General features: G+C 75.0%; 42 protein-coding genes (1 of these 42 cut by a window edge). 21 read left to right on the top strand and 21 right to left on the bottom strand.

The genetic code is table 11. The annotated features are described in order from the left end of the window. Positions 1-991: the 3' portion of an MFS transporter gene (locus ACZ4W5_RS30685; RefSeq protein WP_465658199.1), read on the top strand. 521 nt of this gene lie to the left of the window's left edge; only the last 991 of its 1,512 coding nucleotides appear in the window; its start codon lies off the left edge, out of view; it ends in the stop codon at positions 989-991. Positions 992-1,108: 117 nt separating this feature from the next. On the opposite strand, the gene ACZ4W5_RS30680 is transcribed toward ACZ4W5_RS30685, so the two are convergent. From ACZ4W5_RS30680 to ACZ4W5_RS30670, 3 genes are all read right to left on the bottom strand, one after another. Continuing rightward, on the bottom strand, positions 1,109-1,858 hold the full coding sequence (locus ACZ4W5_RS30680) for a TVP38/TMEM64 family protein (RefSeq protein ID WP_465658197.1): 750 nt from the start codon (positions 1,856-1,858) through the stop codon (positions 1,109-1,111). A 9-nt stretch (positions 1,859-1,867) separates the two neighbouring features. Further along, positions 1,868-2,419 (bottom strand): HEAT repeat domain-containing protein, encoded by a 552-nt coding sequence (locus ACZ4W5_RS30675; protein ID WP_465658196.1) that lies wholly within the window; start codon positions 2,417-2,419, stop codon positions 1,868-1,870. Positions 2,420-2,566: 147 nt separating this feature from the next. Then, the gene (locus ACZ4W5_RS30670; RefSeq protein WP_465658194.1) at positions 2,567-3,799 is read right to left on the bottom strand and encodes an MFS transporter; all 1,233 of its coding nucleotides are present in this window, start codon (positions 3,797-3,799) and stop codon (positions 2,567-2,569) included. A gap of 83 nt (positions 3,800-3,882) precedes the next feature. Here ACZ4W5_RS30670 and ACZ4W5_RS30665 point away from each other — a divergent pair, with 83 nt between their 5' ends. The 10 genes from ACZ4W5_RS30665 to ACZ4W5_RS30620 all read left to right on the top strand — a co-directional run bounded on the left by ACZ4W5_RS30665 (position 3,883) and on the right by ACZ4W5_RS30620 (position 13,782). Beyond that, the gene (locus ACZ4W5_RS30665; RefSeq protein WP_465658192.1) at positions 3,883-5,067 is read left to right on the top strand and encodes an ROK family transcriptional regulator; all 1,185 of its coding nucleotides are present in this window, start codon (positions 3,883-3,885) and stop codon (positions 5,065-5,067) included. Between the two features lie 108 nt (positions 5,068-5,175). Beyond that, complete coding sequence (locus ACZ4W5_RS30660; RefSeq protein ID WP_402477200.1) at positions 5,176-5,592, top strand: TOBE domain-containing protein; 417 nt, start codon at positions 5,176-5,178, stop codon at positions 5,590-5,592. 86 nt (positions 5,593-5,678) lie between these two features. Then, positions 5,679-6,116, top strand: coding sequence for a hypothetical protein (locus ACZ4W5_RS30655; protein ID WP_465658190.1), 438 nt, complete (start codon positions 5,679-5,681; stop codon positions 6,114-6,116). Then, positions 6,113-6,853, top strand: coding sequence for a glycerophosphodiester phosphodiesterase (locus ACZ4W5_RS30650; RefSeq protein ID WP_465658188.1), 741 nt, complete (start codon positions 6,113-6,115; stop codon positions 6,851-6,853). The genes ACZ4W5_RS30655 and ACZ4W5_RS30650 overlap by 4 nt, the downstream gene beginning before the upstream one ends. 32 nt (positions 6,854-6,885) lie before the next feature. Beyond that, positions 6,886-8,088 (top strand): winged helix DNA-binding domain-containing protein, encoded by a 1,203-nt coding sequence (locus ACZ4W5_RS30645; RefSeq protein WP_465658186.1) that lies wholly within the window; start codon positions 6,886-6,888, stop codon positions 8,086-8,088. Positions 8,089-8,177: 89 nt separating this feature from the next. After that, entirely contained in the window at positions 8,178-9,260 is a 1,083-nt protein-coding gene (locus ACZ4W5_RS30640) for an AI-2E family transporter (RefSeq protein WP_465658184.1), read from the top strand. A gap of 78 nt (positions 9,261-9,338) precedes the next feature. Continuing rightward, entirely contained in the window at positions 9,339-10,211 is an 873-nt protein-coding gene (locus ACZ4W5_RS30635) for a Vgb family protein (protein ID WP_465658183.1), read from the top strand. Between the two features lie 265 nt (positions 10,212-10,476). Then, positions 10,477-12,213, top strand: a complete 1,737-nt coding sequence (ctaD, locus tag ACZ4W5_RS30630) for an aa3-type cytochrome oxidase subunit I (protein WP_465658204.1) — start codon at positions 10,477-10,479, stop codon at positions 12,211-12,213. Positions 12,214-12,328: 115 nt separating this feature from the next. Next, the gene (locus ACZ4W5_RS30625; RefSeq protein WP_465658181.1) at positions 12,329-12,862 is read left to right on the top strand and encodes a hypothetical protein; all 534 of its coding nucleotides are present in this window, start codon (positions 12,329-12,331) and stop codon (positions 12,860-12,862) included. Between the two features lie 197 nt (positions 12,863-13,059). Then, positions 13,060-13,782 carry a response regulator gene (locus ACZ4W5_RS30620; protein WP_465658179.1) on the top strand — a complete coding sequence of 241 codons (723 nt, stop codon included), beginning with the start codon at positions 13,060-13,062 and terminating at the stop codon, positions 13,780-13,782. A 58-nt stretch (positions 13,783-13,840) separates the two neighbouring features. On the opposite strand, the gene ACZ4W5_RS30615 is transcribed toward ACZ4W5_RS30620, so the two are convergent. From ACZ4W5_RS30615 to ACZ4W5_RS30580, 8 genes are all read right to left on the bottom strand, one after another. Next, entirely contained in the window at positions 13,841-15,088 is a 1,248-nt protein-coding gene (locus tag ACZ4W5_RS30615) for an FAD-dependent monooxygenase (RefSeq protein ID WP_465658177.1), read from the bottom strand. Between the two features lie 183 nt (positions 15,089-15,271). Next, on the bottom strand, positions 15,272-16,531 hold the full coding sequence (locus ACZ4W5_RS30610) for a phenylacetate--CoA ligase family protein (RefSeq protein ID WP_465658176.1): 1,260 nt from the start codon (positions 16,529-16,531) through the stop codon (positions 15,272-15,274). Between the two features lie 49 nt (positions 16,532-16,580). Then, on the bottom strand, positions 16,581-17,474 hold the full coding sequence (locus tag ACZ4W5_RS30605) for an SDR family NAD(P)-dependent oxidoreductase (protein ID WP_465658174.1): 894 nt from the start codon (positions 17,472-17,474) through the stop codon (positions 16,581-16,583). After that, positions 17,471-18,805: an MFS transporter gene (locus tag ACZ4W5_RS30600; RefSeq protein ID WP_465658173.1), complete on the bottom strand. Its 1,335-nt coding sequence runs from the start codon at positions 18,803-18,805 to the stop codon at positions 17,471-17,473. Before ACZ4W5_RS30600 ends, ACZ4W5_RS30605 begins: the two co-directional genes overlap by 4 nt. Then, entirely contained in the window at positions 18,802-20,028 is a 1,227-nt protein-coding gene (locus ACZ4W5_RS30595; RefSeq protein ID WP_465658171.1) for an AMP-binding protein, read from the bottom strand. Before ACZ4W5_RS30595 ends, ACZ4W5_RS30600 begins: the two co-directional genes overlap by 4 nt. Then, complete coding sequence (locus ACZ4W5_RS30590; RefSeq protein WP_465658170.1) at positions 20,025-21,185, bottom strand: ATP-grasp domain-containing protein; 1,161 nt, start codon at positions 21,183-21,185, stop codon at positions 20,025-20,027. Before ACZ4W5_RS30590 ends, ACZ4W5_RS30595 begins: the two co-directional genes overlap by 4 nt. 855 nt (positions 21,186-22,040) lie before the next feature. Next, entirely contained in the window at positions 22,041-23,315 is a 1,275-nt protein-coding gene (locus ACZ4W5_RS30585; protein WP_465658168.1) for a hypothetical protein, read from the bottom strand. Positions 23,316-23,518: 203 nt separating this feature from the next. Further along, positions 23,519-25,222: a sensor histidine kinase gene (locus tag ACZ4W5_RS30580; protein ID WP_465658202.1), complete on the bottom strand. Its 1,704-nt coding sequence runs from the start codon at positions 25,220-25,222 to the stop codon at positions 23,519-23,521. A gap of 323 nt (positions 25,223-25,545) precedes the next feature. Between ACZ4W5_RS30580 and ACZ4W5_RS30575 the strand changes: the two genes are divergently transcribed. Continuing rightward, the gene (locus ACZ4W5_RS30575; RefSeq protein WP_465658166.1) at positions 25,546-26,409 is read left to right on the top strand and encodes a universal stress protein; all 864 of its coding nucleotides are present in this window, start codon (positions 25,546-25,548) and stop codon (positions 26,407-26,409) included. Between the two features lie 129 nt (positions 26,410-26,538). Beyond that, the gene (locus ACZ4W5_RS30570) at positions 26,539-27,570 is read left to right on the top strand and encodes an Acg family FMN-binding oxidoreductase (protein WP_465658165.1); all 1,032 of its coding nucleotides are present in this window, start codon (positions 26,539-26,541) and stop codon (positions 27,568-27,570) included. Positions 27,571-27,627: 57 nt separating this feature from the next. Here ACZ4W5_RS30570 and ACZ4W5_RS30565 read toward each other — a convergent pair whose 3' ends face one another. The 3 genes from ACZ4W5_RS30565 to ACZ4W5_RS30555 are packed head-to-tail and all read right to left on the bottom strand — an operon-like array spanning position 27,628 to position 30,640. Beyond that, the gene (locus tag ACZ4W5_RS30565; RefSeq protein ID WP_465658163.1) at positions 27,628-28,122 is read right to left on the bottom strand and encodes a copper chaperone PCu(A)C domain-containing protein; all 495 of its coding nucleotides are present in this window, start codon (positions 28,120-28,122) and stop codon (positions 27,628-27,630) included. After that, the gene (locus ACZ4W5_RS30560) at positions 28,119-30,419 is read right to left on the bottom strand and encodes a heavy metal translocating P-type ATPase (protein ID WP_465658201.1); all 2,301 of its coding nucleotides are present in this window, start codon (positions 30,417-30,419) and stop codon (positions 28,119-28,121) included. The genes ACZ4W5_RS30565 and ACZ4W5_RS30560 overlap by 4 nt, the downstream gene beginning before the upstream one ends. Before the next feature lie 59 nt (positions 30,420-30,478). Next, positions 30,479-30,640 carry a hypothetical protein gene (locus tag ACZ4W5_RS30555; RefSeq protein ID WP_360230473.1) on the bottom strand — a complete coding sequence of 54 codons (162 nt, stop codon included), beginning with the start codon at positions 30,638-30,640 and terminating at the stop codon, positions 30,479-30,481. 157 nt (positions 30,641-30,797) lie between these two features. On the opposite strand from ACZ4W5_RS30555, the gene ACZ4W5_RS30550 reads away from it, so the two are divergent. Beyond that, positions 30,798-31,307, top strand: a complete 510-nt coding sequence (locus ACZ4W5_RS30550) for a hypothetical protein (RefSeq protein WP_465658162.1) — start codon at positions 30,798-30,800, stop codon at positions 31,305-31,307. A gap of 33 nt (positions 31,308-31,340) precedes the next feature. Here ACZ4W5_RS30550 and ACZ4W5_RS30545 read toward each other — a convergent pair whose 3' ends face one another. Further along, positions 31,341-32,300 carry an FAD-dependent oxidoreductase gene (locus tag ACZ4W5_RS30545; RefSeq protein WP_465658160.1) on the bottom strand — a complete coding sequence of 320 codons (960 nt, stop codon included), beginning with the start codon at positions 32,298-32,300 and terminating at the stop codon, positions 31,341-31,343. Here ACZ4W5_RS30545 and ACZ4W5_RS30540 point away from each other — a divergent pair. Then, positions 32,286-32,675 (top strand): MarR family winged helix-turn-helix transcriptional regulator, encoded by a 390-nt coding sequence (locus ACZ4W5_RS30540; RefSeq protein ID WP_465658159.1) that lies wholly within the window; start codon positions 32,286-32,288, stop codon positions 32,673-32,675. The genes ACZ4W5_RS30545 and ACZ4W5_RS30540 overlap by 15 nt on opposite strands. Before the next feature lie 28 nt (positions 32,676-32,703). On the opposite strand, the gene ACZ4W5_RS30535 is transcribed toward ACZ4W5_RS30540, so the two are convergent. From ACZ4W5_RS30535 to ACZ4W5_RS30525, 3 genes are all read right to left on the bottom strand, one after another. Continuing rightward, entirely contained in the window at positions 32,704-33,105 is a 402-nt protein-coding gene (locus tag ACZ4W5_RS30535; RefSeq protein ID WP_465658157.1) for an NTP pyrophosphohydrolase, read from the bottom strand. Positions 33,106-33,204: 99 nt separating this feature from the next. Beyond that, a complete protein-coding gene (locus ACZ4W5_RS30530; protein ID WP_360230483.1) occupies positions 33,205-33,618 on the bottom strand; it encodes a PPOX class F420-dependent oxidoreductase in 414 nt (137 codons plus the stop codon). 29 nt (positions 33,619-33,647) lie between these two features. Next, a complete protein-coding gene (locus tag ACZ4W5_RS30525) occupies positions 33,648-35,084 on the bottom strand; it encodes a D-alanyl-D-alanine carboxypeptidase family protein (protein WP_465658155.1) in 1,437 nt (478 codons plus the stop codon). 140 nt (positions 35,085-35,224) lie between these two features. Here ACZ4W5_RS30525 and ACZ4W5_RS30520 point away from each other — a divergent pair, with 140 nt between their 5' ends. Beyond that, positions 35,225-35,422: a hypothetical protein gene (locus ACZ4W5_RS30520; protein WP_465658154.1), complete on the top strand. Its 198-nt coding sequence runs from the start codon at positions 35,225-35,227 to the stop codon at positions 35,420-35,422. 71 nt (positions 35,423-35,493) lie between these two features. Here the strand turns inward: ACZ4W5_RS30520 and ACZ4W5_RS30515 are convergent, their stop codons facing one another. Then, positions 35,494-36,267 carry a TetR/AcrR family transcriptional regulator gene (locus tag ACZ4W5_RS30515; protein ID WP_465658152.1) on the bottom strand — a complete coding sequence of 258 codons (774 nt, stop codon included), beginning with the start codon at positions 36,265-36,267 and terminating at the stop codon, positions 35,494-35,496. A 91-nt stretch (positions 36,268-36,358) separates the two neighbouring features. Here ACZ4W5_RS30515 and ACZ4W5_RS30510 point away from each other — a divergent pair, with 91 nt between their 5' ends. The 3 genes from ACZ4W5_RS30510 (at position 36,359) to ACZ4W5_RS30500 (ending at position 42,303) form a co-directional block, all read left to right on the top strand. Beyond that, entirely contained in the window at positions 36,359-37,204 is an 846-nt protein-coding gene (locus tag ACZ4W5_RS30510; RefSeq protein WP_465658150.1) for a siderophore-interacting protein, read from the top strand. A gap of 421 nt (positions 37,205-37,625) precedes the next feature. Next, positions 37,626-41,114: a S8 family serine peptidase gene (locus ACZ4W5_RS30505; protein ID WP_360230491.1), complete on the top strand. Its 3,489-nt coding sequence runs from the start codon at positions 37,626-37,628 to the stop codon at positions 41,112-41,114. Between the two features lie 223 nt (positions 41,115-41,337). Then, positions 41,338-42,303, top strand: a complete 966-nt coding sequence (locus ACZ4W5_RS30500) for an alpha/beta fold hydrolase (RefSeq protein WP_465658148.1) — start codon at positions 41,338-41,340, stop codon at positions 42,301-42,303. Here the strand turns inward: ACZ4W5_RS30500 and ACZ4W5_RS30495 are convergent. Continuing rightward, positions 42,300-43,061 carry a response regulator transcription factor gene (locus ACZ4W5_RS30495; RefSeq protein ID WP_465658146.1) on the bottom strand — a complete coding sequence of 254 codons (762 nt, stop codon included), beginning with the start codon at positions 43,059-43,061 and terminating at the stop codon, positions 42,300-42,302. The genes ACZ4W5_RS30500 and ACZ4W5_RS30495 overlap by 4 nt on opposite strands. Beyond that, a complete protein-coding gene (locus tag ACZ4W5_RS30490; protein ID WP_465658144.1) occupies positions 43,058-44,281 on the bottom strand; it encodes a sensor histidine kinase in 1,224 nt (407 codons plus the stop codon). Before ACZ4W5_RS30490 ends, ACZ4W5_RS30495 begins: the two co-directional genes overlap by 4 nt. A 259-nt stretch (positions 44,282-44,540) precedes the next feature. Here ACZ4W5_RS30490 and ACZ4W5_RS30485 point away from each other — a divergent pair, with 259 nt between their 5' ends. Beyond that, positions 44,541-46,760: an MMPL family transporter gene (locus tag ACZ4W5_RS30485; protein WP_465658142.1), complete on the top strand. Its 2,220-nt coding sequence runs from the start codon at positions 44,541-44,543 to the stop codon at positions 46,758-46,760. Between the two features lie 192 nt (positions 46,761-46,952). Beyond that, positions 46,953-47,318: a peptidoglycan-binding domain-containing protein gene (locus tag ACZ4W5_RS30480; protein WP_465658140.1), complete on the top strand. Its 366-nt coding sequence runs from the start codon at positions 46,953-46,955 to the stop codon at positions 47,316-47,318. The last annotated feature ends 182 nt before the right edge of the window (positions 47,319-47,500 follow it).

Below are 47,500 nucleotides of genomic sequence, written 5' to 3'. Positions count from 1 at the left end.
CGCCCTGACGCAGACCATCAGCTGGCACTGGATCTTCTTCGTCAACGTCCCGATCGGCATCGTGGCCGTACTGGCGGCTCGGCGCGTGCTCACGCCCGAGCAGGGGGTCGGCCTCCGCAGGGGGACCGACGTCGTGGGCGCGCTCCTGGTCACCTCCGCGCTGATGCTCGGCGTCTACACGATCGTCGAGACCGCAGGCCACGGCTGGACCTCCCCGCACACGCTGAGCTTCGGCGCCGTGGCACTCGCCCTGCTCCTGGCGTTCGTCGCCCGCCAGGCGAAGGCTCCCCACCCGCTGCTGCCGCTGCGTGTGTTCCGCTCGCGCAATGTCTCGGGGGCGATGGGCATCCAGGCCCTCATGGTGGCCGGGATGTTCAGTTTCCAGTTCCTGTGCGTCCTCTACCTGCAGAAGGTGCTCGGCTTCGACGAGATGCACACCGGCCTCGGCATCTTCCCGGTCTCGGTCTCGATCGGCGTCCTGTCCCTCGGTCTCTCGCCGAAGCTGATCGCGCGCTTCGGTCCCCGTGCCGTACTCCTTCCGGGGCTCGCGCTGATCGCGGTGGGTCTCGCCACGCTCGGCCGTGTACCGGCGGGCGGGAGCTATGCCGTGGACGTCCTGCCGGCGCTGCTGCCGCTCGGCACCGGCTTCGGCCTCGCGATGCCGGCGCTGGCCACCCTCGCGATGTCAGCAGCCACACCCGAGGACTCGGGGATCGCCTCCGGCATGTTCAACACCATGCAGCAGATCGGCGCCGCCTTCGGCCTCGCGGTCCTCAGCACGCTCGCCAACGCGCATACGGATGCCCTGCTGGGCGAAGGAGCAAGCACCGCCTCGGCACTTACGGGCGGCTACCAGCTCGCCTTCCGTATCGGCTCCTGCCTCGTGGCCGTCTCCCTCCTCCTCGCCGCGGCCCTGCTGCGATCCCCCGCCCCGGCGCAACGTCCGACGGCGGTCGAGGAGACGCCGCTCGCCGAGAACGCCGCTCACTGACCAGGCGGCGACGCCGCCCTGGGCCGCGTCCGCGTGGCCCCGCTACCTTTGGCCGAACCGCCCCCGAAGCCCACGCATCCGGCGACCTATGGGCGGACGCTCCTACCGGAGAAGGGGTCAGTCGGTACGCGCGCGACGGCGGGCGGCGTACGCCCGCCAGGCGCCGACCAGGCTGCCGAGCACCAGCAGGGCGATCACCCCGGCCGAGACCAGGAAGGCCGCCGAGCCGGGCTGGTCCGCGCTGGCGGCGGCGGTCACGTAGACGGCGGTGGTCGGCACCACGCCGATCGCGGTGGCGAGGAGGAACGGGAGGAAGCGGACCCCGGAGAAGGCGGCGCCGTAGTTCCCGGCCTGGAAGGGCAGGCCGGGGAGCAGCCGCAGCACCAGGACGCTGCGGAAACCCTGGTCGGTGAAGCGCTGGTCGAGGGCGCCGAGCACCTTGCCGCGCAGGTACGGCTTGAGGGCCTCCCGGCCCAGGCCCCGGCCGAGGCCGAAGGCCAGGGCGGCGCCCAGGGTGGTGCCGAGCACGGCGAGCAGCACGCCCTGCTGGATGCCCAGCAGCAGGCCGGCCACGGCGTTCAGCGCGGGGCGCGGGACGAAGGCGAGCGTGCCGACGGCGTAGACCAGGGTGAACAGCGGGGCGAACCAGTAGCCGGGCAGCCGGTCCGCCAGGCCGCCGGAGAGCAGGTCCGTCGGGCTCCACAGCAGCAGCGACCCGGCGCACGCCCCCAGCAGGACCACCAGCAGGCCGAACCGCCACCAGGCCGAGCGGCCTGAGGCCCGCTCGGTGGCCTCGGCGCCATCGGCGGGCTCGACCGGTTCGGCGGGAGCGGCGGAGTCAGTGGACGTGGTCAGAGCTGCGGGCACGCGCCGAGCCTAACCGGTCCCCGCCACGGGCCGGCCCGGGGTGCGCGGAGCGGTCCGCCGGTGGATCGGCCCGCCCGGGGCGTACCAGCCCGCCTTCTTCCGCACGGCCGCGCTCGGGTCCCCGGCGCTGGCCGCCGCCAGGGCCTCGGCGGCGCGGGCGTCGGTGTGGACGAACTTGCCGACCAGTTCGGCGGCCCGCGCCCGGACCCGGGGGTCGGGGTCGTCGGCGAGGTGGCGGAGGGCGGGTGCGAGGACCAGGCCCGCGCCCGGTGCGCAGGCGTCGTCCTTGCAGCGGTCGCAGGCCAGGGCGTGGAACGCGGCGATCCTGACCTCGGCGTCCGGGTCGTCGGCCATGGTGATCAGCCGGTCCATGGAGTCGGTGTCGACGAGGTGGTCCAGGAGCCGGCAGCAGCCCTCCCGGACGGCCGCGCGCTCGTCGGCCAGGCCGGCCCGAATGGCATCGAGCGCGTCCGCCCCGCGCCGGAGCAGCTCCTGGTACGCGGCCACGGCGCGCTGTGGATCGCCCAGGCAGGCGACCAGGGCTTCGTTGTCAGTTCTCACGAATCCGAGCACGGCCCCAGTGTCGGCCCGCAAGACCCGCCCGGGCAAAGGGATTTCGCCCCAGGGACGGCAGACCGCCGGGCGCTGGAGTGCGCCCGGCGGTCGGAGGTCGGCCGCATGAGCGGGGAATTCCCTGGGGAATCCCCGTCACAGCGTGGAGAGGTCCTTTCCGGAGGCATTCTCCGACGACCCCGCGGTCACGTTCTCCGCGGCGGAATTCGGCTCGGCCCGGCGCAGGGCGCCGGCGCTCAGGAGGAGGGCGAAGGCGAGCAGGGTGACCAGGCCGAAGGAGACGGTCAGGGAGGTGGCCTGGGCGAGGGCGCCGATGACGGCGGGGGCGATCAGGCCGGAGGTGTAGGTGACGGTGGCGACGCCCGCGATGGCCTGGCTGGGGTTGGTGCCGATCCGACCGGCGGCCGCGAAGGCGAGCGGGACGATCACCGCGACGCCGATGCCGATCAGGGCGAAGCCCGGGACGGCCAGCGCCGGGGTGTCGGCGGCCACCACCAGCACGCCGCCGAGGGTGGCGACGGCCCCGCTCAGGCGGCTGGTGCGGACGGCGCCGAGGCGGCGGACCACCGCGTCGCCGGCCAGCCGGCTGACCGCCATGGTGAACGCGAAGGCGGTGTACGAGGCGGCGGCCACGGTGGCCGAGGCGCCGGTGACGTCCTTGAGGTAGACGCCGCTCCAGTCCATCGAGGCGCCCTCGCCGAACACCGCGCAGAAGCCGACCAGGCCGATCACCAGCGAGCTGCGCGGCGGCAGCGCGAAGCGCGGCGGGGCCTCGGCCTCCGCGGGGGAGCGGAGGTCGGGCAGTCCGCGGCAGACCGGCTGGGCGAGGGCGAGCAGCACCACGGCGGTGACGGCCAGCTGGAGCCGGGCGTCCAGGGCGAGGTGGGCGGCCAGGATGCCGAAGCCGGAGGCCACCAGGCCGCCCGCGCTCCACATCCCGTGCAGTCCGGACATGATCGACCGGCCGAGGCGCTGCTCGATCTCCACGCCCTGGGCGTTCATCGCGACGTCCGCCGTGCCGGCCGTGGCGCCGTACAGCAGCAGCACCGCGCACAGTACGGGCAGCGAGGGGGCGAGCGCGGGCAGGGTGAGGGACAGGCACCAGAGCGAGAGCAGCCCGCGGACCGCTGCCCGGCCGCCGTAGCGGTGGACGACGCGCCCGGCCAGCGGCATCGCGAGGGAGGAGCCGACGGCGGGCATCACCAGGGCGAGGCCGAGCTGCCCGGGGGAGAGGTCCAGGTGGTCCTGGATCCACGGGATGCGGGTGACGAAGGTGCCGCCGACGGCGCCGTGCACGCCGAAGACCAGCGCGATGCTCCGGCGGGCGCGGCGTGGTTCGGCGAGTGGTTCGAGGGGCGTGACGGTCATGCTGCGGTTCCCTCCCGGTCCTGGTGGTCGATAAACTATCAGGAAGGGACCCTGATAGAAACACTCTGGAAGGATGATCCGCCATGACCACCGCGCGTACGGCCACGCCGAGCACCGCCCGGGCGATCAACGACCGGTTGGCGCTCAACCTCCTGCTCGAACAGGGCCCCCTGACCGCGACCGAGCTGCGCGACCTCACCGGCCTCTCCCGGCCGACCGTCGCCGACCTGCTCGACCGCCTCCAGCGCACCGGCCTGGTCGCCGTCGTCGGCGAACGCGGCGAGCAGCGGCGCGGCCCCAACGCGCGGCTCTACGCGCTGGTCACCTCCCGCGCCCACATCGCCGCCTTCGACGTCCGCGAGGGCGGCGTCAGCCTGGTCGTCGCCGACCTCGCCGGGCACACCCTCGGCACCGCCGAGATCCCCGTCGACGGCGACGCGCCCCCGGGCACCGCCGCGGCGATCGTCCGCACCCTGCGGGAGACCGCGCGCGGCGCCGGCGTCGAGCGGCTGCACACCGTCGCCGTCGGTGCCCCCGGCCTGGTCGACCCCGCCACCGGCCGGTTGCACAGCACCGGCCAGCTCCCCCGCTGGCACGCCGAACTCCTCGCCGAGCTACGGGAGTTGCCCGACACCGAGGTGATCCTGGAGAACGAGGTCAACCTGGCCGGCCGGGCCGAGTACCGGGTCGGCGCCGCCCGAGACCGCGACACCTTCGTGCTGATGTGGCTCGGCCACAGCGTCGGCGCCGCCGTCATCCTCGACGGGCGGCTGCGCCGCGGCTTCTCCGGCGGCACCGGCGAGATCTGCTTCCTGCCCGTCCCCGGCGCCACCGGACTGCCCAGCGCCGACAGCTGCGAGGGCGGCTTCCACGGCCTGGTCGGCAGCGCCGCCCTGTGCGCGCTGGCCCGCACCCACGGGCTGTCCGCCGACCCGGCCGACGACGCGGCCGCCGCCGAGGCCGTGGTGCGTGCCGCCCTGGCCGGCGGGGCGGCGGGTGCGGCCTTCCTGGACGAGCTGGCCGAACGGATCGCGCTCGGCGCGGCCAGCGTCTGCGTGGTGCTCGACCCCGGCTGCGTGGTGCTCGGCGGCGAGATCGGCCGGGCCGGCGGCGCCGAACTGGCCGGCCGGGTGGAGCGGTGCCTCGCCGGGCTCTCCCCGCTGCGCACCGAGGTGCGGGCCGGCACGGCGGGCGGCGGTGCCGTGCTCGCCGGGGCGGTGCTCACCGCCGGGGACGCCGTACGGCGGGACCTCTTCGGCGAGGCGTAGCCCTGTTTTCCGTCCGCGTCCCCGGTACGGCAGGATGGCCGCCGGGGGCGCGTAACAATCCACCGGGGGCGCGTACCCCGCCGCTCGAACCACCGTCAGGAGTCGTACATGGGCCAGTCCGAGGTGCCGGTCAACCCGTACCGGATCGGCGAGGCGGCCGCGCTGCTCGGCGTCAGCGCGGACACCATGCGGCGCTGGGTGGATGCCGGGAGGCTCGCCGCGGTGCGGGACGAGCACGGGCACCGGATCATCCCCGGCGCCGAACTCGCCGCCTTCGCCCGGGAGCTGGCCGAGCCGGAGAACGCCGAGGCCGAGGGGCGCCCCTCCTCGGCGCGCAACCGCTTCCCCGGGATCGTCACCGAGGTGCGGCTCGGCGACGTGGCCGCCCAGGTGGAGGTGCAGGCCGGGCCGTTCCGGGTGGTGTCGCTGATCAGCCGGGACTCGGCGGAGGAGCTGAACCTCGTCCCGGGAGCACCCGCGACCGCGGTCATCAAGTCGACCAATGTGATGATCGAACGGCGCTAGCTGCGGTCTGCCGACGAGACCTCGAACCCTCGAATCCTCGAACCCTCCGACTCTCGAACCCTCGGACCCTCGAACGAAAGGCCCGGATGAACCGCCCGAACCTGCCGACCACCCAGGCCGCCGTGCTGGCGATCGAGGCGGTCGCCGCCCGGCACGGCCGCACCGTCCGCGCCCAGCACGACATCGGCAGCGACCGGACCTTCGCCGGGCTGGTCGGCCAGGACGGCGAACCGGGCGCCATCCCGCACGAGGCCCTGCTGGAGTTCGACGGCAGCCCGCGCACCGCCGTGCGGCTGTTCACCCACGACGAGGCCGCCGTCACCGTCGAGGGCATCGCCTTCGACGTCCTGCGCGACAGCGTCCCGGCCTTCCTGAACTCGGTCTGGTCCGGCCTGGTGCACGTCAAGGTCCGCACCTTCCCGCCGTCCAGCACACTGATCGTCACCGTCCCCGGGGAGCCCGGCTACCGCGAGGCCCTCGGCGTCCACGACCTGACCCCCTGGCTTTCTGGAAAGATCCGATGAACATCCCCGCCGCCTCCGCCGCCGTTCCCGCCCCCGCCGACCGCCGGCCGGTGCTCGCCGTCGCCCACCGCGGCGACCCGTACCGCCACCGCGAGAACACCCTGCCCTCGGTGGAGGCCGCACTCGCCGCCGGCGCCGACGCCGTCGAGGTGGACGTCCAGCTCACCCGCGACCGGGTGCCCGTGCTGCTGCACGACACCACCCTGGAACGCCTCTGGGGCGACCCGCGGTCGATCGGCCGGGTCACCACCGAGCAGCTCGCCGAGCTGCGCCAGGGCGACCTCGCCGTCCCCACCCTCGCCGAGGCGATCAAGGCCGTCGCCGCGGCCGACGGCCCCCGACTGCTCATCGACCTCGACGAGCCCGGCCCCGCCGCCGCCACCTGGTCCGTCGTCACCGGACAGGGCGCCGAGGGCCTGGTCGCCTTCTGCGGACCCGCCACCGCGATGCTCGCCGTCCGTGAACTCAGCCCCGACGCCGAGATCGCGCTCACCTGGAAGCAGCCGCGGATGCCCGCCCCCGCCCTCCTGCGCGACCTGCGCCCGCGCTTCCTCAACCCGCCGTTCGGCCTGGTCACCCCCGACTTCGTCTGGGCCGCCGCCGACGAGGGGCTCGCCGTCTCCACCTGGACCGCCGACCTGCGCCGCACCATGCGCCGACTGCGCGACACCGGGGCCGCCTCCATCACCACCAACCGGATCTCCGTGCTGCGCTCGGTCCTGGACGGCCGCCGGTGACGGTGCGCGACCCCCAGGAGCCCGGCCCCCAGGTGCCCGACCCCCAGGCGCCCCGCCCCCGGGTGCTCGGCCCCCGGGCCCTGGGCCGCGCCCTGCTGGCCCGCCAGCACCTGCTCGCCCGCACCGACCGGGCACCCGCCGAGGTCATCCACCACCTCGTCGGACTCCAGGCCCAGGCCGTACCGCAGCCGCCCTACCTCGGGCTGCTCTCCCGGCTCGACGGCTTCACCCCGGACGGGCTGAGCACCCTGCTCGAACAGCGGGCGGCGGTCCGGATCGCGCTCCAGCGCGGCACCATCCACCTGGTCACCGCCCAGGACTGCCTGACCCTGCGCCCGGTGCTCCAGCCCGTCCTCGACCAGGCGCTGCGCACCACCTACGGCCGACGGCTCGCCGGGCTCGACCCGACCGAGCTCGCCGCCGAGGCCCGCACGCTGGTCGAGCAGCAGCCGCGCACCTTCCAGCAGCTCGGCACGCTGCTGGCCGCCACCCGCCCGGACCGCGACCCGGCCGCGCTGGCCCAGGCCGCCCGCTGCCTGCTGCCGCTGGTCCAGGTGCCGCCGCGCGGGCTGTGGGGGCGCAGCGGCCCGGCCGCCCACACCACCGCCGAGGCCTGGCTGGGCCGCCCGCTGGACCCGGCGCCGCCGCCGGCCGGGGCGGACAGGCCGGGCGGCTCGGGCGGCTCGGACGGACTGGACGGCTCGGACGGACCGGACGGGCTGGACGGGTTGGTGCTGCGCTACCTGGCCGCCTTCGGCCCGGCGAGCGCGGCGGACCTGCGGAAGTGGTCCGGCCTCGGCGGCCTCGGCCCGGTGCTGCGGCGGCTCGCGCCGCAGCTGCTCACCTTCCGGGACGAGCAGGACCGGGTGCTGTACGACCTGCCCGGGGCGCCCCGCCCGGACCCGGACGTCCCGGCGCCGGTGCGGCTGGTCGCACCCTTCGACAACCTGCTGCTCTCGCACGCCGACCGGAGCCGGGTGCTGCCGGAGCGGTACAAGGACCGGGTGATGACCCGCAACGGCCTGGTGCTCGGCACCCTGCTGGTGGACGGGCTGGTCGCCGGGACGTGGCGGTACGAGGGGCCGGAGGCGGGCGTGGTGGTCGAGCCGTTCGTCCGGCTGGCGCGGGCGGACCGCGCGGCGGCGGAGGCCGAGGCGGAGCGGGTGCTGGCCTTCGCTGGCGCGGGCGGACGGGTGCGGATCGAGGCGGTCGGCGAGGCGGTCGGCGAGGCGTAGAACGGGCGGATCGTCAGATTCTCTGCTGAGCTGGGTCGGGTCCGGACTCGTCGCCGCCGGACCCGATGACGATCCCGGCGGAGGTGGCCGTGTCCGTGGAGCGCCCGTCCGGTGGCCGGCCGGACCACCGAAGGCCGTACCTGATGCTGCCGCCCGCCGTGCGGCAGGCGGCCGCCTGGTCGGTGGCGGTGATCCTGCTGATCACCGTGGGCTCGCTGGTGGTGTTCGCGCTGGTCGAGCTGCGGGCCGCGACCGTGCCGTTCGTCCTGGCACTGTTGGGGGCCTCGCTGCTGTACCCGGTGGTGCCCTGGATGGTCCGGCGGGGCGTCGGTCGGAGCCTGGCGGCCGGGCTGACCTGCGCGCTGCTGGTCGCGGCGGTGGCCGGGGTGATCGTCCTGCTGGTCAACTCCCTGGTGCACAGCGCCCCGCAGATCGCCGGCTCGCTCCCGGCGGCCGGCCGGCGGCTGGCCGAGTGGCTGGGGCCGTTCGGGGCGAAGGTCGAGCACGCGCTGGCCAACGCCAAGGGTGAGACCAACTCGCTGGTCTCGACGCTGACCAACGGCGTGCTGTCCGGCCTCGGCCTGCTCACCCAGTTGATCACCGGCGCGGTGCTGGCCCTGGCCCTGGTGTTCTTCTTCCTGCGGGACGGCCACCGCACCGGCGACAGCATCCGCGCCCACCTGCCCGGGCGCGGCGCCGAGACGGTGGTGGCCTGCGCCGAGCGGGCCTTCGAGGCGATGGCCGGCTTCATGCGCGGCACCACCCTGATCGCCCTGATCGACGCGGGCTTCATCACTATCGGCCTGCTCGCCCTGGGCGTCCCCGGCGCCCCGGGCCTGGGCGCGCTGGTCTTCATGGGGGCGTACATCCCCTTCGTGGGCGCCTTCCTGTCCGGCACCGTCGCGGTGCTGGTGGCCCTCGCCGACGGTGGCCTGGGCACGGCGCTGTGGGCGCTCGGGGTGGTGCTAACGGTGCAGCTGATCGAGGGCAACATCCTGCAGCCGGTCATCCAGAGCCGGACGGTCGAGCTGCACCCGGCGACCATCATGGTCGCCGTGGTGGCCGGCTCCGGCATCGCGGGCATCATCGGCGCCCTGCTGGCGGTGCCGGTCTGCGCGGCCGGGATGGGCGTGATCTCGGTGCTACGGGGGCTGGGCACCGACGCCGAGTGAAGTCGGTTGCCCGGGGCGGGGCGGGCGTGCGATCATCACTAACGCGACGCCAGTCGCGATAGTTCGAGAGGGGTACGGGTGGAACTGATCGACGTGGCCGAGGCGGGCGACGGGCCGTACGGGATCACGGTGGGGCCCGACGGCGGCGTGTGGTTCACGCTCGTCCACGCCGGGGAGATCGGGCGGCTGGCACCGGACGGCTCGGTGCGGCGGTTCGGGCTCGGCGCGCCCCGGTGCGGGCCTTCGGTGATCACCGCAGGTCCGGACGGCGCGCTCTGGTACGCCGAGATGAACGTCGGCCGGATCGGACGGATCACGGTGGACGGCGAGGTCTCCTCCTTCGCGCTGTCGGCGATGAACGTCGGGCCGGGCGGGATCGTCGCCGGGCCGGACGGGGCGCTCTGGTTCACCGAGGTCAACGCCGACGTGGTCGGACGGATCACCGTGGACGGGGAGGTGACGGAGTACCCGCTGCCCGTGGAGGGGGCGTTCCCGGCGCACATCACCGCCGGGCCGGACGGCGCGCTGTGGTGCGCGCTCAACCAGGCCGACGCGATCGCCCGGGTGAGCACCGACGGCGCGGTGACCGTCCACCGGCTGCCCACCGCCGGCACCGCACCGGTCGGGATCACCGCCGGCCCGGACGGCGCGCTCTGGTACGTCGGGATCGGCGGCGGGCTGGTCGGGCGGATCACCGTGGACGGGGAGGTGACGGAGTACCCGCTGGCCGACCGGGACGCCAGGCCGCACGCGATCACCGCCGGCCCGGACGGGCGGCTCTGGTTCACCGAGTGGGCCGCCGGCCGGATCGGCGTGCTCACCCCCGACGGGCGGCTCGACGGGTACCCGATCCCCGGTCGGCGCGCGGAGCCGCACGGGATCACCGTCGGCCCGGACGGCGCGGTGTACACGGCGCTGGAGCGCGGACAGCTCGCCCGGCTGACGGGCTGACGGGCTGACGGGCTGACGGGCTGCGGGGCTCGCGTGTTGACGGGCTGAACCTGGCCGGGGCCTGGGCGCCGGTCCCGGTTGGAAGGTCCCGGTCCCGGCCGGGAACTCGGGCCCAGCGGCCCCGGGCGGATGGGCCCAACGGCCCTGGGGTGCACGGGTCGTGCGTTCGGATCATGGATCGCCATCCATTCGCACGACGTCCCGAAGGAGCGCGTCCTTGAGCGCCACCCAGGCAACGGGCGACCCGTCCCCACCGCCAACGCCCGTGTCGGCAGGGCCGGTTCGGCCCCGCCGGCCCGGCTCGGCCGTGATCAGGCTGCTGACCACCACCGACCACAAGACGATCGGCACCATGTACCTGGTGTCCTCGTTCGCGTTCTTCCTGATCGGCGGCATCCTCGCGCTGGTCATGCGCGCCGAACTCGCCCGGCCCGGCACGCAGATCCTCTCCAACGAGCAGTTCAACCAGGCCTTCACCATGCACGGCTCGGTGATGCTGCTGCTGTTCGCGATGCCACTGTTCACCGGCTTCGCGAACTGGATCACGCCGCTGCAACTCGGCGCCCCCGACGTGGCGTTCCCGCGCCTGAACATGCTCTCCTACTGGCTGTTCGTGTTCGGCTCGCTGATCGCCGCCGCGGGCTTCGCCACCCCGCAGGGGGCCGCGGACTTCGGCTGGTTCCTCTACGCGCCGCTCTCCGACGCCGTCCACTCGCCGGGCGTCGGCTCCGACATGTGGATCATGGGCGTGACGCTGTCCGGCTTCGGCAGCATCTTCGGCGCGGTCAACTTCATCACCACGATCATCTGCATGCGCGCGCCCGGCCTGACCATGTTCCGGATGTCCATCTTCTGCTGGAACGTGCTGCTCACCTCGGTGCTGGTGCTGCTGGTCTTCCCGGTGCTGGCCGCCGCACTGCTCGCGCTGGAGTGCGACCGCAGGTTCGGCTCGCACGTCTTCGACCCCGCCAACGGCGGGGCGATGCTCTGGCAACACCTGTTCTGGTTCTTCGGGCATCCCGAGGTGTACATCCTGGCGCTGCCCTTCTTCGGGATCGTCTCCGAGGTCATCCCGGTGTTCAGCCGCAAGCCGATGTTCGGCTACGCCGGCCTGATCGCCGCCACGGTGGCCATCGCCGGGCTCTCGGTGACGGTCTGGGCGCACCACATGTACGTGACCGGGCAGGTGCTGCTGCCCTTCTTCTCCTTCATGACCTTCCTGATCGCGGTGCCGACCGGCGTCAAGTTCTTCAACTGGGTCGGCACCATGTGGAAGGGCTCGCTGAGCTTCGAGACGCCGATGCTCTGGACGGTCGGCTTCCTGGTCACCTTCCTGTTCGGCGGGCTGACGGGCGTGCTGCTCGCCGCGCCGCCGATCGACTTCCACGTCTCCGACTCGTACTTCGTCGTCGCCCACTTCCACTACACGCTGTTCGGCACGGTGGTGTACGCGATGTTCGCCGGCTTCCACTTCTGGTGGCCGAAGATGACGGGCCGGAAGCTCGACGAGCGGCTCGGCCGGATCACCTTCTGGACGCTCACCGTCGGCTTCCACACGACCTTCCTGGTGCAGCACTGGCTCGGCGCCCAGGGCATGCCGCGCCGCTACGCCGACTACCTGGCCTCGGACGGGTTCACCACCCTGAACACCGTCTCGACCATCGGGTCGTTCCTGCTCGGCCTGTCGATCCTGCCGTTCCTCTACAACGTCTGGAAGACCGCCAAGTACGGCGAGAAGGTCAGCTCGGACGACCCCTGGGGCTGGGGCCGCTCGCTGGAGTGGGCGACCTCCTGCCCGCCGCCCCGGCACAACTTCGTCAAGCTGCCCCGGATCCGCTCCGAATCCCCGGCCTTCGACCTCCACCACCCGGACATCGCGGCCCGGGACGTGCTGGTGCACACCGGGAAGCCGGCGTCGTACCTGGGCGACGTGGAGCCGGTGAAGTACGACCGGCCGCTGAGCCGGGCGGAACGGGCCCGGGCCTCGTCCGCCGACGGCTGAGGCCCCGCTCCCCCGAACGCCGTTCCCGCCCGCGCCGCTGCCCCCGGGCGGGCGGGGGCGGCACCCACTCCCCATCAGCCCCGTTACTCCTTGTGCGACACCGGAAGGCCGGCCCATGACCCACACCGTCCTCGTCATCGGCACCGCCGCGCTCACCGCGAGCGGCTGCGTCTGGTACCTGCCCGCCATCGCCGACCTCCAGGCCGGGGCCGACCGGCCCCGCTCCACCCGGACCGCGGCGGCGGCCTGCGTGCTCTGGTGGGCCGCGCTCGCGCTGGCCGGCGGGCTGCTGCTCGCCTGGCCGGACTGGCGCCCCGCCGCGCAGGTGGCCCTCGCCGGGCTGGCCGGCGGCACGGCCCTACGGGTGCGGGCGCGGTGGGACCGGCGCGGGGAGCGGCGGGAGAGCGCGGCCCGCTGGGCCGCGCTCGACTGCGGGCCGGCGCCGCGGAGCGGGCGGACGGCGGCCGTCGTCCTGGCGGGCTGGCTGCTGGTGGGCGCCGCCGTGGCCGTGCTGGGCGCGGTGGCGATCCTGTTCACCGACGGCGGCGGCTCAGCCGCGAAGGCGGCCCTGGCGGCGGTCGGCGGGGCGGGCGTGGCGCTGGCCTTCCTGCTGGCGGGCCTGGGGAACGTCCGGCGCCGGGAGCGCTGAACGGCCGCCCGCCGGTGGCTCGTTCACGTCGGGGTCGAGGTCCGGGGCGACGAGGCCGGGGCGGCGACGAGGCCGGGGCGGCGACCGGGACGCCGGGCGAATGGGGTCCTTGGGCCCTGGGCCGCCAGGGGGTGGCGGGGGATGATGCGGTGGACCCCGCCGGGAGTGTGCGGGGGTGACGAAGGTGGAAGCACGTGATGGCGACCGAGGCGGAGGGCGTCGGGGCTTCGGCGCCGGTCCGGGTGTTCCTGCTGGACGACCACGAGGTGGTGCGCCGCGGGGTGCACGACCTGCTGGACGGCGAGCCGGACCTGGAGGTGGTCGGGGAGGCCGCGACGGCCGAGCAGGCCCTGGTGCGGGTGCCGGCGCTGCGGCCCGACGTGGCGGTGCTGGACGTCCGGCTGGGGGACGGCGACGGGGTCTCCGTCTGCCGTGAACTGCGGTCCCGGATGCCCGACCTGGCCTGTCTGATGCTGACCTCCTTCGACGACGAGGAGGCGCTGCTGGACGCCGTGATGGCGGGGGCCGCCGGGTACGTGTTGAAGCAGATCAGCGGTACCGACCTGGTCGCCGCCGTCCGTACCGTGGCCTCCGGGCGGTCGATGCTCGACCCCGGCGCGGCGACCCGGCTGCTGAACCGGCTGCGCAGCGACGCCGAGCCCGCCCGGCCGGTGACCGCCGGGCCGGGGCTGACGGCGCGCGAGCAGGAGGTGCTGGCGCTGATCGGCGAGGGCCTGACCAACCGGCAGATCGGTGAGCGGCTCTACCTCGCGGAGAAGACGGTGAAGAACCACGTGTCCCGGCTGCTGGCCAAGCTCGGGGTGGAGCGGCGGGTGCAGGCGGCGCTGATCGCCACCGAGCTGCGGCAGCCGGCCGCCGCCCGGTCGTCGCCGACGCCCTTGCGGCCGTCCCTCCGCTGACCTTCCGCTGGCCTGCCGGCCGGCGCCCGGCGGCGTGCTGGTCCGGGCGCCCGGGAGTTCAGACGTAGTCGGGCAGGTCGAAGGCGGTGGCGGCCCGGAAGACCGCGTCCAGCTCGGGGCCGGGCCGGTCGAAGCCGGTCACACCGTCGGCGTCGGCTGCGGCGCCGTCCCCGTAGTGGTCGCGGGTCAGGTCGAGGATGGCCTGGTTGGCCGCGACGTGGCCGCGCAGCCGCTGCTCGTAGGCGGGGAAGGCGGTGCGGTGGTCGCCGTCGGCGGCGTGCAGTTCCCCGGCCAGGACGTAGGCGGCGGTCAGCGCCACGCTGGTGCCCTGGCCGGTGAACGGGGAGCAGCAGTACCCGGCGTCGCCGAGCAGCGCGACCCGGTCCTGGGACCAGCGGTCCATCCGGATCTGGGCCACGACGTCGTAGTGGAAGGCCTCGGTCTCCCACATTCCGGCCAGGAAGCGCGGCACCTCCCAGCGCAGGTGGGCGGCGCGCTCGGCGATCAGCTTGCGCTGCTCGGCGCGGTCGCGCGGCAGCATCCGGTCGAGCGGCTCGTCGGTGGCGAAGTCGACGAAGACCCGCAGTTCGGCGTTGTCGCGGACGGTCATCACCAGGCAGCCCCAGCCGTCCTCGGCCTGGTGGACGACCTCCCAGCGGTCGAGGCCGAGGTGGTTGGGGACGCTCCAGCCGGCCACGTAGCAGCCGACGGGGTGCAGGTAGTCGCGCTCCGGGCCGAAGACCAGGCGGCGGGTGTTGGAGTGCAGGCCGTCGGCGCCGACGACCAGGTCGAAGGACCGCTCCTCGCCGTCGCGGAAGCGGACCTGGACGCCCTCGCCGTGCTGGACCAGGGTGTCGATGGTGTCGTCGAAGCGGTACTCGACGCCCGGCCCGGTGGCACCGGCGATCAGCTCCGCCAGTTCGTCGCGCAGGATCTCCACGTCGGGGCCGCCGACCGGGCCGCCGGTGACCGTCCACTCGGTGGTGCGGCGCAGCTCGCGGCCGTCCCCGTCGACCAGGGACATGCCGCGCAGGCCGGTCCGGCGGGCCCGGACCTCCGCGAGCAGGCCCATCCGGTCGACGACCTCCAGGGCGTTGCCGCGGATGTCCACGGCCTGGCCGCCGCCGCGCAGGGCGGGGGCGCGCTCCACGACGGTGACGCGGAAGCCGTAGCGCTGGAGCCAGTAGGCGAGTGCGGTGCCGGCGATGCCGGCGCCGGAGACCAGGACCGAGGCGCGGGGTTCGGTTGCGCCGGGATGCGCCGGGGTGGTGTGCGGAAGGGGGGTGGTCGTTACGGTCGTCGTCACGGTGAGCCTCCGGTGGGTTCGGTGCTGCTGTCGACGACCAGACTGCGCGGCGCCACCCACAGGACACGGACAGACCGCTGACAGCACCGGCGGCCCACCGGCGGTCCACCGGCAGGGCACCGGCGGGCCGCCGACAGGGTGCTGACAGCGCGTCGCCTGCCCCCGCTGATCCCGCTGCTCCCGCTACTTCTGCGGCCGCTCGTCCAGGACCTGCTGGAGCTTGCCGGTCCGCGGGTTGGTGACCAGCTCCGAGCGCGGCACCCACTCCACCGTGAGGGGGTGGATGCTGCCGAGGGCGACCTCGGAGGGGTAGAGCGGCAGGGCCCGGTGCACGGCGTCGACCAGCCGGTCGGCGAGGTCGGCGGGCGGCGGCTGGCCGATGTGGCCCAGCCGCAGGATGACCCCGTCGCGGCCGTCCCAACGGCGCTGCACCAGCTGCATCCCGGCGATGTGCCGGTCCGGGTCGGCGGCGACCAGTACGCTGCGGATCTCCTCGGTGGGCAGGGTGACGGTGCCCACCCGGGCGCCCTCGGTGGTGCGGCCGAGCAGGCGGAAGCGGCGGCACTCGCCGTCGACCCAGGCGGCGCGGTCGCCGGTGGGGTAGCGCAGGATCGGCATCAGGGTGCGGAACAGGTTGGTGACCACGACGCGGCCGGGCGTGCCGGGGGCGGTGACGGGCTCGCCGGTGACCTCGTCGAGCAGCTCGACCACCGTTCGGTCGGCGAAGGCCTCGTGCACCCGGACGTCGTCGCCGGGGACGGGCGCGCCGACCAGCCCGGCGTCGTTGGAGGCGTAACCGACCGAGGCGACGGCCGCGTTGGGGAAGGCCCGGGCGAGCAGCGGGCGCAGGTCGGCGAAGAGCAGGTCGCCGCCGAACAGCAGCAGTTCGACGCCGTCGGCGCGTTCGCCGCGGGCGACCAGGTACTCGGCCACGGCGCTGAGCTTCATCGGCTCGCCGGCCAGGACGTGCACGCCGAAGCCGGTGACCAGGTCGGCGATGTAGCCGTCCGGGGCGGCGCCGCCGACGCCGAGGCGCACGTTGTCGACCGGCGCGTGGTGCAGGGCGTTCTCGATGTAGAGGAAGCCGCCGTAGAGCTCGCCGGCGGTGAAGAGGTTGGCCACCCGGTGGCCGGGCCGCAGGCCGGCCCGCACCAGGCCGGCGCCGAAGGCGGTGACCGAGTCGGCGTGTTCGGTGCGGGTCCAGGGCGAGAACTTGGGGACGCCGGTGGTGCCGCCGGTCTTGTAGACCCCGGCGTCGGTGAGCGGGCCGGTCAGCACGCGGTTGTTCGGCCAGGTGTTGGCGGCCCAGAAGGCGGTCTGGTCGATCACCGGGAGCTGGTCGAGCCGGTCGGCCGCCTCGGGCAGCTCGCGGTAGAGCTCGGCGTAGAAGGGCGAGTTGGCGCGGGCGAAGCGGATCAGCTCGGCCAGGGGTTTGGCGGGCATGGCGGGACTCCGTGGGTCTGGAAGCGGGCAGCGGGCAGCGGGCGGGGGCTCAGGCGGTGGTGTCCGGGGGCCGTCCGAGCCAGCCGCGGGCGAGGGCCTGGACGGTGGAGCCGTCCGGGTCGGCGAGCTTGGCGGCCAGGTAGTCGGCGGCCCAGGCGTTGGCGGGCACCCGGAAGGGCGGCCGTGGCTCGCGCAGGGTGCGGAGCACGACCTCGGCGACCTCCCGGGCGGGCTGGCCGGCCGACTCCCAGCCCGCGCCGCCGACCCAGTCGAGGTAGTCGGCGAAGGTGTCCGCGTACGGGCCGGAGGCGGCGTGCAGGGTGGCCCGGTTGACGTCGGGGAAGACGCCGAACCCGGTGTCCGGGACGAAGCCCGGCACCACCACCGAGACCCGGACGCCGTGCGCCGCCGCGACCGGGGCGAGCGCCTCCATGAAGCCCTCGACGGCGAACTTCGCCGCGCAGTACGCCTCGTTGAAGGGCTGGCCGACCACGCCGTGCACGCTGCCGACGGTGACCAGGCGGCCGCCGGCGGCGCGCAGCAGCGGCAGCGCGGCCCGGCTGACGGTGGCGACGCCGAAGAAGTTGACGTCCAGGTTGGCGCGCAGCGCCGCGTCGGTGGACATCTCCAGGGTGGGGTCGGAGTTGGAGACGCCCGCGTTGTTGACGACGGCGTCGAGCCGCCCGTACCGCCGGTGCACGGCGGCCAGGCAGTCGGTGACCGAACCGGGGTCGGTGACGTCCAGCCGCTGGACGTCCAGGGTGACCTTGGCGGCCTCGGCGGCGGCCCGCAGCGGCCCGGCGCGCTCGGGTGCGCGCAGGGTCGCGACGGTGGTGTAGCCGGCCCGGGCGGCGGCGAGGGCGGTGGCCAGGCCGATGCCGGAGGAGGTGCCGGTGATCAGCAGGACCCGGCCGGCGGGGTCCACGGCCTCGGGCCCGTTCACGCGGCGCCCTCCGCCGCCGTGGTCCTGGCGACCGCCGCAGCGCCCTCCGCCTCGGACTTCGCGCGCTCGGCGGCGTCCAGCAGCGGCTGGAGGCCGAGCGCGGGGACGAAGGAGCAGGCCGCCAGCAGGGTGCCGCCGGCCATGGTGAGGCGGGCGGCGTCCAGCACGCCGAGCGGTCCGGTGAGCAGCGAGACGGCAAGGCCGCCGACCAGCGCGGCGAGCGGGATGACGCCCCAGGTGACGGTCCGGAAGGCGGCGTGCATCACGCCCTGGTTGCGCGCGGACATCCGGGACTGCCGGGCGGGGGCGCTGCACACGTTGATGCAGGACATGAAGAAGCCGTAGCAGCCCATGGTCACGGCGATCACCGGGCCGGGCGGCAGCGTGGGCGCGGCGAGCACGCCGAGGCCGACCAGGCAGTGCAGCAGCAGCGACCAGGCCATCGTCCGGCCGAGGCCGAACCGCCGGGAGAGCCGGGGCGCGACCACGGCCCCGAGCAGGGCGCCGAGCGCCGCGACCGACATGGCCGCGCCGAAGACGCCGACCTGGACGCCCAGGCCGCGGTAGGCGAGGACGGGCAGCACGGTGACGTACACCGGTCCGCCGCAGTTGAGCAGCACGGCCGCCAGCACCACCCGGCGCAGCACCGGGTCGGCCCAGTTGAGCCGGAAGCCGCGGGTCAGCCGCTCCCGGATCGAGCCCTCCTCGACGGTCCGCTCGCCCCACGGGCGCATCCGGCGGAAGCAGGCCGCCGAGACCAGGTAGCTGGCCGCGTCGACCAGCAGGGCGGCCACGCCGAGGGCGCTGTAGAGGGCGGCGGCGATGGACGGCCCGGCGACCTCGGCGACCGAACCGCTGCCCTCCAGCCGGGAGTAGGCGCGGACCATGCCGTCCTCGGGGACGACGGCGGGCACGGCGACCAGGTAGCCGACGTTGAAGAAGATGGTCGCGCCGCTGACGACGGCCACGCAGGCGAACAGCAGCGGGGTGGAGAGCGCGTCCAGGGCGTGGGCGAGCGGGATCGCGGCGACGGCGGCCAGCCGGACCAGGTCGCAGACGAGCATGGTGCGGCGCTTGTCCCAGCGGTCGACCAGCACCCCGGCGACCGGTCCGAGCAGCGGGATGCCGAGGTACTGGGCCATCGCCACCACGCCGACCTGGAGGGCGGAGGCGTGCAGCACGAAGATCATCAGGGTCGGGACGACGAAGACGGTGACCTTGTCGCCGACCAGGCTGACGCTCTGTCCGGCCCAGAACAGGGCGAAGCCGCGCCCGAGCGGCGTGGGCCGGCCCGACTGCTCCGGCCGGGCCCGGGCGGTGTCGGCCGTCAAGACTCCTCCCGGACGACCAGGGCGGCGGTCTTGCCGGTGCGGCCGTTGCAGACCAGTTCGTCCACCGGGCGCACCCGGAAGGAGCCGGGGTCGTGCTGGAAGGCGGTGCCGAGGGTGATGGTGGCGGTGAACAGCTCGGTGCGGAGCCGTTCGACGTCCGGGGCGGGGGCCGGGCCGGCGGGCACCACCAGGAGTTCCACGCCGGTCGCCCGGCCGCCGCGCTCGGTGAGCACCACCTGGGCGCGGGCCACGCCCGGGGTGCGCTCCGCCCGGGCGACCAGCTCGTCCACGTCCAGCCCGAGGCCGCGGACCTGGACGACGCTGTCGCGCCGGCCCAGGACGCGCATGGCGGGCCCCGGGCGCCCGCACGGACAGCCGGTCAACTCGCCCGCGTCGCCGGTGCGGTAGCGCAGCACCGGGTTGAGCATGGCGGGGTCGAGGGTGGTGAAGTCCAGCAGCCCGTCGTCGGCGGTGTGCACCAGTTGGTGCGGCAGCGGGTGGAAGACGTCGGCCCGGCACTCCGGGGTGTTGGTGCCCACCACCCAGGTCTCGGTGCTGCCGAACATGCCCCAGCGGCGGGCCCCGGGGGCCACCTCGGCCAGGTCGTCGTCCAGTTGCGGCTGCCAGGCCTCGCCGAGCCAGAGCACCTTGCGCAGCGAGGGCAGCCGGATCCCGGCGGCCCGGGCGTGGGCGAACCAGAGCCGCAGCACGCTGGGGGTGCCGCCGATGGCGGTGACCCGCCGGGCGGCCAGGAACTCCAGCCAGGCGCCGTACTCGTCCTTGGTGACCGAGCCGAGGGCGATGATCCGGCAGCCGGAGAGGTCGGCGAGGGCGGCGGCGAGGAAGTGCGCGCCCCACATCCGGCCGGCGCCCCAGGCGTTGACGAAGACGTCGGTGCGGTCGAGCGGCTGCCAGTGGGCGTGCACGCCGGCCATGTAGAAGCCGGTGGGGGCGTAGCCGATCTTCGGGGCGCCGGTGCTGCCGCCGCTCTGGAACAGCCAGGTGGCGGACCCTTCGGCGGCCGGTTCCAGGTGGGCCAGGGCGGTGTTGAGGTCGTCCCGGGCCAGTGGGGGGAGTTGGGCGAGCCGGTCGAGCGAGTCGGCGTCCAGGTGCCGCGGGTAGCGCCCGGCCAGGGCGGGGACGGCGCGCAGCCGGTCGAGGGTGCGCCGGGCCACGTGCAGCCGGGGCGCGGCGGCCTCGGGGGACAGCGAGAAGGCGGTCATCTGGGGTCCGTCCGGAGGGCAGGGGCGGGGGCGGGGGCGGCGGGGACGAGAACGGGCGAGGCGGCGGTACGGGGGGCGGGAGCGGCGCGAGGGACGGCGTCGAGGGTGAGCGGGCGGGCGCCGTCGGCGAGCCAGCTGGCGTGGCCGTCCCGGTAGGCGGCGAACCGGGCGCGGGTGACGTCCCGTTGCAGGGTGCGGTGCGGGTCGGTGCGGTCCGGAGCGATCACGCCGTCCGGCTCCAGCTCGGAGAACCAGTACCGCTCGCCGTCGTACAGGAAGTCGACGCAGAAGAACGGGATCGGCAGCCGCTCGGCGAACCAGGTGGTGGCGGCGGCGAGTTCGGGCGGCACCGGGGGGAACTCCATGGCTCCGCCGCGGCTGGCGTTGGCGACCGGGGAGCCGGGCTCGGGGGTGCGCTTCATCACCGCGTACGGCCGGCCGTCGACCACGTACACCCGGTAGTCGATGGTGCCGTCGCCCAGGTAGGGCTGGATCACCAGGGTGGTGTCGCCGCCCTGGGCGAGGCTGGCCAGACCGCGGACCTCCTCGGGATTGCGGGCCAGGTTGATCCCGCCGCCGCCGCACCAGCCGGCCGGTTTGACGATGGCCGGGTAGGTCATCCGCCCGAGTGCGACCTCGTAGCCGTACTTGGCGGTGTCCCGCCCGGTGCCGATCCGCACGGTCGGGATGGTCGGCACGGGGGAGTCGGCCAGGAACAGCAGGGTGGCCAGCTTGTCGTTGCCGATCAGCGACACCTGCGGGGGGAACGGCAGGTAGAAGCCGGCCTGTTCGAGCACCGCGTAGAGCGCGTACTGGTTGAAGACGTCCATCGACTGGTACGGCAGCGAGTAGAGCGCGGTGATGAAGAGGGTGTCCTCGGGGGTCACCAACTCGTCGTCGACGTACACCCGGGGGCGGCCGGGGCCGGTGGCGTCCACGCTGACGGCGTCCGGGGCGTGCCTGGTCCAGCGCAGGCCGAGGTCGGCGGCGCTCTCGGCGTAGAGGTCCCAGAAGAAGCCGTGCCACATCTCGGCCATCCGGGAGGACTCCCGGTCGGGGAAGATCCAGCACAGCCGGCGCAGCGGGCCGGCCGGGGCGGGGGTGGTCATCGGCCGCTCGCGGGCGGCGAGGTGGGCGATGGGACTCTGGTCGCTCATGGCGGTCTCCGGACGTGGGGTGCCGGGCGCGCGGCCCGGTGGGCGGGCGCCTGGGCGTGGTGAGGGGGTGGTGCGGGGTGTGTGCTGAGGAATGTGCGGCCGGGCCGTGGTGGGAGCGTGACGCGGGTCTCAGTGCGAGGACCTCGGCGGCGAGGGCCTCGGCGCCGTCAACTCGCCGTCCAGGAACGGAATGTCGAGCACGGTGGTCCGCTCGCGTCCGACCGGTTGGAGAACCGGGGGAAGGGGGAAGGAGCCGCTGTGGGCGTCCTCGTCATTGGCAAGTCAGGACGGGTTTCGGCTGCCCGGTCGAACCCGACCTGAGGAGAATGCGGGCCGGTTGTTCCGGCGCCACCGTGGACGGGTGCGCCGGGGGCCCGGGGATATTCGGAGGTTCTGCGGTCGGCTTCGGTAACTCCACTAATCGGATTGCGAGTTGGAGGCGGTCGCCGGTTCTTCCGGAGGCCGCGCCGGGGTACGGTCCCGGGTGCGTGGCCAGGGCGTTCGCCGACTCCGGGAGTTGGCTGTGAGTCAGGGCGGGTCCGCGGTGGACGGTCGCCGGACGGCGGGGATTTCGACGTGCGATATCTCTGAGGACGTCAAGTAGGTCGGGTGCGACCCGGGGTAAATCGTGGATATTTGACATGCCCGCCCCAAATGCGCTGAGAACTGCTCATCCGTGCTCGGCGAACGGCGACTCTACCTTCGAACATGCGTGGCGACAATGGATGTTGAGGGTGTTCTTCCAAGGCCTCGTGGTGAAACTGTGAACTGCTCCCGACCGGGGGCAATCGTTCGGGCAGGGACGGTGCTCGCCTGCCACGCCGAGGCGCCCGCCGCCCGTCACGTTCGTCCCGCTCAGTGCGGGTCGCCCGCGATCCGCCCGGCCAAGGCCCGTACGGTGGGCGGCAGTTCGCGCAGCCGCAGGGCGAGCAGCGGCAGCGCCAGGCCCAGGTACACCCAGCTGAGGACCAGTCGGGAGGACTCGCCGGGCAGGGCGAACTGGACGGCGAACAGCACCAGCAGCAGGGCGGCCTTCCAGGGCAGGAACCGCAGGTCGAGGAGGAGGACGACGGCGAGGACGGTCTGGGCGGCGGTCAGCAGTACCTCGTCCACCTGGCGTTCGACCAGGGGGAGCGAGGCCGGTCCGCCGCCCAGCAGGTGGGCCAGCGGCAGGCAGCCGATCAGCAGGGTCCACTGGTTGACCTTGCTGGAGAGCAGCGCGCCCAGGCCGTCGTCGCCGCGCAGCCGCCAGGCGAACACCACGGCGACGATCAGCTCGGGGGCCTCGGAGGCCAGCGGGGCGAGCCACTGCACCAGCAGGAAGCGGTCGATGCCCAGCGAGGAGCCGGCGTCCACCAGCGAGGTGGCGAAGGGCTCGGCGCAGGCGAAGACCACGGCCGCGGCCGCCAGGAACACCAGCACGGTGACGGGCCGTCGGCGGGCCCTCGGCAGCAGGGCCAGCCGGGCCGGGACACCGACGAGCTCCTCCTCGTCGGTCTCGCTGCAGCGGCTGATCCGGAACAGGTAGTAGGCGTACCAGGCGATCAGCACCACCGCGAGCAGCCAGGAGATCCGCCGCGTCGCCGGCATCACGAAGGCCACCAGTGCGGCGGCCCCCAGGAACGCGGTGTCGATCCGGCGGTGCTCGCGCAGCACGATCCCGGGGGCGACGCCGCGGCGCCGGGCGGCCAGGTACGCGGCCAGGGCGACCAGCGGCCAGCCGACGCCGACCAGCAGCCGGTTGGCGCCGGTCATGTTGGCGGCCGCGTAGGCGGCGTACTCGGGGCGGGTGCCAGCCGTGTAGGCGCACCAGAGGTCGACGGCGTACTCGGGCAGCACCGCGATGAAGGCCAGCAGGGCGAGCGCCAGCGGCCCGGAGATGTCCGCCCGGGCGGTCTCCGCCGCCCACATCAGCAGCAGCGCCGCCGACAGCACCCCGAGGCCGAACAGCAGCATGGCCGGCACCGGCGAGGGGTGGATCCCGGCCAGCCGCAGCACCACCGCGGGCAGCGCGCCGGCCGCGGCCGCGGCGAGCCGCAGGGCCGTCACCGACCCGCTGGGCGGCGGCGCGGACGGCACCTCGGCGGTGCCCGGGGGCGGGGTGGCGGTCGCGGGTGACTCGTGGGCCATCGGCCGTCCTCGTGCTCGACGCTCGGCGGGGCGCACGGCGGGGGCTCGGCGCAACGCTCGGGGGACGCGAAGCAGGCTAGGGGTGCCCCGGGGCGACGCAGCTGCTCCGGGGTTGGGCCGCGGCGGAGTTCCCCCGTACGGCGGCGGGCCTGCCCGGATACGGGAGCGGCGGGTACGGGAGCGCCGGGTGCGGGCACCGCCGGTCAGGACCCGAGCGGGGCCTCCCACACCAGCCGGGTGCCGCCGCCCGCGTCGTCCGCCGGGCCGTGGGTGAAGGCCCCGCCGACCCGCTCGGCGCGTTCGGCGAGGTTGCGCAGCCCGCTGCGCCGGCCGCCCTCGGGGATGCCCGTGCCGTCGTCCGTGACGGTGAGCACCACCCGCCCGGCCAGGGCCCGAAGGGTGACCTCGACCCGGCCGGCCCGGGCGTGCCGGGCGGCGTTGCTGAGCGCCTCCGCCAGCACGGCGACCACGTGCTCGGCCAGCTCCTGCGGGACGTCGGTGTCCAGCAGCCCCTCCAGGCTGAGCCGGGGTGCGAAGCCGAGCGGCCCCTGGGCCTCGGTGACCACCCGGGTGGCGCGGGCGCGCAGGCCGCGGTCGGGTTCGCTGTGGGCGCGCAGGCCGAAGATGGTCGAACGGATGATCTTGATGGTCTCGTCCAGGTCCGCCACCGCCCGGGCGACCCGGTCGGCGGCGGCCGGGCTCTCGATCAGCCGGGTCGCGCTCTGCAGGGTCATCCCGGTGGCGAAGAGCCGCTGGATGGCCAGGTCGTGCAGGTCCCGGGCGATCCGGTCGCGGTCCTCCAGCAGGTTCAACTGCTCGGCGTCGCGCCGCCGTTCGGCCAGCTCCAGGGCGAGCGCCGCCTGGTCGGCGAAGCCCAGCAGCGGGCCGGTCTCCTCCGGCCCGAAGGCGGGTCGCCCCTGCGCCCGGGCCAACAGCAGCACGCCCCGCCCGTACCCGGGGCCGGTGCCCAGTGGCACCGCGACGGCCGGGCCCAGCCCGTCGAAGCGGCCCGCCGGACCGGCCGGGAAGCGGGTGTCGGCGGCCAGGTCGTCACTGGTGGCGGGGGAGCCGGAGGCGTACGCGGCGCCGGACAGCGTGCCGTCCACCGGCACCGTCACCCCCAGCCGGGCGGCGGGTTCGGCGCCGAGCGCGACCTCCACCGCCAGCTCCTCGGCCCGCTCTCCCGGCCCGGCCAGCGCCACCGAGACGTCCGCCAGCTCGGCCCCGGCGATCTCCCCGGCCCGGCGGGCGATCAGCTCCACCACCTCCAGGCGCGGGGCGCCCGAGAGCAGGCTGCGGGTGATCTCGGCGCTCGCCCGCAGCCAGCGCTGGCGCAGCTGGGCCTCCTCGTACAGCCGGGCGTTGTCGATCGCGACCCCGGCGGCGACCGCGAGGGTGGCGATCACCGCCTCGTCGTCCTCGTCGAAGTCCAGCCCGCCGCGCTTGTCGGTCAGGTAGAGGTTCCCGAACACCTCGCCGTGCACCCGTACCGGCACCCCCAGGAAGGTGTGCATCGGCGGGTGGCCGGCCGGGAAGCCGGCCGAGGCCGGGTGCTCGGACAGCACCGGGCAGCGCAGCGGCCGCGGATGGCGGATCAGCTCGCCGAGGATGCCCCGGCCGGAGGGCGGCGGGCCGATCCCCTCGATCTCCGCCTCGGACAGACCGACCGTCAGGAACTGCGACAGGGTGTGCCCGTCCGGCCCGATCACGCCCAGCGCGCCGTAGCGGGCGTCCACCAGGTCGACGGCGGCCTCCACGATCCGGTGCAGCGCCTGGGCGAGGTCCAGCTCCCGGCCGACCGCGAGGACGGCCTCCAGCAGGCTGTGCACCCGGTTCTGGGTGCCGCGCGCCGCGTCGATCCGCCACTGGAGCTCCTCCAGCAGCTCGTCCAGGCGCAGCCGGGGCATCCGTGCGCCGCCACCCGCCGCGCTGCCGTCCGCTCCGCCCACCGCTGTCCTCCTCCTGCCCGCCCTGACCCGTCGACCCCCACCGACCGGGCCGAACCGGGGCCGTCCGACCAGCGGGAACGCTCGGTACGAACCGTAGTGCCCGGGTGTCGGCGCGGTGGCGGCCGGGGTCGCCCGTACTGTTCGGCGGGGGGTCTTTCGTCCTGTGGGCGGGGGGCTTGCGGCCTCTGGCGGCGGGCCGTCGGCGGACCACAGGGTGGAAGCAGAGCGGACGGGGCGTCAGTGCGCACCGTCTCCGGTGCCGAGACAGTGGAGGAACCGTCATGACGTCAACCGTGGTGGCCGGAGTCGACGGCTCGCCGGCGAGCACCGCCGCCGCTCAGTGGGCGGCCGAGGAGGCGCGGCGGCGCGGGGCGGCGCTGCGGCTGGTGCACGCCTGGCCGTGGCTGACCGACGGGGTGTCCTCCTACGCCGGGCCCGACGACCTCCCGGCGGCCGCCGAGCGCACCTTGGCCGAGGCCGCGGACGCCGTCCGGCAGCGCCGGCCGGAGCTCGTGGTGGACACCGACACGGTGCTGGACGCCCCGGTGGACGGGCTGGTGGCGGCCGCCGCCGACGCCGAGCTGCTGGTGCTCGGCTCGCGCGGACGCGGCGGCTTCACCGGGCTGCTGCTCGGCTCGGTCAGCATGGCGGTGGCCGGGCGCAGCGGCACGCCGGTGGTCGTGGTGCGGGAGGCCGGGCCGGGCGCCGAGGGGGCGGGGTCCGGCGAGGTGGTGGTCGGCGTGGACGCCCACGCGCCCGAGGAGGAGGTGCTCGCCTTCGCCTTCCAGGAGGCCGCCCTGCGCGGCGTCGCGGTGCGGGCGGTGCACGGCTGGGACCTGCCGCCGCTGTTCGGCTACGCGGGCGGGGCAGTGCCGGCCGGGGAGGTCGCCCAGCTGGAGGCGCTGGAGGCGAAGCTGCTGTCGCTCGCCCTGGCCGGGCCGCGCGAGCAGCACCCGGGGGTCGAGGTGGTCGAGGACGTCCGGCTGGGCGCCGCGCGCGGCCTGGTGGAGGCATCCGCCGGGGCCGGGCTGGTGGTCGTGGGCCGGCGCCGCCGCCCGGTCGAGTTCGGCCCCCGGCTCGGCCGGATCGCCCACGCGGCGCTGCACCACGCCGAGGCCCCGGTGGCGGTCGTCCCGCACGGGTGACGGACGACCCGGCGGAGGCGGGGCTTTCGGCACTGGCCCCCGCCGGGGCGTGGCGCGCACGCTCGGAAGCAGCGAGGACTCCGCGGTCGAGGTCGTCGACCGACGGACGGTCGTGAGGAGTTGATCGCCATGATGCGCACCCCGGTTCCGACCCCGACGCTCACCCCGGCGGAGCTGCGCCTGCTCGCCGCGGCGGGCGGCGCGGCGCCGTCGCTCCACAACAGCCAGCCCTGGCGCTTCGCACCTACCCCGGACGGCCGCGGGCTCGCCGTCCACGCCGACCCCTCCCGCGCGGTGCCGCTGGCCGACCCGGTCGGCGCGGCGCTGCACATCGCGGTCGGCGCCGCCGTGTTCAACCTGCGGGTGGCCGCCGGGCAGCTCGGCCGCGAGGCGGTGGTCCGGCTGCTCCCGGAGCCCGCCGAGCCCGGCCTGCTGGCTCTGCTCGACCTCTCCGCGCCGGCCCGCGAACGCCTGCCCTTCGGCCGCGACCTCCACCCGGCCGTCGCCGCCCGCCGCTCCAGCCGCGAGCCCTTCGCCCAGCGGGACGTGCCCGAGGCGGTGCTCGGCGAGCTGCTCACGGCCGCCGCGGAGGAGGGCGTGGTGGCGGCCGTCCTGGAGGAGGACGGCGTCCGGCGAGTGCTGGCGCTGACCGCCGAGGCGGAGCGTCGTGGCGAGGACGACCCGGCCCGGGTGGCCGAGAGCCGTGCGTGGCTGCGCCCGCCGGGGGAGGCCACCGACGGCATCCCGTACGAGGCGCTCGGCTCCCAGGACCGCGATGCGAGGGTCCCGATGCGCCGGTTCGCGGGCCGCCCGCCGTACGGCACGACCCCCGGAGCAACCCCCGGCGCGCCGCCCGCGCCGCCGGTCGGGCCGGAGCGGCGGTTCGAGGCGCTGCCGCAGCTGGTCACCCTGACCACCCCCGGTGACGGCCCGCTGGACTGGCTGCGCGCCGGGCAGGCGCTGGAGCGGGTCTGGTTGCTGGCCACCGCGCACGGGGTGCGGCTGACGGTCTGGCACCAGGCGCTCGAGTGGCCGGACCTCCGCTGGGCGCTGCGCGACCCGGCCGCCGGCCCGGGGCACGTCCAGCTGGTGCTGCGGGTCGGGTACGGCCCGCCCGGTGCGGCGACGCCCCGGCGGGCCGTCGAGGAGACGCTCGGCTGAACGGGCCCGGCCCGGTGCCGGGGAGCGCGCGGGCTTCCCGGCACCGGGCCGGTCGGCTCAGCGCGGCCGGTCCGCCGCCGTGCGGACCTCGGCGGTCAGGTGCAGCGGCGGGCTGTGCCGGAAGGTGAGGGTGAAGCCCACCGACTGGCCGGGCCGGAGCGGGGGCGGGGCGGGGATCATCAGGTCGGAGTCCTCGGGGGACATCGCCAGTTCGCCCCGACCGGGGACGGGCAGGGCGGGGGCCGGCTCCCAGCGGCCCGCCGCGCCCTGGTGCAGGTGCCGCTTGAGGGTGATCGTTCCGCCGAACTCCCATTCGGCGCCGGTGAGTTCGTCGGGTACGTCACCCGGGTTGCGGATCGTGAAGAAGGCCGCGGTGGCGGTGGCCGCGCCGGCCGTGGGCAGCAGCACCCAGCCGGGGCCGGCCTCCACCCGGCGGGGGCCGCCGGCGCCGCCGACCGCCGTCCAGCCGCTGAGCAGGGCCAGGACGAGCGCCGCCGCGCCGACCGGCGGGCCGACGGTCCTCAGCCGGTCGAGCGGCCTGGGTATCCTCACCGCGGACCGCCCTTCGCCCGGCCTGCCGTCCTCGGGGTGCCCGCCCTGCCGCGTCCGGTCGCCAGGCTCCCCGTCGCCCGCCCGCGCCCCGGTTCCCAGGTGTGCAGCCGGAGGCTGTTGCCCACCACCAGCAGCGAACTGAGCGACATCGCCACCGCCGCGAGCATCGGGTTCAGCAGCCCGACGGCCGCCAGCGGGATCAGCACCAGGTTGTAGCCGAAGGCCCAGAGCAGATTGGCCCGGATCGTGGCGAGGGTCTGCCGGGCCAGCCGTACGGCGTCCACCACCGCCTCGATGTCACCGCGCACCAGGGTCAGCCCGGCCGCGCCGATCGCGGCGTCGCTGCCGGAGGCCAGCGCCACCCCGAGGTCGGCCGAGGCGAGCGCGACCGCGTCGTTGACGCCGTCGCCGACCACCGCCACCGTCCGTCCGGCGGCCCGCAGTTCGGCCACCACCTCGGCCTTGCGCTCGGGCGAGGCCGAGTCGTGCACCCGCTCGATGCCCAGCTCGGCGGCCACCGCCCGGGCCGCGCCCGGGCCGTCCCCGGTCAGCAGGACGGTCTCCAGGCCCATCCCGCGCAGCCGGTGGAGGGCCCGCCAGCTGCCGGAGCGCAGGGTGTCACCGACCGCCAGGACGGCCGCGGGCCGGCCGTCCAGCTCCACCAGGACGGCGGTGCGGCCCGCCGCCCCGGCCGCGGTCACCGCCGCGGCGAGCTCCGGGGGCAGCGCGTTGCCGTTGCCGTTGCCCTTGCTGCCGCCGCCGCCGTTGCCGTCGCCGCCGCCGTTGCCGTCCGGCCGGACGGCCCGGACCGGGCGGCCCTCGACGGTGCCGGACACCCCGAGGCCGGTGGTGGCGGCGAAGCCGTCCACCGGGGGCAGCGCCCCGCAGCGCTCCCGGGCGGCGGCCGCGACGGCCCGTCCGATCGGGTGCTCCGAGCGGTGCTCGACCGCGCCCGCCAGCCGCAGCACCTCCGTCTCGGCGCACCCCTCGGCGACCGTCACCGCCGCCAGTTCCATCCGGCCGGTGGTCAGCGTGCCGGTCTTGTCCACCACCACGGTGTCCACCCGGCGCAGGCTCTCCAGCACCTCGGGGCCGCGCACCAGCACGCCCAGCTCGGCGCCGCGCCCGGTCGCGGCCAGCAGCGCCGTCGGGGTGGCCAGGCCCAGCGCGCACGGGCAGGCCACCACCAGGACGGCGACCGCCGCCGTGACGGCCGCCTGCGGGGCCGCGCCCGCGCCCAGCCAGAAGCCCAGGACGCACACCGCGACCGTCAGCACGCAGGGCACGAAGACCCCTGCCACCGCGTCCGCCAGCCGCTGCGCCCGGGCCTTGCCGGCCTGGGCCTCGGCCACCAGGGCGGTGATCCGGGCCAGTTGGGTGTCCGCACCGACGGCGGTGGCGCGCACCACCAGCGCGCCGCCGACGTTCACCGTCGCCCCGGCCACGGCGTCCCCGGGGCCGACCTCCACCGGCACGCTCTCCCCGGTCAGCAGGCTCAGGTCGAGCGCCGAACCGCCCTCCACCACCACCCCGTCGGTGGCCACCCGCTCGCCCGGCCGCACCACGAACTCCTGCCCGGGCAGCAGCAGTTCGACGGGGATCAGACGCTCCTCGCCGTCCTCCGCCCGCACGCACACCTGCTTGGCGCCCAGCTCGGCCAGCGCCCGCAGCGCGGAGCCGCTGCGGCGGCGCACCCGGCCCTCCAGCAGCCGCCCGGCCAGCACGAACAGCGGCACCCCGACCGCCGCCTCCAGGTACACGTGCGCCGCGCCGCCGCCGTCGGCGGTCAGCGAGAACGGCATCCGCATGCCCAACTCCCCGGCCCCGCCCAGGAACAGCGCGTAGGCGGACCAGCCGAAGGAGGCCACCACACCCAGGCTGACCAGGGTGTCCATGGTCGCGGCGGCGTGCCGCAGCCCCTGCAGGGCGCGCCGGTGGAAGCCGGCCGACCCCCAGGTCACCACCGGCACGGCCAGCGCGAAGCAGACCCACTGCCAGGCGTCGAACTGGAGCGCCGGCACCATCGACAGGGCCAGCACCGGGACGGCCAGCAGGGCGGTGACCAGCAGCCGCCGCCGCTCGTCCGGCTCCTCCTCCGGCAAGCCGCCGAGCACCCCGGAGGCCGCCAACTCGGCCGTGTACCCGGCCCGTTCGACGGCCGCGACCAGCTCGTCCACGGACACCCCGGCCGGGTGCAGCACCCGGGCCCGGCCGGTCGCCAGGTTCACCCCGGCCGTCACCCCGTCGATCCGGCCCAGCCGCTTCTCCACCCGGCCCACACAGGCCGCGCAGGTCATCCCGCCGACCGCCAGATCGGTGGACACCAGCTCCCCGGTGTCCACCCCCGCGACGGGGCTCACCGCATCCCGCCCATGTCGTGCCCGCCCATGCCGGGCGAGGAACCGCCGCCCCGGCTCGGCGTCAGCCCCGGAGCCACCGGCCCCGCCTGCCGCCCTACGGCGTACGAGACCACGAACACCACCACCAGCAGCAGGGCGAACCCCACCAGCACACTCAACGGCCGGACTCCCGGCGATTTCGCCTTCACCCCCCAGCAGTCGGACGGCCGGAGCGGTTGGTTCCCGAACCTCCTGGGCCGATCGGGTGGCGTTCGTCACGATCGCCACTGCCGTTCGGGCATCGTACGATCGTCTGCGTGCCGAGGACCGGCACGGATGACGACATCCGGGGGGATGACGATGCTGACGACGAAGCAGAAGAAGACGCGCGCACTGACCGTGGCGGCCGCGGTGCTGGGGGCCTCGGTGGCGTTCGCCGGAGCGGCGTGGGCGCAGCCGGCCGACGGGCCCGCGGCGGGTGAGCCGTACGGCCGGCCCGGGACGGGCCAGATCCTGCCGCCCACCCCGGACGAGGACACCATGTTCTCGATTCCGGACTGGATCGGGAACGGCGGCGCGGTGACCGCCTCGGCGATCGAGTCGCTGCCGATCGACATCACCGTCGGCTGCCAGGGCGGCGGTTCGGTGCAGGTCCACGTCGGCGGCCTGGCCCCGGCCGACTTCACGGTGCAGTGCCCGGTGGACTCGGTCGGCGTCGGCTCGGTGCAGATCCCCGCCCGTCCCGGCCGGGACTTCCAGTTCACCGTGCACACCTCGGACCCGTCGATCCACTGGGGCATCAACGCCCTCCAGGTCCGCCCGCCGGTCGACTCGCTGACCGGCTGAGCTGCTTCCGCACCCCGGTCCCGGGCCGCACGCTCACCCCGACCGGTCGCCGCCGTGGTGGCGGGTGGCGGTGGCGACCGCGGCGAAGCCGTGGTCGAGCATCTCCGTCTCGTACGAGCGGACGGCGTCGAGCAGGGGCACGTCGGGGAGCAGTCGGGAGGCGAGCAGCCCGGCCTCGTGGAGGGCGACTCCGGCGCTGATCCCGACCGGGGCCATCGGGTGGGCCGCGTCACCGACGAGGGTCACGGGCACCGGCGGCCACGGTTCGGGGCGCTCGGAGGTCTGGATGCCCGCGGGTACCACGTACCCGGGCTCCCCGAGCCGGATCAGCGCGCCCAGGGACGGGTGCCAGTCGGCGACGGCCCGTTCCGCCAGGGCCAGCAGTTCGGCGGCGCCGAGCCGGAAGAACTCCGGCCCGGGGTGCCCGAAGACGGCGGCCGGCGCGGTCATGCCCCACATGACGTAGTCGGCGGCCGGCGGCAGCCCGAACTCGGCCGGGTCGCGGCGGAAGTGCTGTGCGGCCAGGGCGAGTTGCCGGCCGTCCGGGCCGACCACGCCCAGGAAGCCGGCCAGGGCGGCCGGGGGCGTCAGCCGCCGGACGGGGTCGGTCAGCGGGGTGCGGCCGTAGATGATCCGGCTGTCCCGCACGGTGACCCGGAAGTCCGGCAGCAGCTGGCGCCGGACGGCGGAGCCGGCCCCGTCCGCGGCCACCAGCAGGTCGCCCTCGGCGGTGGTGCCGTCGGTGAGCAATGCCCGTACGGTGCCGTCCGCCGGCAGCTCGTAGCGGGCGAAGTCCGCGCCGAAGCGGGTCGCTTCGGCCAGGCCCCGCAGCATGATCCGGCGCAGCGTGAGCCGGTCGACGGTGATGCCCGCGGCGTCCGGGGGCAGCTCGATCTCGGTGACCTCCCGCAGGTCGGGGCCGGTCATGCTGACCCCGGCGGTGGCGGCGCCGGCGATCCGGCCGCCCTCGGACTGCTGATGTACCGCGCCCACCAACTCGCCCGCGCCAAGGCCAACCAGGCCGCCCGGCCGACCGGCATCGAGCTGCAGCACGCCGGCGTGCTCACTGCGGTCCGGGACGGAAAGGCGCGCAGCCAGCGGGAGTTGGGCGCGGCGCTCGGCATCGACAAGTCCACCCTGGTGCGAATCGTCGACGACCTGGAGCGCCGGGGCCTGCTGCGGCGCGAACGCACCCCGAACGACCGCCGGGCCTACGGGATCCGGATCACGGAGGAGGGCGAGCGGAGCCTGCGGGAAGCGGGGGAGCTGTTCCGCGGCGCCATGGCGGAACTCCTGGTGGTCCTGGACGCCGAGCAGCGGGGCCAACTGCACGACCTCCTCAGCCGGTTCGTCGCCCAGGGCCGGTAGGCAACGGGACGCGCCGCCGACCCCCGGTTCAGCGCCGGACGCTCCGCGGGCCCGTGACCTCCGCTCCCAACAAGCCCACCCGAGCCCGTAGTTCACGGTCGGCGGTGACCACCAGGCAGGCCCGGGCCGGAGCCCCGGCGCGGGCCTCGCGGACCAGCTCGACGATCCGGTCGTCCCCGCTGCCCGCCGCCGACACCACCCGGACCTCCGGCAGTCCGGTCACGCCCCGGGCCGCGCCCTCGACCACCAGCACCACCTCCAGCGGGCCGGGGTGCTCCGGCACGCCCCGGGCGGCCACGGCGACCAGGGCGTCCCGGAGGCGTTCGGCGGCGCCGCGCCGGTCGCGCCACCAGCCGTCGGGGACCGAGCCGACCACGTTCGCGCCGTCCACCACCAGCAGGGGCGGCGGCGCGGCCTCGTCATGTTCCATGGCGGTCAAGCCTGCCACGTCGCAGCCGCGCCCCGGCCCGGCGGTCCGCTCGCGCGAGGGCGCCGCTCAGGAGGGCGCGGTTCAGGAGGGTGCCGTCCGTTAGTCCGTCAGGGTGATCCGGATGCCGATGGTGCCGCGCTCGCCGCGCCGTAGCCGGCTGCCGAGCAGGGTGAGCACGCCGAGCAGCCCGTACTTCTGGCGCAGCAGGGTGCGGTAGGCGGCGGTGCGCTCGGGGGTGAGGAGTTCGGCGGTGGCCGGGTACTGGTCGCCGGTCGGGCGGCCCTTGACGTCACAGGGGCCGACCAGGACGTCGGCCCGGTTGCGGATCCGCTTGACCTTCCAGGAGTCCGCGACGGTCCAGACGCCGAGGGCCTCCCCGTCCCGGACCACCCACACCGGGGTCGGCACCGGCGTGCCGTCCTTCTTGTAGGTGGTGACGAGCAGGTAGTTGCCGGAGGAGAGGCTGACGATCCGGGCGAGCCGGGCCGCGGCGGCGGGGTCGGGCGTGGTCATGGCCGGAAGTCTAGGGGAGCTTTCGCGGGTCAGCCGTCCCGGCGCGGGCGGGTGCCGCGGAGGAGGGCTCGGGCCCGGCGGGTGAGGCGGCGGCCGGCGCGGCTGCCGACGCCGGTGGCGCCGATCCGGGAGGCGCCGGTGCCGCGGCCGGTGCGGAGGCCAGTGCCGGTCCCGCCGCCGGTGGACGCGGGGCCGGTGGACGCGGGGCCGGCGGCCGTGCGGGCGGCGGCGAGGGCGGCGCGGCGCCGGGCGGAGCCGCGGGCGGTGCCCCAGACGGCGAGCCCGGTGGCGACGGCGGCGCCGGTCCAGAGGGCGGGGGCGAGGACGGAGTCGTTGCCGTCGAGGACGGGCGTGCGGGACCAGGGCGGCAGGTCGGCCTCGCTGTCGGCGGCGGCCTGCGGGGCGCCGCCGGACGGGGCGGCGGGGGTGCCCGGCGCGCCGCCCGCGGCGGTGCCCTTCGGCGCGGCGAGGTCCTCGACCAGCTGCCCGACCGGCTGGACCTTGCCCGCCGCGGCGAAGCCCCAGTCCAGCAGGCTGGCGGCCTCGTCGTAGACCTTGCCCTGCGCCTCGGGGTGCATCACGGTCACCAGCAGGGTGCGGCCGCCGCGTTCGGCGGCGCCGGTGAAGGTGGCGCCCGCGTTGGTGGTGTAGCCGTTCTTGACGCCGATCAGGCCGGGGTACTTGCCGAGCAGCCGGTCGGTGTTGGCGATGTCGAAGGCGGTGCGCTGGCCGGTGGTCTTGTCGAGTCCGCCGGGGAAGCGGGCGGTACGGGTGGCGCAGTAGGACCGGAAGTCGGCGTTGCGCAGCCCGGCGCGGGCGAACAGGGTGAGGTCGTACGCGGAGGAGACCTGGCCGTCCATGTCGTAGCCGTCGGGGGAGACCACCTTGGTGTCCAGGGCCTGGAGGGACTGGGCCCGGGCCTGCATCTCCCGGACGGTCTGCTGGACGCCGCCGTTCATGTGGGCCAGGACGTGCACGGCGTCGTTGCCGGAGCTGAGGAAGACGCCCCGCCAGAGGTCCTCGACCCGGTACGGCAGGTTCTCCTTGACGCCGACCAGGCTGCTGCCGACGCCGAGGTCGGCGAGTTCGGCGGTGGTGACCTGGTGCTCCGTGGCGCGGTCGAGCTTGGGCAGCACGGTGTCCGCGAACAGCATCTTGAGGGTGCTGGCCGGGGGCATCGGCCGGTGGGCGTCGCGCGCGGCGAGCACCTCGCCGGTGCCGGCGTCGGCGATCAGCCAGGAGCGGCCGGTCAGTTCGGCGGGCAGGGCGGGTGCCCCGGCCAGCGGCGCGACCTGGACGGCCGGGCGGCCGAGCCGCTCGCCGCCGACGGTGGAGGCGGCGTCCTGGGCGAGGGCCGCCGGGGCGCCGACGGCGAGCACCAGGGCGGAGGCGGCGGAGGCGGCCGCGACCCTGGCGACGGTCGGTGGTTTCTGCTGCGGTTTCCGCTGCACACGCTTTGGCTGCACACCGCGAACGTACCGGCGCAGCCGTCGGGCCGCCGTGCCTGCTGCTCCGTCCGGAGGGAGGGCGGGGTGCGACTTTGGTCAACGCCGGTCGCACCGAAAGTCGGTTGGGTGCGGGACCGCGGATTCCTAGGCTCGGGGGCATGAAGAACCTGTTCGGCTACCTCGGTTTCGTCCTGATCCTGGGCGGTGGCACCGGCCTGCTGGCCGACCACCTCGGGGGCTTCCGGCTGTTCGGCTTCGTCCGCTTCCTGGTGCCGGACGGCCACGAGACCGCCGGGTACGCCGTACTGCTGGTGCTCGGCGCCCTGCTGGCGATCCCCGCGGCCCGGCGGGGGTAGCGCCCGGGCCCGTCTCCCGGCCCGGCGCCTCAGGCACTCAGGCACTCGGGCACTCGGGCACTCGGGCGCACTCAGGCGCCGGTGCCCGCGGCCACCCCGTCGAGCAGGACGGCCAGGCCGCTGCGGAAGGCGTCCCGGTCCTCGTCCCCGGGGGCGGCGCCGGCCGCGCTCTGGAGGGCGGTCAGCAGGGGGAAGCGCCGGGGGAAGTCCGGCGCCAGTTCGGCGAGCCGGGCGGAGCGGGTGGTCCACCACTCCTCGTCCGTGATGCCGGTGGCGGCCGCCGCGCCGCGGGCGTCGGCGGTGGTGGCGGCCGTGCCGCGGACGAACTGCCAGAGCGCCGCGACCGCCCCGCGCAGCCGCCCGGGCGGCAGGCCGGCGGGCTGCAGCGCGGTCAACAGGTGTTCCATGGTGGCGAGTTCGGCCGGGCCGAGGACGGGGCGGGCCTGCGAGACCTGGAGCACCCAGGGGTGGCGCAGGTAGCAGGCGTACAACTCCTCGGCCCAGGCGGTGACGGCGGCCCGCCAGTTGTCGAACTGGGCCGGTCCGGGCGGGAGTTCGGCGGGGAGTTCGGCGAGCACCCGGTCGTGCATCAGGTCGAGCAGTTCGGCCTTGCCGGGCACGTAGGTGTAGAGCGCCATCGCGGTGCGGCCGAGCCGTTCGCCCACGGCGCGCATCGACAGGGCGGCCATTCCCTCGGCGTCGGCCACCGCGATTCCGGCGGACACGATCGCGTCCACACTCAGTCCCGGTTTCGGGCCGCTGCGCCCGGTGCGGGGTTCCCCGGGCTGCCCCCACAGCAGGGCGAGCGAGCGGTGGGCGTCTCCCTGCCCGGCGTAGACGGTCATCCCCACATCTCCTTATGGCGTAAAGTATCCTCGCGGGAGCGACTCTTTATGCCGTAAGTTATCAGGATTCCGTCCAGCGAGGGGTTACGCGATGACTCTGCCCGTCACCTTCATCGAGGTCGTAGCGGTCGACCGGATCACGCCGCGCACCGCCCGGGTCGTCTTCGAGGCGCAGGCCCTGGACGACACCGTGGGCGGCACGCCCGACCAGCAGCTCAAGCTCTGCTTCCCGCGCCCGGGCCGGCGCGAGCCGGCGCTGCCCGCGCAGCAGGACGACCCGATGGGCTGGTACCAGGCCTTCCTGGCGATCCCCGAGGCCGACCGCCCGGTGCTGCGCAGCTTCACCCTGCGCCGCAGGCACCCCGGCACCCGGCGGATCGAGATCGACTTCGTGCTGCACGGCGACACCGGCCCGGCCGCCGCCTGGGCGCTGCGGGCCGCGCCGGGGGACCGGCTCGGCATGGTCGGGCCCTCCGCGCTGTACGCCCCGCCGGTCCCGTTCGCCCAGGCCGCGGCGGCGGCCGACTGGGTGCTGCTGGCCGGCGACGAGACCGCCCTGCCGGCCGTGGCGACGCTGCTGGAGGCCCTGCCGGAGGGCGTACGGGCGTACGCCTGGATCGAGGTCGCGGACCGGGCGGAGCGTCAGGAGCTGGCGACCCGCGCCGAACTGGAGGTGCGCTGGCTGCACCGCGACGGCGCGGCCCCGGGTGCCCTGCTGGCCTCCGCGTTCCGGGGTGGCGTGCTGCCGGCCGGGCGGCCCTTCGCCTGGCTGGCCGGGGAGGCGGGCGCGGTGCGGGTACTGCGCCGCTGCCTGGTGGAGGAGTACGGGGTGCCGAAGTCGGACATCGACTTCACCGGCTACTGGCGCCACCGGCTGACCCAGGACGACGCCCCGACGGCCGAGGACCTGGCGGACGCCCGGGAACGACTGGGGTGAACTCTCCGGCCGCCCCGTCCGTTCTGCTTGCCGGGCATTGTTTGTTTCGAGGGCCGTCGACGGGGAAGAAGAGTCGCGGTGTCGACAAAGAGGCAGCAGGTGGGCGGGGTGGCGATGTTCCGCCAGTGACCGGAGTCCGCCACTGACGTTTTTGTGGCTGCGGCAGCCTGTTTTGACCGTCCCTGACCGGCTCTGATCGGTGAAAAAGGGGCGATGACGGCCGGATTTATACTGTGTATTTTACTTTCTGATGGTCATTTTTACTTTCTGATGGGGTTTTAACCCCTTGTCGTGGTCGTGCCGGATGCGCTGGAATGCGACCGCTGTCGGGACGCGCGGTCCGGAGCAACCACGCGTCCGACCAGGATTCGCGTAGGCTGGATCGTGCAACCTGACGTCTCATCAGACGAAAGGATGTCCATTGATCGGCTGGCGCAAGACCCAGCTAGCAGCCGCCGTCACCGTCACCGCCGCGTCCATGGTCCTGAGCCTCGGGACCATCGCGAGCGCAGCCCCGACCCAGGATCCGCAGAACGCCCAGGCGGCGTCCTCGGACGGGTCGCCGGCACCGGTGATCGTGATCCTGAAGGACCAGATAGCGGACGCCCCGGCCGACCACGGTCACCTCGGCGCCCGTCAGCAGAAGACGGCCAGCGCGCAGAAGCCGCTGCTGGACAAGGTCAAGGCCAACGGCGGCTCCAACGTCAAGAGCTTCGTGGTCGGCAACGCCTTCTCCGCCACGGTCAGCCCGGCGCTGCGCGCCTCGCTGCTGTCCGACCCGGCGGTCGCCGCCGTCGTCCCGGACGCTCAGGTCCAGGTGGCCCCGGTCGCCTCGACCACGGCCAAGAAGGCGGACACCGCGGCCACGGCCTCCGGCAAGTCCGGCGACGCCTCGCAGGCCGTTTCGGGCAGCAACGGCCAGGGCTCCCAGGAGAACGCGACCAACACGGTCTGCCCCTCCGACCCGTCCAAGCCGCTGCTGGAGCCCGAGGGCCTCTACTCGGTCCGGGCCTACAGCGGCAACGGCAACCCCGGCGTGGAGAACCTGGCCACCGGCAAGGGCGTCAAGGTCGCCTACATCGCCGACGCGCTCGACCCGAACAACCCGGACTTCATCCGGGCCGACGGTTCGCACGCCGTGGTCGACCACCAGGACTTCTCGGGTGAGGGCTGGGAGGCGCCGAGCGGTGGCGCCGAGGCCTTCGGCGACGCCTCGGCGGTCATCGCCCAGGGCCGTCAGACCTACGACGTCTCGCAGTTCGTCAACGCCTCGCACCCGCTGCCGGCCGGTTGCAACATCAAGATCCGCGGCCTCGCCCCGGACGCCGACCTGGTCGCCCTCAAGGCCGGCGGCGAGATGATGTCCAACTCGTCGATCCTGCAGTCCATCGACTACGCGGTGCGGGTCGCCCACGTGGACGTGCTGAACGAGTCCTTCGGCGGCAACGTCACCCCGGACAGCGGCGCCCACGACACCATCGCGCTCTTCAACGAGCAGGCCGTCAAGGCCGGTGTCACCGTCGCCGTCTCCACCGGTGACGCCGGCATCAGCGGCACCATCGGCACCCCGGCCACCGACCCGTACGTGATCTCGGTCGGCGCGTCGACGGACAACCAGAACTACCAGCAGACCGGCTACGCGGCCTCCAAGTTCTCCAACAAGACCTGGAGCAACAGCCGGATCTCCGCGCTCTCCTCGGGCGGCTTCACCATGGCCGGCCGGACCCTCGACCTGGTGGCCCCGGGCGAGTCGGACTGGGCGCTGTGCACCGCCGACACCACCAAGTACGCGGACTGCACCAACTTCAACGGCAAGGGCTCGAACATCCAGCCCTTCGGTGGCACCAGCCAGGCCGCCCCGTTCGTCACCGGTGCCGCGGCCCTGGTCATCCAGGCCTACCGCGACACCCACGGCGGCGACTCGCCGTCCCCGGCGCTGGTGAAGAAGTTCCTCACCGGCACCGCCACCGACCTCGGCGTCCCCGCCGAGGAGCAGGGCGCCGGTCTGCTCAACGTCCGGGCCGCCGTCGAGGCCGCCCGCGGCTACGACGACGGCGACGGCACCGACGGTGCCCGCACCGTCGTGGTCAACACCGGCCAGGTCAGCATCTCCGGCACCCCCGGTTCGACCCACACCGCCGACGTCTCCGTCACCAACACCAGTGACGAGCCGCAGTCGGTGAGCGCCACCACCCGCAGCTTCGCCCCGCAGGCCACCAACCAGCAGGTCGTCAAGCTGGACTCGGCCTCGACCGACACCTTCAAGTACGCCACCAACGGTGCCACCTGGGTGCAGAAGCAGGTCAAGTTCACCGTTCCGGCCGGTGCCGACCGCCTCGCGGCGTCGATCGCCTGGCACGGCGGCCCGAACCCGGTCACCAACGGCCCCGTGGTCCGCATGACGCTGCTCGACCCGTCGGGCCGCTTCGAGACCAACACCCGTCCGCAGGGCGGCGCCACCCCGGCCAACTTCGGCCTGGTCGACGTCCCGCACCCGGTGGCCGGTGAGTGGACCGCCATCATGTACACCCCGGCGGGCAAGGCCGGCTACACCGGCGACGTCCAGTTCGGCACCTCCACCCAGCGCGCGGTCCCGGCCGGCGCGGTGAGCCCGAACACCACCGAGCTCAAGCCCGGTGAGACCAAGACCCTCAAGGTCCAGCTCACCACCCCGGCGACCAGCGGTGACAGCAGCGAGGCGGTCCTCGTCTCCAGCTCGAACGGCAACACCACCAGCGTCCCGGTCGTGCTGCGCAGCCTCGTCCCGGTCAAGGACGGCAAGGGCAGCTTCACCGGCACCATCACCGGTGGCAACGGCCGCGGCTCCTCGCCGACGCAGATGTTCGCCTACGGCTTCGACGTCCCGAAGGGCCAGAAGGACCTGCGGGTCGGCGTCACCGTCGGCAAGGACGCCAACCTGTTCATGCAGGGCGCCCTGATCAGCCCGAACGGCACCCCGGTCGACATCGAGGGCAACACGCTGTTCGACGCCCAGGGCAACCTGACCGGCGCCGGCAACGGTGTCTCGGCCACCACGATCAACCCGGCCGAGGGCCACTGGCGCTTCGTCCTGAACGTGCTCGGCCCGGTCAGCGGCCAGCAGCTCGCGCAGGACTTCGCCGGCAGCATCGCGTTCAACCAGAACCAGGCCACCGCGGCCGGTCTGCCGAACGACCCGAAGACGAAGCTGGCGGCCGGCAAGCCGGTCACCGTCAAGGTCGACTACACCAACAACACGGTCGCCACCCAGTCGATCGCGGCCGACGGCCGCCTCGACAAGCGCGTCGACCTGCCGCTCGTCCCGCAGGGTGCCTCGGCCAGCGTCAACCTGCCGCTGAGCCTGACCTCCTCGGTGCCGAGCTTCCTGGTGCCGCCGAGCACCGACCAGCTCAAGGCCGTGGCGGCGTCCTCGACGCCGGCGCAGATCGAGCTGAGCGCCACCACCGCCTCGCCGGACCTCTTCGGTGACCTCAAGAAGGCCCAGGACGGCTCCGCCATCTCGGTCGCCACCTCCAAGGGCAGCGCCGAGCAGCCGATCGTCCCCGGTGCCTGGGGCACCTTCGTCCAGCAGATCGGCCCGTTCGGTCCCGCCGGCGCGCCGAAGGGCACCGCCAACATCAGCGCCACCGCGCACACCCTGGCGTTCGACCCGGCGCTGACCTCCAGCACCGGTGACCCGTACGCCGCCGCGGTGAACGCCACGGCCCCGGCCGCCGCCCCGGTGACCGTCGCCCCCGGCGCCACCGGCTCGCTGCAGGTGACCGTGACCCCGACCGGCCCGAAGGGCAGCACGGTCAAGGGTCTGCTCTACCTGGTGTCCGGCCCGACCTTCGTGCCGACCGCCAACAACAGCCTCGGCACCACCGGTGCGGTGCTCGCGGCGATCCCCTACAGCTACACGGTGAACTGACGCTCAACCAGTTCAGCGCAACAGCCTGAGGCCGAGGCCGTCCCGGAGTTCCGGGGCGGCCTCGGCTGCTTCCGTGCCGCGCCCGGTGCTCCGGAACGTGCCGCGCCCGGTGCTCCCGGCCGCACCCGGCGGGTGGCGGAACCGCCGGGGTTGGCGGCCGGTGGAGCCGGGCAGGAGGCTCAGAGCTGACCCACCTACCCATCTACCGGAACTGGAGCGGGAGTTGAACGAGGCGATCAAGCACAGCGAGATCGAGGTGAACGGTGTCCGGCTGCACCTCGCGGAACAGGGCGAGGGGCCGCTGGTCCTGCTGCTGCACGGCTTCCCGGAGAGCTGGTACTCCTGGCGCCACCAGTTCGCGCCGCTCGCCGCGGCCGGGTACCGGGTGGTCGCCCCCGACCAGCGCGGCTACGCCCGCAGTGCGCAGCCGGCGGCCGTGGACGCGTACACCCTGCTCCACCTGGTCGGCGACGCGACGGCGCTGATCGGCGCGCTGGGCGCCGAGCGGGCCGTGGTGGTCGGGCACGACTGGGGCGCGCCGGTGGCCTGGGCCACCGCCGCCCTGCGGCCCGACCTGGTGCGCGGGGTCGCCGGGCTGAGCGTGCCGCCGCTGCCGCTGGGCGGCCCGCCGCCGCTCCCGGCCGCCCGGGAGAACTGGGGCGAGGGCTTCTACCAGATCTACTTCCAGGAGCCCGGCCGGGCGGACGCCGAGCTGGCCGCTGACGTCCGGACCAGTCTGCGGCGCATCCTGTGCGGCATCCAGCCCGACGGCAGGCCGCGCCCGTGGATCGTCCCCGAGGGCAAGAAGCTGCTGGACACCGTCCCGGAGCCGGAGCGGCTGCCGGCCTGGCTCACCGAGGCCGACCTCGACGCCTTCGAGGCCGACTACGCGACCCACGGCGAGCGGGCCTTCACCGGCGGCCTCAACTGGTACCGCAACCTGGACCGCAACGCCGAACTGCTGGCCGCCTTCAACGGCGTGACGGTCGACGTGCCCGCGCTGTACATCGCCGGCGAGCAGGACCTGGTCAACGCGATGGTGCCGCCGGAGGCGCTGGCCTACCTGCTGGGCCGGCTGCCCAGGCTGCACCGGCACCTCCGGCTGCCGGACACCGGCCACTGGACCCAGCAGGAGCGCCCGGCCGAGGTCAACGAGGCGCTGCTGGACTTCCTCAAGAGCCTGGACTAGTTGGTGCCCGGTCCGGCCCGGTCGCCGTCGCCCGTACGGGCGGTGACCAGGCCGGACTCGTAGGCGGCGATCACCGCCTGGGCGCGGTCCCGGACGTCGAGCTTGCCGAAGATGCTGGTGATGTAGTTCTTCACGGTGGACTGGCTGATCTCCAGGGCCAGCGAGATCGCGGCGTTGTCGAGGCCGGTGGCGATCAGCCGCCACACCTCGACCTCCCGGGGCGTGAGTTCGCCGGTGGCGACGGCCGGCGGCGGGGTGGCGGCGGCCGGTGCCCGGACGTAGGCCGAGATCAGCCGGGTGAGCAGCCGGGGGGCGACCACCGCCTCCCCGCCGTGCACCGTCCGGATCGCCGCGCCCAGTTCCTCCGGGGAGACGTCCTTGGGGAGGAAGCCGTGGGCACCGGCGCGCAGCGCGGCCACCACGTACTCGTCCATGTCGAAGGTGCTCAGCGCCAGGACCCGGCAGCCGGGCAGCTCCCGGGCCAGCCGCTCGGTCGCGCCGACGCCGTCCAGCACGGGCATCCGGATGTCCATCACCACGACGTCGGGGCGCAGCCGGAGGGCGGCGGCGACGGCCTGTTCGCCGTCCTCGGCCTCGCCGACCACGGTCAGGGACGGGTCGGGGGAGAGGATCAGGGACAGGCCGCGGCGGACCAGCGGCTGGTCGTCCACGAGGAGCACCCGGATCGCGGGAGCGGTTCCGGCGGTGCCGGTGGTGTCAGCGGTGCCGGTGGGACCGGCGGCGGTGCGGTCGGTCATCGCGCCGCCAGCTGCCCGTGCTGGACGGCCGCCTCGGCCGACTCGGCGTCGGTCAGTGGGAGTTCGGCGATCACGGCGAAGCCGCCGCCCGGCTGTGGACCGGTGGTGAGGGTTCCGCCGTGCAGGGCGACCCGCTCGCGCATGCCGAGCAGGCCGTACCCGGTCCGGCCGGTGGGCTCCGGCGGGGGCGCGCCGCCGCCGTCGTCCCGCACCTCGACGGTGACCCGGTCCGGGTGGTAGGCGAGCCGGACGGTGGCCCGGGCGGGGCCGGCGTACTTGCGGGCGTTGGTGAGGCCCTCCTGGACCGTCCGGAAGACGGTCAGTCCGAGGGTCGGCGGCAGCGGGCGCGGGGGCCCGTCGACGGTGAACTCGGTCGGCAGCCCGGCCACCCGGGACTCGTCCACCAGCCGGTCCAGCTCCGCCACCCCGGGCTGGGGCAGCGGCGGGGCGGCGTCCGGTTCGTCCCCGGTCCGCAGCACGTTCAGCAACTGGCGCATCTCGCGCAGCGCCAGCCGGCCCGAGGACTCCAGCACGACCAGGGCGTCCCGGACCACCTCCTGGTCCCCGAGGTTGGCGCGGGCGCCGCCGGCCATCAGCTGCATGGTGGTGATGTGGTGGGCCACGATGTCGTGCAGCTCCCGGGCGATCCGGCGGCGTTCGTCGGCCACCGCCCGGTCCGCCAGCAGCCGCCGGTTGGCGGCCACCTCGCGCTGCCAGCGGGCCACCGCCAGACCGGCCGCGCCCACCAGGACGGCGGCCACGGGGTCGGCGAGGAGCTGCGGCCAGATCGGGGCGTCGAAGCGCAGCTGGCTCAGCGTGGTGGTCACCGAGGTCACGACCACGGCGGCCACGGTCACCGGGACGCGTCGGCTCACCCCGACCGAGTACAGCGCGACGATCAGCACCGCGCCGAAGTGCGGGCCCCTCGGGGAGAGCAGGTCGGCCGTCGCCTGGAGCACCAGGACGGCGGCCAGCGCCGGCACCGGGCGGCTGCGCCGGGCCAGCAGCGGCAGGCCGGCCAGGACGACCACGGCGAAGCCCGGCACGGACATGCTGCTGCTGTCGTTCAGCTGGCCGAGGAGCAGGTAGCCGAGCAGGTCCAGGGTGCCGGCCCCGATGGCCACCAGGGCGTCCGTCCGGGTCCAGGGCAGGCGGTCCGTCCAGTCCTCCGGCGGCCCGTCCGTACCCGTGCCCGCCTCGGGGCGCTGACGCCCGTCCATCTGTCTCCTCCCGGCCGACCAGCGCTGACGCCCCATTCTGGCACCGGTCGGCCGGTCCGGTCGTGCTCCTCCGGGCGGAGGAGCAGGGGACCGGACCAGGAGCACGGTCCCGGTCCCGGCCCGGGCGGGGGGAGCGCGGGCCCCCGGGCGGATCCTCCGCTGCCCGGACGCCCCGGCACCCCCGCGGCTGATGGTCTTGGAACAGGCCGGGAACCCCCGGCGCCGAGGCCGACGTTCGCGTCCACAGACCGGAGGAACAGTGATCCGCGCACTGACCGGATTCTCCGCACGACACGCCTGGAAGGTCATCGCCCTGTGGGCGGTGGTGGGCATGGGGCTCGCCGTCCTGAGCCCGATACTGATGGGCCGGGTGACCCAGTCCCAGAGCGGGGAGTTCCTGCCGCGCAGCTACGACTCGGCCGCCGCACTGCGGATCGCCGAGCGGGACTTCGGGGTCAAGCCCGACGCCACCACCGTCACCGTGCTGGTCGCCCGGACCGACGGCAAGGTCCTCACCGCCGACGACCAGCGCAACGTCGAGGCCGGGGCCGCCAAGCTGGCGGAGCGCCGGGTCACCATGCCCCGGAAGGAGGACGAGCCGGCGGCCCTGGTCACCGACCACTCCCAGACGCCCCGGGTCGCCCCCGCCACGGTGGCGCCCGACCGGACCTTCGAACTGCTCACCGTCGAACTGACCGGCAACGCCTCCGACGAGGGCGTCCAGGGCGTCTTCCGGGCCTTCCGGGACCAAGCCCGCGCCCAGTTCGACGGGATCGGCATGCGCACCGGCTACACCGGCGGCCTGGCCCAGCTCTCCGACACCACCGAGGCCAACCGCACCGCCGCGACCGTCGGCAGCGCCCTGCTCACCGGGCTGATCGTGCTGCTCAACGTGCTGGTGTTCCGCAGCGTGCTGGCCGCCGTGCTGCCGCTGCTCGCGGTCGCCGTGATCGGCGGGGCGGCCACCGGCGCCGTCGCCGGTGCGGCCGCCCTCACCGGCCTCAAGCTGGACGCCTCCACCCCGGGCCTGATCTCCGTGGTGCTGCTCGGCATCGGCGTCGACTACCTGCTGTTCCTGCTCTTCCGGTTCCGCGAGCAGCTGCGCGCCCGGCCCGAGCAGCCCGCCCGGCAGGCCGCCGCCGAGGTGTCCGGCCGGGTCGGCACCGCGATCACCTCGGCCGCGCTGACCATCGTCGCCGCCTTCGCCACCCTGGGCGTGGCGAGCTTCGGCCAGTTCCGCTCGCTCGGCCCGGCCATCGCCGTCGCCGTGCTGGTGATGCTGCTGGGCAGCCTCACCCTGATGCCCGCGCTGCTCGCCGCCTGCGGCCGCAAGATGTTCTGGCCCTCCCGCAGCCTGCGGCGGGTGCCGCGCCCCGGCCTCGCGGCCCGCCTCGGCGAACTCGTCGCCCGCCGGCCGCTGGCGCTGCTGCTCGGCTCGGTCGTCCTGCTCGGCACGCTGGCCGCCGGCACGGTGGGGCTCAGGATGGACTACAGCCAGGCCGACGACACCACCACCGCGGCCGCGGCCACCGCGGCGGAGATCTCCCGCGCCCTGCCGGCCGGCGTCTCCGACCCGACCACCGTCTACCTGGCCGCCAAGGACGGCGGCACCCTGGATGCCGGCCGCTTCGACGGCCTCGCCCGTGCCCTGACCGGGGTCGAGGGCGTCGGCCAGGTCGGCCGGACCGTCCTCGCCGACAACCACCGCGCCGCCCGGATCGACCTCTTCCTGAACGCCGACCCGCAGAGCCAGCGGGCCCGCGACCTGGCCTCCGGCCCGGTCCGCGCCGCGGTCGCCGCACACACCCCGGCCGGCACCGAGGCCCACGTCGGCGGCACCGCGGCGATCTTCGCCGACATCGCCACCGCCGTCGACCGCGACCTGCGCGTGGTCTTCCCGGTCGCGGCCGCCCTGATCGCGCTGATCCTGCTGCTGCTCCTGCGCAGCCTGCTCGCCCCCGTCGCCCTGCTGCTCTCGGTCGGGCTCGGGTTCGCCGCCACCCTCGGCGCCGCCACCCTGCTGTTCCAGCACGGCCTGGACCGGCCCGGCGTCTCCTTCACCCTCCCGCTGGTGCTGTTCCTGTTCGTGGTCGCCCTCGGCACCGACTACAACATCCTGATCACCGACCGGATCCGCGAGGAGATGCACGGGCCCGGTTCGGCCCGGGCCGCGGTTGCCCGCGCCGTCCGGCACACCACCCCGGCCGTCGCCACCGCGGGCCTGGTCCTGGCGGGCTCCTTCGCGACCCTGGCCACCACCCCGGGCAGCGAACAGGTCGCCTTCTCGCTGACCCTCGGCATCCTGCTCTCCGCGCTGGTGCTGTCCCTGGTCACCGTCCCGGCCCTGGCCGCCCTGCTCGGCCGCAGCCTCTGGTGGCCGCTGCGGCCCGCCCCGGCCACCGCGCCCGGTGCCGACGCCGACGCCCGCCGGCCCGTCGCGGCGCCGCGCCCGGCCCCGGACCACCTCGGCGCCCGCTGACGGCCCCTCGGCCCGGGGCGGGCCGGCGGGCCGCCCCGGGATGGGACGTCCCAGGGACGCGCATCCCCTGGCGGGACGACTGACGGGCCGTGGATCGTGAGCCGTGCCCGGAAGCGGGGACCGTCGCCCCACCAGGCGCGGTCCCCCGCCACGGTGGCTCGGGCGACTCGAAACTCCACCTGGGGGACTTCCATGCTCTCGAACCTGTTCAAGCGCGGTGCCGTCACCGCCGGCGCGGCCTGCCTCGCCGTCGCCACCCTCGGCGGCGTCGCGCACGCCGACCCGGGCGTTCCGTACATCAAGCCCAGCCAGCGCGGCGACGCCGTCGCCTGCGTGCAGATGGGCCTGCGGGACGCCGGCTACAACATCGACGTCGACGGGAAGTACGGCACGGCCACCTACACGGCGCTGACCGACTTCCAGGCCAACCGCAGCCTCCAGCCGGACGGCATCGTCGGCCCGAGGACCGGTGACCGCCTGTACTTCGACTACCTCGCCAAGTCGGGCAACGTGACGCAGAGCGAGCTCTGCGCCACCCTCATCCCCACCACCCGCTGACGCCGGGTACCCGCCTGACCACCCGAGGCCGCCGGCCCGCCGCTGCCCCCCAGCGCGCGGGCGGGCGGCCTCGGGTTCTGTGCGCTGGGGCGTGTCTTGTGGATCAGGCCAGGCCCGCGACGCCAGGGCACGCACCTCGCCGCGTTGTCGTCGGTCGCCGATGGCCCCCAGCCTTCGGCCGG

Source organism: Kitasatospora sp. NPDC029367, from assembly GCF_055569135.1.
The sequence above is the reverse complement of the archived record's forward strand: the minus strand, read 5'-3'. Positions and strand labels throughout refer to the sequence as shown.

Coding starts and splice junctions, on each gene's coding strand:
- ACZ4W5_RS30620 (WP_465658179.1), top strand. CDS start 13,060: ATGGCGACCGAGGCGGAGGGCGTCGGGGCTTCGGCGCCGGTCCGGGTG.
- ACZ4W5_RS30540 (WP_465658159.1), top strand. CDS start 32,286: ATGTACCGCGCCCACCAACTCGCCCGCGCCAAGGCCAACCAGGCCGCC.
- ACZ4W5_RS30580 (WP_465658202.1), bottom strand. CDS start 25,222: ATGCCCCGGCTGCGCCTGGACGAGCTGCTGGAGGAGCTCCAGTGGCGG.
- ACZ4W5_RS30570 (WP_465658165.1), top strand. CDS start 26,539: ATGATGCGCACCCCGGTTCCGACCCCGACGCTCACCCCGGCGGAGCTG.
- ACZ4W5_RS30650 (WP_465658188.1), top strand. CDS start 6,113: ATGAACATCCCCGCCGCCTCCGCCGCCGTTCCCGCCCCCGCCGACCGC.
- ACZ4W5_RS30660 (WP_402477200.1), top strand. CDS start 5,176: ATGGGCCAGTCCGAGGTGCCGGTCAACCCGTACCGGATCGGCGAGGCG.
- ACZ4W5_RS30665 (WP_465658192.1), top strand. CDS start 3,883: ATGACCACCGCGCGTACGGCCACGCCGAGCACCGCCCGGGCGATCAAC.
- ACZ4W5_RS30550 (WP_465658162.1), top strand. CDS start 30,798: ATGACGACATCCGGGGGGATGACGATGCTGACGACGAAGCAGAAGAAG.
- ACZ4W5_RS30520 (WP_465658154.1), top strand. CDS start 35,225: ATGAAGAACCTGTTCGGCTACCTCGGTTTCGTCCTGATCCTGGGCGGT.
- ACZ4W5_RS30495 (WP_465658146.1), bottom strand. CDS start 43,061: ATGACCGACCGCACCGCCGCCGGTCCCACCGGCACCGCTGACACCACC.
- ACZ4W5_RS30655 (WP_465658190.1), top strand. CDS start 5,679: ATGAACCGCCCGAACCTGCCGACCACCCAGGCCGCCGTGCTGGCGATC.
- ACZ4W5_RS30535 (WP_465658157.1), bottom strand. CDS start 33,105: ATGGAACATGACGAGGCCGCGCCGCCGCCCCTGCTGGTGGTGGACGGC.
- ACZ4W5_RS30670 (WP_465658194.1), bottom strand. CDS start 3,799: ATGACCGTCACGCCCCTCGAACCACTCGCCGAACCACGCCGCGCCCGC.
- ACZ4W5_RS30610 (WP_465658176.1), bottom strand. CDS start 16,531: ATGCCCGCCAAACCCCTGGCCGAGCTGATCCGCTTCGCCCGCGCCAAC.
- ACZ4W5_RS30515 (WP_465658152.1), bottom strand. CDS start 36,267: ATGACCGTCTACGCCGGGCAGGGAGACGCCCACCGCTCGCTCGCCCTG.
- ACZ4W5_RS30590 (WP_465658170.1), bottom strand. CDS start 21,185: ATGAGCGACCAGAGTCCCATCGCCCACCTCGCCGCCCGCGAGCGGCCG.
- ACZ4W5_RS30560 (WP_465658201.1), bottom strand. CDS start 30,419: ATGACCTGCGCGGCCTGTGTGGGCCGGGTGGAGAAGCGGCTGGGCCGG.
- ACZ4W5_RS30585 (WP_465658168.1), bottom strand. CDS start 23,315: ATGGCCCACGAGTCACCCGCGACCGCCACCCCGCCCCCGGGCACCGCC.
- ACZ4W5_RS30480 (WP_465658140.1), top strand. CDS start 46,953: ATGCTCTCGAACCTGTTCAAGCGCGGTGCCGTCACCGCCGGCGCGGCC.
- ACZ4W5_RS30595 (WP_465658171.1), bottom strand. CDS start 20,028: ATGACCGCCTTCTCGCTGTCCCCCGAGGCCGCCGCGCCCCGGCTGCAC.
- ACZ4W5_RS30490 (WP_465658144.1), bottom strand. CDS start 44,281: ATGGACGGGCGTCAGCGCCCCGAGGCGGGCACGGGTACGGACGGGCCG.
- ACZ4W5_RS30625 (WP_465658181.1), top strand. CDS start 12,329: ATGACCCACACCGTCCTCGTCATCGGCACCGCCGCGCTCACCGCGAGC.
- ACZ4W5_RS30530 (WP_360230483.1), bottom strand. CDS start 33,618: ATGACCACGCCCGACCCCGCCGCCGCGGCCCGGCTCGCCCGGATCGTC.
- ACZ4W5_RS30510 (WP_465658150.1), top strand. CDS start 36,359: ATGACTCTGCCCGTCACCTTCATCGAGGTCGTAGCGGTCGACCGGATC.
- ACZ4W5_RS30575 (WP_465658166.1), top strand. CDS start 25,546: ATGACGTCAACCGTGGTGGCCGGAGTCGACGGCTCGCCGGCGAGCACC.